At 42.2% G+C, this 57,671-nt stretch carries 37 protein-coding genes, 1 tRNA gene and 1 pseudogene (2 of these 39 only partly in view); 22 read left to right on the top strand and 17 right to left on the bottom strand.

The genetic code is table 11. The annotated features are described in order from the left end of the window. A protein-coding gene (locus HMPREF9007_RS11235) for a trehalase family glycosidase (RefSeq protein WP_032850438.1) crosses the window boundary here: on the bottom strand, positions 1-1,079 show its 5' portion. Its footprint begins 1,669 nt before the window's first position; the window shows 1,079 of its 2,748 coding nt (coding positions 1-1,079); the start codon lies at positions 1,077-1,079; its stop codon lies off the left edge, out of view. A gap of 409 nt (positions 1,080-1,488) precedes the next feature. Here HMPREF9007_RS11235 and HMPREF9007_RS11230 point away from each other — a divergent pair, with 409 nt between their 5' ends. The 14 genes and pseudogenes from HMPREF9007_RS11230 to HMPREF9007_RS11165 all read left to right on the top strand — a co-directional run bounded on the left by HMPREF9007_RS11230 (position 1,489) and on the right by HMPREF9007_RS11165 (position 26,231). Further along, positions 1,489-3,387, top strand: a complete 1,899-nt coding sequence (locus HMPREF9007_RS11230) for a family 43 glycosylhydrolase (protein WP_008761899.1) — start codon at positions 1,489-1,491, stop codon at positions 3,385-3,387. Positions 3,388-3,426: 39 nt separating this feature from the next. Continuing rightward, entirely contained in the window at positions 3,427-4,821 is a 1,395-nt protein-coding gene (locus HMPREF9007_RS11225; RefSeq protein ID WP_032850439.1) for an IPT/TIG domain-containing protein, read from the top strand. A 23-nt stretch (positions 4,822-4,844) separates the two neighbouring features. Then, positions 4,845-7,928, top strand: a complete 3,084-nt coding sequence (locus HMPREF9007_RS11220; RefSeq protein WP_008761901.1) for a TonB-dependent receptor — start codon at positions 4,845-4,847, stop codon at positions 7,926-7,928. Between the two features lie 14 nt (positions 7,929-7,942). Next, the gene (locus HMPREF9007_RS11215) at positions 7,943-10,039 is read left to right on the top strand and encodes a RagB/SusD family nutrient uptake outer membrane protein (RefSeq protein WP_032850480.1); all 2,097 of its coding nucleotides are present in this window, start codon (positions 7,943-7,945) and stop codon (positions 10,037-10,039) included. Positions 10,040-10,058: 19 nt separating this feature from the next. After that, complete coding sequence (locus HMPREF9007_RS11210) at positions 10,059-11,057, top strand: DUF4973 domain-containing protein (RefSeq protein ID WP_008761903.1); 999 nt, start codon at positions 10,059-10,061, stop codon at positions 11,055-11,057. 514 nt (positions 11,058-11,571) lie between these two features. Further along, positions 11,572-12,453, top strand: a pseudogene (locus HMPREF9007_RS11205) (glycoside hydrolase family 43 protein); the annotation flags it as partial. Positions 12,454-13,055: 602 nt separating this feature from the next. Further along, positions 13,056-14,117: a glycoside hydrolase family 88 protein gene (locus HMPREF9007_RS11200; RefSeq protein WP_032850483.1), complete on the top strand. Its 1,062-nt coding sequence runs from the start codon at positions 13,056-13,058 to the stop codon at positions 14,115-14,117. Positions 14,118-14,259: 142 nt separating this feature from the next. Further along, on the top strand, positions 14,260-16,971 hold the full coding sequence (locus HMPREF9007_RS11195; RefSeq protein ID WP_008761906.1) for a glycoside hydrolase family 2: 2,712 nt from the start codon (positions 14,260-14,262) through the stop codon (positions 16,969-16,971). A 104-nt stretch (positions 16,972-17,075) separates the two neighbouring features. Continuing rightward, complete coding sequence (locus HMPREF9007_RS11190; RefSeq protein WP_008761907.1) at positions 17,076-18,467, top strand: FAD-dependent oxidoreductase; 1,392 nt, start codon at positions 17,076-17,078, stop codon at positions 18,465-18,467. Positions 18,468-18,505: 38 nt separating this feature from the next. After that, positions 18,506-19,654: a glycoside hydrolase family 130 protein gene (locus HMPREF9007_RS11185; protein ID WP_008761908.1), complete on the top strand. Its 1,149-nt coding sequence runs from the start codon at positions 18,506-18,508 to the stop codon at positions 19,652-19,654. A 47-nt stretch (positions 19,655-19,701) separates the two neighbouring features. Then, positions 19,702-20,805 carry a glycoside hydrolase family 88 protein gene (locus HMPREF9007_RS11180; RefSeq protein WP_008761909.1) on the top strand — a complete coding sequence of 368 codons (1,104 nt, stop codon included), beginning with the start codon at positions 19,702-19,704 and terminating at the stop codon, positions 20,803-20,805. A 380-nt stretch (positions 20,806-21,185) separates the two neighbouring features. Further along, complete coding sequence (locus HMPREF9007_RS11175) at positions 21,186-23,219, top strand: hypothetical protein (RefSeq protein WP_008761910.1); 2,034 nt, start codon at positions 21,186-21,188, stop codon at positions 23,217-23,219. Positions 23,220-23,265: 46 nt separating this feature from the next. Then, positions 23,266-25,074, top strand: a complete 1,809-nt coding sequence (locus HMPREF9007_RS11170) for a sugar-binding domain-containing protein (protein ID WP_032850484.1) — start codon at positions 23,266-23,268, stop codon at positions 25,072-25,074. Positions 25,075-25,244: 170 nt separating this feature from the next. Beyond that, positions 25,245-26,231, top strand: a complete 987-nt coding sequence (locus tag HMPREF9007_RS11165; RefSeq protein ID WP_022471948.1) for a glycoside hydrolase family 43 protein — start codon at positions 25,245-25,247, stop codon at positions 26,229-26,231. A 492-nt stretch (positions 26,232-26,723) separates the two neighbouring features. Here the strand turns inward: HMPREF9007_RS11165 and HMPREF9007_RS11160 are convergent, their stop codons facing one another. The 8 genes from HMPREF9007_RS11160 to xerD form a co-directional block, all read right to left on the bottom strand. Next, entirely contained in the window at positions 26,724-28,277 is a 1,554-nt protein-coding gene (locus HMPREF9007_RS11160; protein ID WP_008761913.1) for a HAMP domain-containing sensor histidine kinase, read from the bottom strand. 126 nt (positions 28,278-28,403) lie between these two features. After that, a complete protein-coding gene (locus tag HMPREF9007_RS11155; protein ID WP_008761914.1) occupies positions 28,404-29,417 on the bottom strand; it encodes an aldose epimerase family protein in 1,014 nt (337 codons plus the stop codon). 329 nt (positions 29,418-29,746) lie between these two features. Further along, a complete protein-coding gene (locus HMPREF9007_RS11150; RefSeq protein WP_008761915.1) occupies positions 29,747-30,955 on the bottom strand; it encodes a 6-bladed beta-propeller in 1,209 nt (402 codons plus the stop codon). 198 nt (positions 30,956-31,153) lie between these two features. Then, positions 31,154-32,788 carry a hypothetical protein gene (locus tag HMPREF9007_RS11145; protein WP_032850440.1) on the bottom strand — a complete coding sequence of 545 codons (1,635 nt, stop codon included), beginning with the start codon at positions 32,786-32,788 and terminating at the stop codon, positions 31,154-31,156. Between the two features lie 89 nt (positions 32,789-32,877). Continuing rightward, entirely contained in the window at positions 32,878-34,416 is a 1,539-nt protein-coding gene (locus tag HMPREF9007_RS11140; RefSeq protein ID WP_008761917.1) for a YifB family Mg chelatase-like AAA ATPase, read from the bottom strand. Between the two features lie 6 nt (positions 34,417-34,422). Then, positions 34,423-35,550 (bottom strand): TlpA disulfide reductase family protein, encoded by a 1,128-nt coding sequence (locus HMPREF9007_RS11135; RefSeq protein ID WP_008761918.1) that lies wholly within the window; start codon positions 35,548-35,550, stop codon positions 34,423-34,425. 112 nt (positions 35,551-35,662) lie between these two features. Beyond that, positions 35,663-37,354, bottom strand: a complete 1,692-nt coding sequence (locus HMPREF9007_RS11130) for a tetratricopeptide repeat protein (RefSeq protein ID WP_008761919.1) — start codon at positions 37,352-37,354, stop codon at positions 35,663-35,665. A 138-nt stretch (positions 37,355-37,492) separates the two neighbouring features. Then, positions 37,493-38,452 carry a site-specific tyrosine recombinase XerD gene (gene xerD / locus HMPREF9007_RS11125; RefSeq protein WP_008761920.1) on the bottom strand — a complete coding sequence of 320 codons (960 nt, stop codon included), beginning with the start codon at positions 38,450-38,452 and terminating at the stop codon, positions 37,493-37,495. Positions 38,453-38,526: 74 nt separating this feature from the next. Between xerD and aroQ the strand changes: the two genes are divergently transcribed. Genes aroQ through HMPREF9007_RS11100 form a run of 5 tightly spaced genes read left to right on the top strand, consistent with a single transcriptional unit; the run spans position 38,527 to position 42,674 of the window. Beyond that, the gene (gene aroQ / locus HMPREF9007_RS11120) at positions 38,527-38,949 is read left to right on the top strand and encodes a type II 3-dehydroquinate dehydratase (protein WP_008761921.1); all 423 of its coding nucleotides are present in this window, start codon (positions 38,527-38,529) and stop codon (positions 38,947-38,949) included. Positions 38,950-38,980: 31 nt separating this feature from the next. Further along, entirely contained in the window at positions 38,981-40,438 is a 1,458-nt protein-coding gene (gene pyk, locus HMPREF9007_RS11115) for a pyruvate kinase (protein ID WP_008761922.1), read from the top strand. A 25-nt stretch (positions 40,439-40,463) separates the two neighbouring features. Next, on the top strand, positions 40,464-41,102 hold the full coding sequence (locus tag HMPREF9007_RS11110; protein ID WP_008761923.1) for a class I SAM-dependent methyltransferase: 639 nt from the start codon (positions 40,464-40,466) through the stop codon (positions 41,100-41,102). 16 nt (positions 41,103-41,118) lie between these two features. Next, positions 41,119-41,451, top strand: coding sequence for a 30S ribosome-binding factor RbfA (rbfA, locus tag HMPREF9007_RS11105; RefSeq protein ID WP_008761924.1), 333 nt, complete (start codon positions 41,119-41,121; stop codon positions 41,449-41,451). Next, the gene (locus HMPREF9007_RS11100) at positions 41,448-42,674 is read left to right on the top strand and encodes an FtsX-like permease family protein (RefSeq protein WP_032850441.1); all 1,227 of its coding nucleotides are present in this window, start codon (positions 41,448-41,450) and stop codon (positions 42,672-42,674) included. Before rbfA ends, HMPREF9007_RS11100 begins: the two co-directional genes overlap by 4 nt. A gap of 181 nt (positions 42,675-42,855) precedes the next feature. On the opposite strand, the gene HMPREF9007_RS11095 is transcribed toward HMPREF9007_RS11100, so the two are convergent. Both HMPREF9007_RS11095 and HMPREF9007_RS11090 read right to left on the bottom strand, forming a co-directional pair. Next, a complete protein-coding gene (locus HMPREF9007_RS11095; RefSeq protein WP_008761926.1) occupies positions 42,856-43,866 on the bottom strand; it encodes a 2-oxoacid:ferredoxin oxidoreductase subunit beta in 1,011 nt (336 codons plus the stop codon). A gap of 3 nt (positions 43,867-43,869) precedes the next feature. Continuing rightward, positions 43,870-45,720: a 2-oxoacid:acceptor oxidoreductase subunit alpha gene (locus tag HMPREF9007_RS11090; protein WP_008761927.1), complete on the bottom strand. Its 1,851-nt coding sequence runs from the start codon at positions 45,718-45,720 to the stop codon at positions 43,870-43,872. A gap of 203 nt (positions 45,721-45,923) precedes the next feature. Here HMPREF9007_RS11090 and HMPREF9007_RS11085 point away from each other — a divergent pair. After that, positions 45,924-45,995: transfer RNA gene (locus HMPREF9007_RS11085), tRNA-Arg, on the top strand. 174 nt (positions 45,996-46,169) lie between these two features. Here HMPREF9007_RS11085 and secDF read toward each other — a convergent pair. The 5 genes from secDF to HMPREF9007_RS11060 form a co-directional block, all read right to left on the bottom strand. After that, positions 46,170-49,202, bottom strand: a complete 3,033-nt coding sequence (secDF, locus tag HMPREF9007_RS11080) for a protein translocase subunit SecDF (protein ID WP_008761928.1) — start codon at positions 49,200-49,202, stop codon at positions 46,170-46,172. Between the two features lie 165 nt (positions 49,203-49,367). Continuing rightward, positions 49,368-51,452, bottom strand: a complete 2,085-nt coding sequence (locus tag HMPREF9007_RS11075; protein WP_128567858.1) for a M3 family metallopeptidase — start codon at positions 51,450-51,452, stop codon at positions 49,368-49,370. 28 nt (positions 51,453-51,480) lie between these two features. Next, positions 51,481-52,566: an endonuclease/exonuclease/phosphatase family protein gene (locus HMPREF9007_RS11070; protein ID WP_008761930.1), complete on the bottom strand. Its 1,086-nt coding sequence runs from the start codon at positions 52,564-52,566 to the stop codon at positions 51,481-51,483. Between the two features lie 3 nt (positions 52,567-52,569). Continuing rightward, positions 52,570-53,472, bottom strand: coding sequence for a rhomboid family intramembrane serine protease (locus tag HMPREF9007_RS11065; protein WP_008761931.1), 903 nt, complete (start codon positions 53,470-53,472; stop codon positions 52,570-52,572). Then, positions 53,453-54,127, bottom strand: coding sequence for a rhomboid family intramembrane serine protease (locus HMPREF9007_RS11060; protein ID WP_008761932.1), 675 nt, complete (start codon positions 54,125-54,127; stop codon positions 53,453-53,455). Before HMPREF9007_RS11060 ends, HMPREF9007_RS11065 begins: the two co-directional genes overlap by 20 nt. 215 nt (positions 54,128-54,342) lie before the next feature. Between HMPREF9007_RS11060 and HMPREF9007_RS11055 the strand changes: the two genes are divergently transcribed. Both HMPREF9007_RS11055 and argS read left to right on the top strand, forming a co-directional pair. After that, complete coding sequence (locus HMPREF9007_RS11055) at positions 54,343-54,615, top strand: HU family DNA-binding protein (RefSeq protein ID WP_008761933.1); 273 nt, start codon at positions 54,343-54,345, stop codon at positions 54,613-54,615. 82 nt (positions 54,616-54,697) lie between these two features. Next, a complete protein-coding gene (argS, locus tag HMPREF9007_RS11050; protein ID WP_008761934.1) occupies positions 54,698-56,491 on the top strand; it encodes an arginine--tRNA ligase in 1,794 nt (597 codons plus the stop codon). A gap of 159 nt (positions 56,492-56,650) precedes the next feature. Here argS and HMPREF9007_RS11045 read toward each other — a convergent pair whose 3' ends face one another. Continuing rightward, a protein-coding gene (locus HMPREF9007_RS11045; RefSeq protein ID WP_225651425.1) for an LruC domain-containing protein crosses the window boundary here: on the bottom strand, positions 56,651-57,671 show its 3' portion. Its footprint extends 1,022 nt past the window's final position; only the last 1,021 of its 2,043 coding nucleotides appear in the window; its start codon lies off the right edge, out of view; the stop codon is at positions 56,651-56,653.

Below are 57,671 nucleotides of genomic sequence, written 5' to 3' on the forward strand. Positions count from 1 at the left end.
ACTTCCCGAATCTGAGATTCTTGGTAATTCCATGCTATTCCATAATAGTTATCACATTCCGGATATTTTAAGATAAAATCTTGTTTCGTTTTTCCCAATTTAATTTCGGGAATAAAAGAAAGCTTCCTAGGTAGTATCTTGATTTGCTTTATATCTTCTTCGCTACCGATAAAGAAACCATCTAAATCAGTATTGTGTGTACCCTCTGATATTAATTCTAGCGTGTATTTTCCCGGTTCTTTGCAAGTATAGGGGATTGAGACTATGTTATATTCTCCGGTGCCTTGTAGCTCTAGGCGGCTTTCGGTTATTCCTTTTACTTGAAAAGTGCTTGTTTTTCCTTTAGGAGTATTGTATCTAAATCCTATCATTCCTTTTTCTTTTCCAGGTAGAATATTTATTTCATAGCTCACTTTGTCTCCCTTATCTCTTCCAAATCCTTTTCCTAGAACAAAACCACTGAGTGATTGAGAAGTTCGCATTTCGTTCCTTTTCCATCCGTCGTATACTAAATTATACTGTGGAGATTTGCGTACAGGCTCATTTGATATATAATCGGTTGCGTTATGCCACTGTATATTTGAATCTTCAGGGATTTTGAACTGAGGTTGTTCTCCTTCATAATCGATATATGCCATCAAATTGAGAACGAGATTTTGGTTAACAGCAGTATTATTGACGCAATTCATACCTACCAGTGTTCGGTGTTCATCTAGTATATAATAGGTGACATCAGTAAATACTCGGTTTTTCCACTCCATTTCATAGCGGTATGTAATGCGGCTCATGGATGAATTGATATCCCATGGGTAATAAGATGATTCGAAAAGCACATGAGGAATCAGTTGACGATTACGGTAATAGCCTGGCATTACAGAGAAATCGAAACGCATCCCGGCTTTCATATCGGGTATATGTGAGATTCCTGCGTATCGCTTAGAGTAAGGCCCCCAAGCTTGCAGTGAGGTGATGTCGTGACTATTGGTAAAACATGATGGAGGGATCGTTGATTGTCCCAATACAGATGTTATCCAAAACATGATCATTAGTAACATCATTAAAGATTGCTTAGTTTTCATATTAGAGTTTAAAATGGTTCGTTGTAACAAAGGTAAGACTTTTGATTTTTTAGAAAGATAGAAACTGTTCAATAAAAAGTATAAATTGTCCATAATGCAAATAATTGGTCATTATAATTTAGTGAAGTCTTTCTTATTAGTTGTTAAAAACGCTTTGGGACTAATTTTCCATTTATTGACCTGTTTGTATCACTCTAAATGCAACAGAATTTCTACTTTTGTGTCGTTCATAAAAACTATTATGGTCATTTTATGTGAGTACTTGATAAAATAAAATAAAGAAGATAAAGAATATAACGATTGTTTTTTGAAGTATAGTTAAAAAGAATGTTTGAAGGATAACACATTTATTTTTTAATCATATGTCGTACAAGGAGCTTGTATTGAGTTCCAACTTAAATCTTATGAAATGAATAACAAGTCAATTGAAAAAACAAGTATCACTCGTCGTACACATCGTTTTATATATATGCTGACAGGGATACTTTTGCTTCTATCGTGCGGATCGGATAACAATAATCCGACTGAGGATCCGGGAAATACTACGAATTACTACCTACAATTACAACCGAATGGTCTGAATGCAATTAGGGTTTCTTGTACAGAAGAAAACTTTGTGTTTCCTTTCCAAATCAAGGTTATAGGGAATGGAACTAATAAAGGGTTTAAAGCTCAAATAAACCCATGGAGTGAGGATGAACTGAAAGCATATAATAATAAGGAGAAAACATCTTATGTACTTTTGCCCTCATCGTTGTATTCTCTGACTTCTACAGAACAGGTTTTCAAAGAAGAAGTTTCAGTTATGGATGTAGAGGTTAGCTTTAATCCGTCTAAAGTATTTGCTGAATTTAGGGAAAAAGGTGCTGAATATGTCATTGCTTTAAAACTTAGTAGTGATAAAATTCAGGTACGAGATAGTCAGAGCGAAATATTACTTGGCATTTCTTATGATTATCCAACAGCTTCTTTTGCTACCTCTTTTGTAGAGGTTAGTGTCAATAAAGATGTGATTCCTGTATCTATTGCTGCATCACTTGATTATACAATAGATGGGATACCAACAGCTAATCCTTGGGATTTTGTCTGTGGTTTCGTTCTGCCATCTAATGCTGAAGAACTGGTTGCAGAATATAATAAAGTCTATAAAACTTCATATCAACTTCTGCCCGCAAGTAATTATGATTTAGGTGAGGGTGTGTCTTTTAAGGCTGGTGAAACTCAAGCTAATGGAGAAATTACAATTAAGCGTGAAGGAATGGCTGTTGTGGATTATTTATTACCATTGCAACTTGGAGAGTGCTCTAACAATGGAGTTATTTGCCAGGAAGAGATATGCTATCTTAAGGTAGGGCGTACATATACTAATCCAATTATATCAGATAAAAGCGTACCGGACCCTACGGTAATTCGCGCTAATGACGGGTATTTTTATTTATATGCTACTCAAACTAGCACTTATTGGATGCCGATTTATCGTTCGAAAGATCTAGTAAATTGGGAATATCAAAAGACAGCCTTTACACAAGCTACTAAGCCATCTTTATCAGGTGGAGGTGCTTTTTGGGCTCCAGAAATGACATATATTAATGGGAAATATGTTCTTTACTTTTCATGGGCTAAGATGAATGGAGCGGATGTTAGCTATACGGCTGTAGCTGTTTCTGATTCTCCTTTAGGTCCTTTTCCGAACAGTAAGGCGTTAATTACTAATGAAGAGTTTGGTTCTAATGTAATTGACCAGTTTTATTATGAGGAAAATGGAAAGAAATACATGTTTTTTGGAAGTTTCAAGGGAATTTATGTAACGGAACTTACAGATGATGGTCTTTCTGTTAAACGTGATGTGGATGGTAAGCCTGTTTTGAAGAAACAAGTTTGTGGTAATGCATTTGAGGGGACAAATATTTATAAGAAGAATGGTTATTATTACTTATTTGCTTCCATTGGTAACTGTTGTAATGGTATTAATAGCAGTTATAAAGTGGTAGTTGGTCGCTCTAAAGATTTATTAGGTCCTTATGTAGATAAGAAAGGAAAAGGCATGCTTGATAATAGTTGGGAGCTTGTGTTGGAAGGGGATGGACAGAAATGGATCGGACCGGGGCATAATTCTATTATTATACAAGATGATGAAGGTACAGACTGGATGATTTATCATAGTTATATGAAAGATGCAAATGGTGGCGTCGGTGGACGCTTGGGAATGCTAGACCGAGTATTGTGGACTAATGATGGTTGGCCATACATCAAGAATTGTGTTCCTTCTAATTCAGGATTGATACCGGTATTTAATTCTAATAATTGAAATCGATATATATTTATTAACATTTAAAATCAATGTATTATGAAAATGAAAACAAAGAATCATGTTTGGCATTTTTTGTGGGGATTGTTGGCATTGGTTAGTTTCTGTTTCGTCAGTTGTAAAGATGATGACGAAGGAGGAGAACAGCCCTTTGACCCAAGCAAGCCTGTAGTTATTTCTGATTTTACTCCAAAAGAAGGGGGCTTAGGAAGCCGTTTGGTATTATATGGAGATAATTTTGGAAATGATGTCTCAAAAGTAAAAGTGACGATTGGTGGACAAACAGCAAGCGTGATTGGAATCAAAAATCATAATTTGTATTGTTTCGTTCCAGCAAGGGCTTATGATGGAGATATTGAAGTAAGCATTTTGGATGATAGAGGTGAAGAGATTGCCTATGCTGAGGCAGAAGAAAATTTTGTCTATAAGAAAAAGATGTTGGTAACTACACTTATAGGCGAAACAGACCCGGAGATAGCGGATGAAAATAAAAATTTTGATGTAAAAGATGGTCCATGGGGCGATTGCGGAGGTTTGGAAAAAATGGAGTGGATGGTTTTTGACCCTAATAATAAGGATAAATTGTATGTTTGTGGTGGGGCAAAAACACATCGTGTTGTTGATTTTTCAAAGAAGACATTAGGAACTATTGCGTTTACAGGTGAGGCGGCTGGAGAATGTAATATTTTGAGCTTCAGTAATAATGGAGAGTTAATTGTTGTTCGGAATATAACGACAGACAATAAAAATGGTATATTCTTTTATTCTCCTGAATCAAATTTCACAACACAAACAAAGGCTCTTTATGCTCGAGGATGTAGAGCGGCAATTCCTCATCCTGTGAATGGAGAAATATACACATCTAGGTATGATAAAGGGTGGATTGGTAGATATGATCCAGAAACGGGAGAGTATAATCCAAGTTTCTTACAAATGTATCGTGCTAGCCTTGACTTATATGTTGTAATACATCCGACAGGGAACTATATGTATATCATGGTGAGAAATAGACATACCATTTATCGGGCGGATTATAACTGGGAAACAAAAACATTTGGAACTCCTTATCTAGCTTGTGGCAAAGATGGTACATCGGCTTGTGAAGATGGAGTAGGTAGTATGGTTCGATTAAACCAACCTCAACAAGGATGTTTTGTGAAAAATCCTGATTATGAGGGGCAGGCGGATGAGTACGATTTTTATTTCGTAGATAAACAGAATCATTGTGTTCGAGTTATGACACCGGCTGGAAAAGTAACTTTGTATGCCGGACGTCCGAATGGGGATGGAACTAAAGGATTTAATGATGGAGATTTGCGTACACAGGCTCGTTTTAATTATCCAGCGAGCATTGTATACGATGAAGTGAGGGGATGTCTCTTAGTGGGAGACTCTAATAATCATCGTATACGTAAGATTGCTTTAGAGGAATAATAATGATAAACACATATAATATAATGAAACATTTTTTATTAACATGTTTGTTGTTGCTAGGATTCTCTGGCTTTGTTTTTGCACAAGAGAATATTGTAGTAACAGGTATCGTGACTGATACGAACAAAGAACCTATGATTGGTGTAAATGTATCTGTTGCAGATATGCCTGGTTTGGGAGCCATTACAGATATAAATGGTAAATATTCGTTGAAGACACCTCCGTATCATAAAATCGTGTTTTCATATATCGGTTATGAGAAGTTGGAAGTATTGGTAAAAGAACAGCGTGTAGTTAATGTTGTAATGCAGGAGTCTAGTGCTACATCTATTGACGAAGTTGTTATTACTGGAACCGGTATACAAAAAAAACTTACGGTCACGGGGGCTATTACAAATGTTGATGTAGAAGAGCTGAAAACAACTCCAAGTACATCTATGGCAGATGCCTTAGCAGGAGTTGTACCGGGTATTCAGGCTATGCAGGCTAATGGACGCCCAGGTACTGTTTCAGAGTTCTGGATACGTAGTATTTCTACATTTGGTGCTAATAGTTCAGCGTTGGTTTTAGTTGATGGCTTTGAACGAGATTTGAACGAAGTTAATGTGGAGGATGTAGAATCATTTAGTGTATTGAAAGATGCTTCTGCCACCGCAATTTATGGTAGTAAAGGTGCTAATGGGGTAGTTTTGATCAATACTCGTCGTGGTAAAGAAGGCAAAATTAATATTAATGCAAAAGTGGAGGGGTTTGCATCCATGCCTACTAAACTTCCTGAATTTGTGGATGGATATACTTATGCATCAATGGCAAATGAGGCAAAATTAGCACGTAATGAAGAACCTCTCTATCAGCCGGAAGAGCTAGAAGTTTTCCGTTTAGGGCTTGATCCGGATTTATATCCAGATGTAGACTGGATGGATTTAATGTTACGTGATGTATCTTATAGTTCCCGTGTGTCATTGAATATGACTGGTGGAGGTAAAACTGCTCGGTATTATGTAGGAGGTAGTTATCAAAATCAACAGGGTATATACAAGACTGATAAATCATTGAAAGACTATAATACCAATGCAAACTTCAGGAAATGGACCTATCGTATGAATGTGGATATTGATATAACAAAAACGACTCTTTTGAAAGTTGGTGTTTCTGGATCATTACGTCAACAGAATGATCCGGGAGTAGGGACAGATGCTATATGGACAACATTGATGGGCTATAATTCTATTATGATGCCAGTGACGTATTCGAATGGCAAGATCCCTTCTTGGAGTGAGAAAGAAGATAATATAAATCCATATACTCAGGCTACACAAACAGGTTTTAATGAGAGTTGGAAAAATAATATTCAAACGAATGTGACATTAGAACAGAAATTAGACTTTATCACTAAGGGACTTAGGTTTATTGGAAGGTTTGGATATGATACGGAAAATTCGAATTGGATAAAGCGAGTGAAATGGCCGGAGTTATGGAAGGCTCATTCATACCGGAATTCTGATGGAACATTAGAGTTTGATCGTGTTTCACCAGAAAAGAAAATGACTCAAACATCCGGGTCGGACGGTATACGGAATGAATTCTTCGAATGGGAATTGCATTATGAACGTGGATTTAACAACCATCATACTGGAGCCGTAGTGAAATATACGCAATCCTCCAAAGTCTCTAATCAAAATATCGGTACTGAGCTAAAGAATGCTATTGCCCGTCGTAATCAAGGACTTGCAGGGCGTGTTAATTATAATTGGAACTATCGTTATTTTATTGATTTTAATTTTGGATATACAGGTTCTGAGAATTTTCATAAAGATCACCGTTTTGGCTTTTTCCCTGCTGTTTCTGGCGCATGGAATATTGCGGAAGAAACTTTTATGAAGGGATTAACATGGCTTAATATGTTTAAAGTCCGTTATTCTTGGGGTAAAACAGGTAATGATATCTTGAAAAAAGATCTTCGTTTTCCTTACTTGTATACAATCGAAACTATGATGACGGATGAGAATGAACCTAAACCTACAGGAGGATATCAGTTTGCGGATGTCGGTTATGACAGATATTATGGAGGTATGCGTTATTCATCATTAGCCTCGACTAATGTCTCATGGGAAATTTCTACTAAACAGGATTTGGGTATTGATTTTTCACTTTTTAATGATAAGTTGACAGGTGAGATCGATTATTATAAAGAGAAAAGAGAAGGTATTTATATGGAGCGTGCCTATTTACCTTGGATCGCTGGTTTGGAAAGTAAGCCATCTGCTAATGTTGGAGTAGTAAAAGCAGAAGGATTTGATGGTCGTTTCACTTTTAAACAAAAGGTTGATAAGGTGAACCTGACAATACGCGGAAACATGACTTATGGTAAGAATGAGATCGTGGAACGCGATGAAGAAAATAGTATCTATTGGTACAAGATGCAGGAAGGACATCGTGTGAATCAGGCAATGGGACTGGTTTCACTGGGTCTGTTCAAGGACTATGAAGAAATTCGTAATTGGCCAAAACAATTTGGTGAGGTTATGCCGGGTGATATTAAGTATAAAGATATTAATGGAGATGGTGTAATTGATGATAATGATAAAGTAGCTATTGGATCTACTACAAAGCCTAATTTTACTTATGGTTTTGGTGCATCTGCTCAATGGAAAGGGTTGGATGCGAGTGTGCATTTTCAAGGTGTAGGCAAATCTTCTTACTTTATAAACGGTTCCACTGTCTATATGTTTTCTGGTGGTGATGGTTGGGGAAATGTATTGAAGGAAATGGCCAATAGTAACCGATGGGTTTTGGGAGTAAATGAAGATCCGAATGCCGATTATCCTCGTTTAACTTACGGGAATAATTCTAATAATAATCGTGCTTCTACCTTCTGGCTTAGAAATGGGTCTTATCTTCGTCTGAAAACCTTGGATGTAGGTTATTCACTTCCAACGGCACTAGTACGTAAGGCTCATTTGAATAAGGTACGTTTCTTTTTTACCGCTACAAATCTGCTTACTTTCTCAAGTTTTAAGCTTTGGGATCCTGAAATGGGAAGTTCGGATGGAAAGAAATATCCGCTTAATAAAACTTTCTCTTTAGGAGTATCTGTTAATTTATAAAAATGAACGTGTATATGAAAAAACTGATAGTAATTTTATCCTTTACAGTAGGATTGATTTCTTTGGCAGGATGCTCTGATTATTTGGACTCAGATTACATCTTTGATGAGCGTATGTCTATAGACGATGTCTTTCATAATAAAGATTATACTAATAATTGGTTAGCAAGAGGTTATGCTTTTCTTGCTAATGGTTATTTGCAAGATGTTGGTAGTAAGAAAAATGTTCCTTTTAATTTTGCAGATGATATGTATTATTGGGAGGATTCTGATGCTAGTGGTTACAGAAAGTGGAAAAGTGGACGATATAATGAAAATGGGGTATATGGTTCGAGTTCGGGTATTTGGCAGAACGCTTATAAGGGAATTCGTCAAGTATCTATCTTTCTGAATAATATTGATAAAAATGAATTGTTTACTCCGGAAGAAATTTCAGACTTTAAAGGACAAGCTCATTTTCTCAGAGCTTATTTTTATTGGTTGACACTTCGGGCGTTTGGACCTGTGCCGATTATTCCGGATGAGGGAATAGATTATACTCAGGAATATGATGAGTTAGCCTATCCTCGTAATTCTTATGACGAATGTGTGGAATATATTACTGGTGAACTAACGAAAGCTGCAAGTGTTTTACCTCTTCAGCGAGGAGTGCAAGAGATTACTCGTCCAACCCGTGGAGCTGCATTAGCATTACGTGCTAAAGTTCTTCTGTATGCAGCTAGTCCATTATTTAATGGTAAGGCTCCAGATGTTGTTTCATTGGCTTTGATTAATAAAGATGGAAAGCGTTTGCTTCCAGAATCTTATGATGAATCTAAATGGGCTAAAGCAGTGGCTGCTGCTAAAGATGTGATGGATTTGAATATCTATGGATTACATGTGGCTAATTATAATGCTAGTGAAGGAAATATTGCTTATCCCAAAACAATAGCTCCGCCGGCTGATGGGGATTTTTCCGAACAGGATTGGCCAAATGGTTGGAGAAACATAGATCCTTTTCAATCGTATCGTGAATTGTTTGACGGCTCTATCATAGCCAGTCAGAACGAAGAACTGATTTTTACTCGTGGTATAAATCAGGGTAATGAAGGAATAGGTATTATGGTAGTTCATCAGTTACCACGAAGTGGTGGTGGGGGATATGGTTCGCATGGTATGACACAAAAACAGTGTGATGCATATTATATGAACGATGGTGAAGATTGTCCGGGTATGAATGATATGTATAGAGGCTATGCAGGATATGAAGGACGTTACAACACAGATCCTAGACCGGCAGGTTATGTGGAAGCAAGTGAACTTGCACAGTATCCGGAATTAGGACCGTTAGGTGAGGGTGTATCCAAACAATATGTGAGGCGCGAACCACGATTTTATGCTTCAGTTGCTTATAATGGAAGTACATGGCACTTTCTGAATGCGGAGGATAGTAAAAACGAGGAAAAGAATATTCCTATATTTTATTATCGGGGAGGCTATAAAGGGTATAACAATGGATATACAAGTGGTTATACTCTTCAGACAGGTATTGGAGTAAAGAAGTATGTGCATCCGGATGATATTAGTTATACGGAGAAAACCGCTTATGATCAAACTCGTCTAGAGAAGAAAACAGATCCGGCTATTCGTTATGCGGAAATTCTAATGATTTATGCGGAGGCCCTAAACGAATTAACGGGATCTTATGACATTCCTTCATGGGATGGAAATAAAGTTCATTCTGTTAGTCGCGATATTAATGAAATGAAAAAAGGTATTCGTCCGGTTCGTTGTCGTGCAGGATTGCCTGATTATAGTATGGAAGTATATAGTAGTCAAGACAAATTCCGTACTAAACTGAAACGTGAATGGCAGATTGAATTTTTTGCTGAAGGGCATCGTTACTGGGATTTGCGTCGCTGGATGGATGCTCCAGTAGAAGAGGCTACTCCTGTGTATGGTTGCAATATGTTAGCTACGGAAGCGATGAAAGATCAGTTTCATACTCCGACAATGTGTACGACATTGCCAACTATTTTTGCTACCAAGATGTGGCTATGGCCGATTAATCATGAAGAGCTAAAACACAATATAAACTTAATTCAGAATCCGGGTTGGACAAATCCTGAATAATCTTTTTAAAATCAGAAAGATGAAAAATATATATTATCTATTTTTAGGGTTGATGACCATTTTGGGGGTTGCAGCCTGCAATAATGAATGGGAAGATGAGCAGTATTTGCTACAGGCATCTTTCAAAGCGAATGTCACTGACCAAGGTGTGACGACAACTTATGTACGTTTCAATTCTGGTGGAGTAGTCAAATATAACCTTCCGATTTTGATGAGTGGTTCAACTGTAAATACACAAAATCGAACTATTCATATTGGTTTGGATCCTGATACATTGGCAGTACTGAATGAAGAACAGTATGGGCATCGTGAAGAACTTTATTTTCGGCAGTTGCCCAGTCAATATTATAATATGCCGGAAACTGTGGAAATGCTAGCTGGAGAATCATTGGCGGTACTTCCTGTTGAGTTCACATTGGATGAGTCATTAGATCAGTCGGATAAGTGGGTGTTGCCATTGCAGATATTGACAGATCCGTCTTATGATTATCAAGCCAATCCGAGAAAATATTATCGGAGAGCAATGTTGCACCTCCTTCCATTCAATGACTATTCGGGGTTGTATGATGCAAGTCAGTACAAGTGCTATCTAGAAGGAGATAAAACGGTTCCTTTGACTGTTGAGTCAACACGGGCATATGTGGTAGATGATAATACGATTTTTATTTATGCCGGTACGAGAGATATTGATTACTTGGATCGTAAACAATATAAGGTTTTTATTCGATTTACGGACGAGATTGTAGATTTGCAGACTAAAAAACTGGAAGTGTGGTCGGATAATGATGAAATAAAATTGACTACTAGTGGAATACAGAGTTATTCAATAAGTGAGGAAATGGATCCATTGAAGGTTTATTTGAAGAAAATATTCATTACTCTCAACTTGAACTACTCTTTTAAGGACATTACTCAAATTCCGGGGGCGTCTATTAATTATCAGGTGGAAGGATCGTTGTCGATGTTACGTCAGCTTAATACTTTGATCCCTGACGAAGATCAGCAAATCCAATGGTAAAAACATGGAACTTTAAACTTTGTTGAATAATGAAGGAGGACTCGTAGGATGAAAGAGTCCTCCTTATAATATTATGAACTATATGCGATACGGAATATGTTTGAAAATGTGGTTTGTTTTAGGTGCTATATGTTTAATGTCATGTAGCGGTGGTAATGATTCATTGGCTGATATAAATATAGAAAAAGAGGATGGGCAGAAAATTGTAGTTGTAGAACCTATTTCAGGTTTTGTAGCAAAAGAAACTAATAGAGCAAATGAATTATTATTAGAATGGAAAAATCCTTCCGATATTGCAGTTGTTGAAATACTTTATTCTCTGAAAGGAAAAGAGGAACTTTCTGAAACTATAAATGTACGGGTATATGGTGAGAGAAACAGTTCTTATACCCTTAAATTAGTAGAATATGGAATTTATCAGGTTAGTGCCGTGGCTATTGACAATTATGGGAAGCGTTCTGAGAAAGTAACTATATCGGCTACTCCAGCTAAAGAAGATACAATTGATCCGGATATTATAGTAGAAAATAAATTGCCTATTGCTGACCCTTTTGTACTATACTATGAAGGTAAATACTATGCATATGGCACTCGTGTTAATGGCTTTGAAGTGTATATCTCTGAAGACTTGAAACAATGGAAACGAAATGATATTAAAGCTTTGTCACCGGAAAATTCCTGGGGAACGAGATGGTATTGGGCACCGGAAGTATACTATGTGAAGTCGAAGAATCTATTTTATATGTTTTATTCAGTGGATGAACATATCTGTGTCTCTACTTCTACTAGCCCGGAAGGTCCATTCGTACAGAGAGAAAAGAAACCTATTGTAGCAGATGAAAAAGGAATTGATACCTCATTTTTTATAGATGATGATGGTACTCCTTATCTCTATTATGTGCGATTTACCGGGGGAAACGTGATTTGGGTAGCAGAAATGAATGATGACTTGACCAGCATAAAAAAAGAAACATTGACTAAATGTATAAGTGCTACTGAGCCTTGGGAGAAAAAACAAGGAACGATTGCCGAAGGTCCTTCGTTGTTGAAAAAAGGAGATACATATTATTTAATATATTCGGCAAACCATTATGAAAGTAAAGATTATGCTGTGGGGTATGCAACGGCTAGTTCTCCTAAAGGACCTTGGACCAAGTATAGTGGAAATCCGATTCTCCGAAGAGACAAAGAGGCCGCTAAGTCTGTAGGACTGGTTGGTACAGGGCATGGAGCACCTTTTGTCTGTGCAGATGGAAGTTATAAATATATCTTTCATGCTCATGCAAGTGAGACTAGTGTAGGTCCTCGCACTTCCTACATCAGTAACTTCAATATCTCCGATAAAGGAGTAATTAGTATTACAGGAGAAACAATTGAACCGGTGAGAATAAAGTAATTATTTAAACTAAGAATACCATGAAAAATAATAGCTGGATACGTGATATAGCGAGGACATTATTTTGTACATTCCTGATATCAATAGCAGGAGGTATGCTTTATAGCTGCTCCAGTGAAGATGAAGAACCTGTACCACCAGCTCAGGAAGGTACAGGAAATGACACAAAGGAAAAATATACCTATGTATATCAGTTAAAGGCGGAGAATTATAATATGCCGACAGAGGGTACTATCTCCCCTGAATATGATGACTCTCCTGAGGGAAAAGATATTAGCAATTTGGTTGATGGAGACTGGACAACTTCTTTCTATACTCCTAATAATTCTGTCTCTATCATCTGGAAGGGAAAAGAGCCGGTTGTAATACGTTATTATTCGGTTATTGCAACCGGAGATAAAGAAGGAAATGCACCCAGTGCGTGGTCTCTTTACGGATCGAATGACAATGTGAAGTGGACCGAACTAGACAATAGAATTCGGCAGGAGTTTGAAAAAAAAGAGAAAAAGTTTCTAGAGTTAAGGCATAAGGAGACGTATCAGTATTATAAACTGACCATTCATCGGAATCAAGGAGGAAAAGGAATCGAAATTCAAGAATGGATGTTGCAGACCAAGCGGACCATTGCTACTCCCTTACTGACTGATTTCCCGGAAGGGAGTACTCCTAAGGAGATAGGCAAACGGCTGGGAAGGCTTTTTGCAAAAGGAAAGCATAATGGAAAAACTCTCAGTTATCCGGAAACTTTTACTTGGAACGGAGCATTGAAATATGCGGAGGTAGCAAAAGACAATGAACTGATCCAGCCTTTGAAAGATGGGTTTGAGTCTTTCTTTACTACTGACAAGAGCTTTTTGCCTAGGATGGATCATGTTGACCGGAATATGTTCGGTAGTCTTCCTCTGACGTTGTATCTGATCACTAAAGACGAACGATATCGGGAAATGGGTATGCCTTATGCAGATACTCAATGGGAAGTACCGGAAAATGCAAGTGCAAGTGCGAAGTCATGGGCAGCGAAGGGATATAGTTGGCAAACTCGCTTGTGGATTGACGACATGTATATGATTCCTGTCATCCAAACGCATGCTTATAAAGTGACCGGTGAATTGAAATACGTTGAGCGCGCTGCTAAAGAAATGGCGATGTATCTGGATGAGTTGCAACGTACGAATGGACTTTTCTATCATGCACCGGATGTACCCTATTTTTGGGGAAGAGGAAACGGATGGGTGGCGGCAGGGATGGCGGAAGTGCTTCGCTATCTGCCGGAATCGAGCCCATATCATTTGCCTATTGTAAGAGGTTTCCAGCGTATGATGGCAAGTCTGAAAAATTATCAAACAGAAGAGGGGATGTGGAGACAGTTGATTGATAAACCGGACTGCTGGGTAGAAACATCAGGTTCGGCTATGTTTACTTACGCATTTATTATGGGAGTGAAATATGGATGGTTGCCGGTAAAAGAGTATGGTGAGGCTACTCGAAGAGCATGGTTGGCTATGCTTACTTATATAAACTCGAATGATAAAGTAAGAGAAGTGTGTGTCGGTACCAACAAAAAGAACGACATGCAGTATTATTATGATCGTCCGCGTAATACGGGAGATTATCATGGACATGCACCCTATCTTTGGTGTACGGTTGCTCTTCTGGAAAAATAACGATGAATACGGGCAATTCTGTCTTTTATTAAAGTATTTTGGGACTAAAATCTTATTTATTGACCTGTTTTTGGCATGTTGAATAAAAGGAAACCTCTACTTTTGTTCCATGCCAAAAAACATTTAAAACTATAACATAAATATGCACAACTTTGTTAAGACCCTTTTTTCTGTTTTGCTACTACTTTTCTGTTCAGTATTGACTGCACAAAATAGGATGAATGACGCTAGAGATCCAAATCGTATTTGGCTTGATTCGGAAGTCACTCATCATGGAGATTATCAGTGGAAAATGATGAAAGCAGGCGATATCACAGATCCGGGTGAGAAAATATCTTTATCAGATTATCCGACTGAACAATGGTTGCCAGCCATTGTTCCCGGTACAGTCTTAAATTCTTTAGTGTATAACCAAAAATACCCTGAACCTTATTATGGAGTTAATAATAAGATTGAATCGAAGCTGATTCCTGATATTTCTCAGGTTGGACGAGATTTTTATACTTATTGGTTCCGTACCGAGTTTGCAGTTCCTCAATCTTTTAAGGGGAAGAATGTTTGGTTACAGCTGGATGGAATCAATTATCGGGCAGAAGTATGGGTGAATGGGAATTTGCTTAGTACCATCAATGGTATGTTTATACAGGACTATATTAATGTGACCGATTTTGTAAAGATAGGGAAGAATAATGCACTGGCTGTAAAAGTGTATCCGGTTGATGTTCCCGGAAGTACTAAGCCGAAGTCTTGGGGGGCTGCGGGAGAATTCCATAATGGTGGTAACGGCAATATCGGATTGAATACTACGATGTTGATGACTGTAGGCTGGGACTTTACCTTTATGGATGGTATCCGTGATCGTAATACAGGTATCTGGAAAAATATTTCTATCTATGCTACCGGAAAGGTAGCTCTACGTCATCCGTTTATTAAGTCTGAATTGCGCAAACCGGATTATGACCAGGCACGTGAGACCGTATCTGTAGAAGTGATCAATCCGTCAACTAGCAATAGTGGAATTAATTGCAAAGTAAAGGGTGAGATTGTAGGTGAGAATATATCTTTTGAGAAATCATTCCGGGTGATTCGGGGAGAACAAAAACTGGTTACTTTTTCTCCGGACGAGTTTCCGCAACTTGTGATGAATTCTCCTCGCTTGTGGTGGCCGGTCAACAAAGGACCGCAAAACTTATATGATTTGAAGTTGACCGTATCGGTTGACGGAGTGGTCTGTGATTCTGTAAAGACGAGATTTGGTATTCGTGAAATCACTTCTGATACTAAAACGCCGGACAAATCACGTGTCTTTTATGTAAATGGCAAACGATTGTTTATCCGTGGTACGAACTGGATACCGGAAGCTATGTTGAGACACTCTGATGAACGTACGTATGCTGAATTGCGCTATACCCGCCAGTCGGGCGTCAACCTTCTGCGTATGTGGGGAGGTGGTATTGCCGAATCTGACTATTTCTTCCAGCTTTGTGATGAACTGGGTTTGCTGGTATGGCAGGAATTCTGGATGACAGGGGATACTCGTCATCCTCATGACAAGGCTCTCTATATGAGTAACGTGGAGTCTACAGTGAAGCGTATTCGTAATCATCCGTCTCTGGCTTATTATGTTGCTTCCAATGAAAGCACAGAAATGACCGGTACTCCCGAACTGCTGAATCAGTTGGATGGTACACGCGGATATCAGATGCAGTCGGAGTGTGCTGGAGTACATGATGGCAGCCCTTATAAACAGGTGAATCCGATGCAGCATTATGAAAATACAGCTTCTCCACGAGGTAGTCGTGTAGATGGCTTTAATCCTGAATATGGTGCACCGACTCTTCCTACAGTAGAAATACTCCGGGAAATGATGGATGAGAAAGACCTGTGGCCTATCAACAAAGAAGTGTGGGATTATTTGGATGGAAATGGTTTCCATCTGATGACTACTATGTATACAGACTTGGTAAATCATTATGGAAAGTCATCTTCGATTGACGAATTTGCTCAGAAAGGACAATTGCTGGGTGCAATAAACTCCAAGAGCATTTGGGAAGTATGGAACTATAATAAACTGGATTATGGTGACCGTTTTTGTTCAGGGCTTTTGTTTTGGTATCATAACTGTTCTATGAGGCAGGTAGCTTCCCGTATGTGGGACTGGTCTCTGGAGCCGACAGCTTCTCTTTATCACACGGCCAATTCTTTAGAACCTTTGCATGCTCAGTTCGATTATCTTAAAAATACGGTTTCCGTAGTGAATGATTTCTATCGTTCTTTCGATAACTACAAGGTTACAGCACAGGTGTATGATATAAATAGCCGGAAGGTGTTTGAAGAATCGGCTACTGTTAATCTACCGGCTGATGGAGTAGCGAATGATGCGTTGACTATTCGTTTTCCCGAAGACATTTCTCAAGTTCACTTTATCAAATTAATACTGAAAGATGAGAAAGGGAAAGACGTTTCTTCTAATTTTTACTGGCGTTCCAACGATAAGTACGAAGGAAAGACGACCTTGACCGGCCCGGCAGCCTCTGGCTTTGAGGATTTGAGTAAACTTCGGACTTCTAAAGTGAAACTGGCTTATAAGGTGAGGGAAGAAGGTGATAACTATTTTGTTGATATCACTATGAGGAATACATCCAATCAGATAGCTTTCTTCAATCAACTGCAATTCCTTAATGCAAAGATGAGTCCGATACGTCCGTCATTCTATACGGATAATTTCTTCTCCCTGACTCCGGGTGAAAAGAAGACGGTAACGATCGAGACGGCGAAGAAAAAACTGGGTGAAGGAGTAATATTGGTATTAAAAGGATGGAATATCGATAGCCAAAAGTATAAACTTAAGTAAGATGAAACTTAAACTTATAGCTACATTGATAGGTGGATTGTTTAATTGAGTGTTAGTGAATCGGACAAAGGAACTAATGTTCATCAAATGATAAATAGAATACTATGACTTCTAGAAGAGAATTCTTAAAAAAAGCAGGGCTGTTGACCGCAGCTTTCACTGTACCCACTCTCAATACGCAGGGAGAAACAACGCAATCCAGGCTGAGTCTGAAGAATACAAAGATTGCCGTAGATGATCGGTGGGATGTTATTGTAGTTGGCGGAGGACCTGGCGGTTGTGCTGCCGCTATCTCGGCAGCGCGCGAAGGGGCCAAGACTCTATTGATTGAAGCAATGGGGCAACTTGGCGGGATGGGCACAGCCGGTATGGTTCCGGCATGGTGTCCGTTTTCTGATGGTGAGAAGATTATTTATAGAGGTCTGGCAGAGAAAATTTTTGAAGCTTCGAGGAAAGGAGTACCGCATGAGAGAAAACAGAAAATGAATTGGGTGAGTATAAATCCCGAATATCTGATGACAGTTTATGATCAGATGGTTACTGGATCGGGAGCCCGAGTACTCTTCTTCTCAAGAGTTGCTGCTGTAGAAAAAGCAGCCGATGAAACGGTAGACGCTATCATTGTCGCAAATAAATCCGGGCTTGTTGCTTTCAAGGCAAAAGTTTTTATTGATGCGACAGGTGACGGGGATTTGGCGGCATGGGCAGGCGCATCATTCAAGAGAGGAGATGATAGTGGGGTGGTACAGAGCTCATCTTTATGCTTCTCGTTTGCTAATGTCGATAGCTATAACTACAATCTGACGGGGCCCTCATTACATACTAGTAATAAGAACAGCCCTGTTTATAAAGCGATTGAGTCTGGGAAATATCCATTGATAGATAAGCATTTTAATAGTAATTTTATTGGTCCGGATGTGGTGCAGTTCAATGCCGGGCATCTTGATAATGTCGATTCAACGGATCCCTGGGCAACTACGCAGGCAATGATGGCAGGTCGGCAAATTGCAGGACAATATTTGGAAGCAATGAAGGATGTTCAGCCCAAAACTTTTGGTAGTGCTTTTTTGGTGAAGACTGCTTCTTTGCTTGGAGTCAGAGACAGCCGTCGGATTGAAGGTGATTATACTTTTACGGTAGAGGACTGGAAAGAACGTAGAACTTTTGAGGATGAAATCGGACGTAACTGTTATTATATAGATGTTCATAAGCCCGGCCATAAAGAGACACGTTATAAAAAAGGAGAATCTCATGGAATCCCTTATCGCTGCCTGACACCTAAAGGACTGAAAAATGTATTGACTGCAGGACGCTGTATATCTACTGATGAAGAAGCATTCGGGAGTTTACGGGTAATGCCTCCTTGTCTGGTGACTGGCGAAGCTGCCGGAATGGCTGCAGTGCATGCTATAAAACAGGCAAAGAATGATGTCCACAAAATCGATACTGATTATCTGCGTAAAAGATTGAAGGAGGAGGGACAATATTTGCTGTAAAGGTAAATGATTTATTATGAATAAAGCAGGAAAATAAGATGAAACTAAAACTCGTAATTAGTCTGACCGGTATATTGATGTTATATGGATTTACCATGAAACCTTCTACGGATACGACTACAGGTAAGGAGGATAACAGAAGTTGGGTACTCGGTCCCTTCGTACGTCCTGAAGGTGCTAATCCCGTAATTTCACCTCAACCTACTTCTTTTTATTGTCCGATGCAGAAGCAACAGGTGAAGTGGGAAGAGAGTGATACATTCAATCCGGCGGCTACCGTGAAAGACGGGAAAATAGTCGTACTTTACCGGGCAGAAGATAATTCAGCACGGGGCATCGGTAAAAGGACTTCACGTATCGGATATGCTGAGAGCACGGATGGAGTCACAATGACAAGACTGGACACTCCGGTATTATTTCCAGCGGAAGATAACTTTAAAGGTATAGAATGGCCCGGTGGCTGTGAGGACCCACGTGTAGCAATGACGGAAGACGGCCTGTATGTGATGCTTTATACGGCATGGAACCGGAAGACACCGCGTATCGCTGTAGCCACCTCCCGGGATCTAAAGAACTGGACAAAGCATGGACTTGCTTTTGAAAAGGCCTACGACGGACGCTTCACTAAGATAGCCAGTAAATCTGCTTCCATACTGACCAAAGTAAAGAAAGAAAAGCTGGTTATTGATAAAGTAGACGGCAAGTATTTCATGTACTGGGGAGAGTATGCTGTTCACGCGGCTACTTCTGACAACCTTGTAGACTGGTATCCGGTACTGGACGAAAAGAATGAATTAAAGAAGTTGGCGAGACCGCGTAAAGGGCATTTTGACTGTCAGATGACAGAATGCGGACCTCCGGCTATACGAACCAAAAAGGGTATTGTGCTTCTGTATAATGGAAAAAATGCAGGAAAGGACAGGGATACCTCATATCCGGCAGGTGCTTATTGCGCCGGACAATTTTTATTTGATAATAATGATCCTTATAAAGTACTGGACCGGTTGGACAAACCTTTCTTTGTGCCTGAAGCACCTTTTGAGAAGAGCGGGCAATACAAAGATGGAACAGTATTTATCGAGGGACTGGCATATTACAAGAAGAAGTTATATCTCTATTGTGGTTGTGCGGACTCAAGAATAGCAGTGGCCGTGTGCGACAATGTAAAGAACCTGAAGGTTAAATAACTCCCGTAGATATTCTATAATTGTATAATAAATAAAAATAAGTCGTTATGTGTAAAAAACTACTTTTATTATTGCTCTTGTTGCCTTTTCAACTATTATCAGCTCAGACTAAATTGCTGACGGACTTCCCGGAAGGATACACTCCCGAAGAGGTCGGTAAGCGTTTGGCATACCGCTTTGTAGGCGAGAAGCACGCACTTCATGCCGGTAAATGGATTGGATATCCGGAAACATTCTACTGGAATGGCGCGCTGAAATATGCTGCGGTAACAAAAGATAAAGAGTTGATAAAGCTTCTGGAAGATAAGTTTGCCCCTTTGTTTACATCAGAGAAGGCGCTGCAGCCGATTATGAATCATGTGGATTTGAATATGTTCGGTAGCCTTCCACTGGATATGTACCGAGTGACAAAGGATAAGAAATACCTGTATCTTGGACTGCCTTATGCCGACTCTCAGTGGGAAGTTCCCGCAAATGCAAAGCCTAAAGAAAAGGAATGGGCTGAAAAAGGGTATTCCTGGCAGACACGTTTGTGGATTGATGACATGTACATGATTACGATTGTGCAGACTCATGCGTATAAAGTGACGAAGGACCGTAAATATATTGATCGGGCGGCGAAAGAAATGGTGATGTACCTGGATGAACTGCAACGCCCGAATGGTCTTTTCTATCATGCACCGGATGTTCCTTTCTATTGGGGACGTGGGAACGGATGGATGGCGGCAGGTATGTCGGAGCTGCTCCGTTGTTTGCCAAAGAAGCACAAAGACCGTGCCCGTATCTTGGAAGGCTATCAGAAAATGATGAAAAGCCTGAAGGAGTATCAGAATGCAGATGGCTTGTGGAATCAGTTGATTGACAAGTCTGATTGCTGGACAGAGTCATCCGGATCGGCAATGTTTACTTTCGCATTCATTATGGGCGTGAAGAATGGCTGGCTGGATGCGGAAGAGTATGCACCTGCTGCCCGGAAAGCTTGGTTGGCTTTGGTTCCATACGTTAATGAAAAGAACCAGGTAAGAGAAGTTTGTGTCGGAACCAATAAAAAGAATGATCTGCAGTACTATTATGATCGTCCTCGTCGTACTGGTGATTATCATGGACAAGGTCCCGTTCTTTGGTGTACTGTCGCTCTTCTGGAAAAATAACAGAGTATTTCCTTATTCTTGTTTTATTGCCGCATAAATCAAGGAGAATCATAGTCCGTAGTTTCCCTTTTGAGAGAGGGAAGCTGCGGATGCTTTTATCATAACGGATACGGTTGCATGAGACTGGATCTTCAGATATCGGCACTCGATGAACAGGCAAAAAGGACGTAATATGTTCTGTTTTGGTACTATTTTACTCATTCTACATTCATTTAGAACGAATTCTTTTACTAATTGCTCAATTTGTTTTACTGAGATAAGGTGATCTTCGCTAATTTTGTCCTCGTTGATAAGAGCCGGTAATGGCTTGGGAAATATATCTAAATAAAGTATTAACAGAATCAGGATTAGTGCTGATTCATATAATTATGATGAGCTGTATGAACTTAAAATTCTTGCTTTGTGGAATAGCTATCGGGCTATTGACCGGGTCTGCCTGGGCCGTTAATTATACACCGGAACAGGTCAATGCACATATTTCTTTGAAAGTGCCCGGAAATAAGGCTAAGCAGTACCCTTTAATTTTAAAGAGAACGCAGAATGATAATTCTGCCTATCAGTTAGTAGCCTCTGAAAATATTCCGCTGACGATTTCTCAAAAGGTCAAGGAAGCTAATGGGCGTCTACATATTGACATGTGTATTACAGCTCTGGAGGATGTGTACTTTAACTATGGACAGAATGTGTCTACCGGTTTCCGTCACGACGATTGCTTGTTTTACATGCCCGGATTTTGGTATCGCCGTAATCTGCGCTCGCCCAAAGAAGCTCCTTCATTCCATACATCTGATAGTTGGGTAGTCCGTGAGGATAGATTGAGTGCTCCATTGACGGGAATCTATAATGAGAAGGACAAGCGATATATGACAGTAAACCGACTGGATAAGTTTACGACCGACGCTTTGACTACACATAAGGAAGGTGAAGTGATTCTTTCCGGAAAAACATCCTTGGGTTTTACAGGTTTTGAAAATCAGAATGGAGTGGCTGCGCTTTCTTTCGGTTTCCCCTATGAAGAAGCTCCCAGAAGTTATATCCGTAAACTGACATTGGCTCCTAAAGTAAAAGCTTTCCAACTGCTGAAGAAAGGGGAAAACATCATGTTAACTTGGGAAATTTCGGAAAACAGTGCGGATGACTTCTCCGATTTTGTACGTCATGCCTGGGAATATTCTTATGATACTTATGCTCCGAAACCGGTTGACACTCCTTACTCCATTTCTGATATGAAGCAGACGCTCAGCAATTACTTTGTGAATAGCTTGGTAAGCAAGCCGGAGTTGACCTATAATTCGGGCGTCGGTCTGCGAACAGATGACTGTAAGAGTAACGGTGAAGCGGAAATTGGTTTCGTGGGACGTGTGCTCTTGAACTCGTTCAATGCTTGGGAATATGGCTGGGAAACCAATCGTGAAGAACTGAAGGAAAATAGTCTTAAGATCTTTGACAGTTATCTGAAGAATGGATTTACACCGGCGGGTTTCTTTAAGGAATTTGTTAATTTAAACCGTGGGTTTGAAGAACCGGTACATAGTATTCGACGTCAATCTGAAGGAATTTATGCGATACTTCATTTTCTGGCATACGAAAAGAAACAGGGACGCAAGTACCCGGAGTGGGAACAGCGGGTCAAACAGATGTTTGAAATGTTCCTGAAACTTCAGAACGCTGACGGCAGTTTCCCCAGAAAATTCCGTGATGACTTTACGATTGTGGATAAGAGCGGAGGTAGTACTCCTTCAGCAACATTGCCACTAGTGCTGGGATATAAATACTTCAAGGACAAACGCTATCTTGCCAGCGCCAGAAAGACAGCTGAATATCTTGAGAAAGAACTGATCTCCAAAGCAGACTATTTCTCTTCTACACTTGATGCGAACTGCGAGGACAAAGAAGCATCGCTGTATGCAGCCACTGCTACATACTATCTTTCACTGATTACGAAAGGCGAAGAACATAAGCATTATGCTGACCTGACAAAGAAGGCCGCCTACTTTGCCCTGTCATGGTATTATCTGTGGGATGTTCCGTTTGCTCCGGGACAGATGTTGGGAGACATTGGCATGAAAACCCGCGGTTGGGGAAATGTGTCAGTGGAAAATAATCATATCGATGTATTTGTTTTTGAATTTGCTGACGTGCTTCGTTGGTTGTCCAAAGAATACAAAGAGAACCGCTTGTCTGATTTTGCAGAGGTGATCTCGACTTCCATGCGTCAGTTGCTGCCTCATGAGGGCCATATGTGCGGCATTGCTAAGGTCGGTTATTATCCTGAAGTGGTTCAGCACACCAACTGGGATTATGGAAAGAATGGAAAAGGATATTACAACGATATTTTTGCTCCCGGCTGGACGGTTGCTTCCTTATGGGAACTTTATACTCCCGGACGTGCGGAGACTTTCCTGAAGAAATAAAACAGTACAGGTTGTGTCCTGCAGAAACCTTTTAAATTATATCATGATGAAACAATTTATTATCTTATTAGTCGTGTTTTTTAATTGTTCGTATCTGCCTGCTCAGTGGAAACCGGCAGGAGAACGGATTAAAACAGAATGGGCTACCAAAATAGACGTTGAGAATGTGTTGCCCGAGTATCCCCGTCCGATTATGGAACGTCCGAACTGGGTGAACCTGAATGGGTTGTGGAATTACGCCATAACTCCGGTAGGGCAGGCGGCTCCTCAAAAATATGAGGGACAGATCCTGGTTCCTTTTGCGATAGAATCCAGCTTGTCCGGTGTAGGAAAAAGACTCGGAAAGGAGAATGACTTGTGGTACCAACGCAAATTCTCTGTGCCGTCAAAATGGAAAGGCGAACGTGTATTGCTGCATTTTGGAGCTGTTGACTGGAAAACAGATATTTGGGTAAATCAAATTAAAATAGGACAGCATACTGGTGGCTTTACTCCTTTCTCATTCGATATCACTCCTGCCTTGAAGAATGGAGAGAATGAACTGGTAGTAAAGGTTTGGGACCCGACGGATAATGGTACTCAGCCTAGAGGAAAACAAGTGAATAAGCCCTCCGGTATCTGGTATACGCCGGTTAGTGGAATATGGCAGACAGTATGGCTGGAACCTGTGCCTGCACAGTCTATCACGAACATCAAAATAACTCCTGATATCGATCTGAATAAACTGACAGTAGAAGTTGCTACTGATGAGAAGAAGCTATCGGACAAAATAGAAGTGAAGGTGTTCGATGGAAAGGAACTGGTGGCTAAAGGAGTTTCCATTAATGGTATTCCTGTTGAAATAGCCATGCCGGCTGATGTGAAGTTATGGTCACCGGAGTCCCCTTCTTTGTATGATCTGGAGATCAGCCTGTTCGAAGGCAATAAGCTGGTGGATAAGGTCAAGAGTTATGCTGCCATGCGTAAATTCTCTACCAAGAGAGACAAGAACGGCATTGTGCGCTTGCAGTTGAATAATAAGGACCAGTTCCAGTTCGGTCCTTTAGATCAAGGCTGGTGGCCCGATGGGCTGTATACGGCTCCTTGTGATGAGGCATTGGTATATGATATTCAAAAGACAAAAGACTTTGGTTATAACATGATCCGTAAACATATCAAGGTGGAACCGGCTCGTTGGTATACGCATTGCGACCGTCTGGGGATTATTGTATGGCAAGATATGCCGAGCGGAGATAAGAATCCGGAATGGCAGATGCGCGAGTATTTTACAGGAACGGAGAAGAAACGTTCCACAGAATCAGAAGCAACCTATCGAAAAGAATGGAAAGAAATCATCGATTGTCTTTATTCTTATCCTTGTATTGGTACATGGGTACCGTTTAATGAAGCCTGGGGACAGTTCAAGACTCCTGAAATTGCAGAATGGACCAAACAATATGACCCTTCACGCCTGGTGAATCCTGCCAGTGGTGGTAATCATTATACTTGTGGTGATATGCTTGACTTGCACCATTATCCGGGGCCGGAAATGTTTCTGTATGACGCCCAGCGTGCTACAGTGCTCGGAGAATATGGTGGTATCGGTCTGGTATTGAAAGAGCATCTATGGGAACCGGATCGTAACTGGGGATATGTTCAGTTTAATACTTCTAAGGAGGCAACCGATAAATATATGGAATATGCCAATGTATTGAAAGAACTGATTCCCCGTGGATTCTCGGCTGCTGTCTATACTCAGACTACAGATGTGGAAGTAGAAGTAAACGGATTATTGACTTATGACCGTAAGGTTATCAAGCTGGATGAGAAAACATTGAGGAAGATGAATAAGGAGATCTGTGATGCTCTGAAATAACAGGTTCCATTTACTCATGATATTTATCTGATTGTTGGTATGGGGTGGACTAAAAAAAATCTTTTTAGCCCGCCCTGTGTCATTATTGATGGTTAAGGTGCAGAACATAACTGTTTTGCCCGAAAAAATAAGTAACTTTGTCTGCAATTATAAACTTAAAAAGTCTGTCTATGATAAAGAAAGGGATGAACGCTCTTTTGCTTCTTTGCATCCTGTTGGTTTGCAACGGAAAAAGTGGTGCAATGGAGAAAGAAGGAAACAATGCTCCGGAGAAAAAAGTGAGTGTTGAGTCAGATCGTCTGCCTATTGCTGATCCGTATGTGATGCTTTATAATAACAAGTATTATGCCTATGGTACCGGTGGCACAACGAAAGGTGAAGGTTTCGCCTGTTTTTCTTCGGACGATTTGAAGAACTGGAAACGGGAGGGACAAGCGTTGTCGGCAGCCGATTCATACGGGAAGTGGGGCTTTTGGGCACCAGAGGTTTACTATATCGAATCGAAAAAGAAATTTTATATGTTCTATTCGGTAGAAGAGCATATCTGTGTGGCTACTTCCGACTCCCCTGTAGGCCCGTTCCGGCAGGAAGTGAAACAACCTGTTTGGGAGGAGAAAAGCATTGATACTTCCCTCTTTATAGATGACGATGGTACTCCCTATCTTTATTTTGTGCGTTTTACCGATGGAAATGTTATTTGGGTAGCTCGGATGACCGATGATTTGATGAAGATTAAAACGGAGACATTATCTCAATGTGTGAAAGCGGAAGCACCGTGGGAACTTTTGCAGGCTAAAGTAGCAGAAGGACCTTCAGTCCTCAAGAAGAATGGAACATATTATCTGATCTATTCTGCCAACCATTATCAGAATAAGGGCTATGGAGTGGGCTATGCCACTTCCAAGTCACCAATGGGACCATGGATTAAGTATAGCAAGAATCCGCTTCTGCAAGGAGTTGAGGGCATGGGATTGGTCGGTACGGGGCATGGCGCGCCTTTTCAATGCAAAGATGGCAGCTGGAAATACATTTTCCATGCCCACTGGAGCAAAGAGAAAATACATCCGCGTACTTCCTATTTCAAGGATTTCGCTATCTCAGATCAGGGAGTGGTTTCTATTAGCGGAGAGGTCATTGAACCGAGAGTCATGAAATAATCGCTTGAATACTTGAAAATGCAGCAGGTACTTGACAAACGCTTTTTATTGTTGTATATTTGTAGTTCCAAACCTGAACTGAATAATATAAGAACGATATAATAAAATGAGAAAATTAGTGTGTGATCATCCTCTACGGTGGTATAATATAGTAACAAATAGTACTTATCTCTCTGACGTATAACAGAGGATAGGATACTCCGATATAGGAAAAGGCTGCAAACTTTATGAGGTTTGCAGCCTTTTTTGTATTATAAATTCAATCCAGATTCTACAAATTTCTATTTTAAAGTTTATAATAAACGAGGGGGACGTTTATAATAAACGATCACAGTATTTATTATAAACCCGGTTGCCGTTTATGCAGTACTCTGTTACTATTTTTGTATAGTTAGAATGTGCGTTCTCCGATTATAGCTAATTACGATAATTATAGTTGACAATGATTGCGGGTAATCTAACTATACAAAGCTCTTGAATACCTTATGTTATTTATGCGTGAAGTTCCAGTATAAACCGGCATCCCTTGGTGTAGCTTGTGTCCAATGTCAGACTGCCATTCATTTTGGTGGCGATGAGTGAGCAGATAGGTAATCCCAAGCCATCACCTGTAGTCAGGTCTTTGACCTGGGTGAAAGGTTTGAAGAGATTTTCCTGTTGTTCTGCCGGGATACCTGTTCCCGTATCGGTTATGATGAACTGATGGGTGTGCGCGCCACGTTTCTTGAAGTCGAGGCTGATACGTCCTTGCTCCGTATAGAAAGCGGCATTTTTCAGCAAGTAGAGCAGGATACGTTCCAGCTGTTCTTTATTCGTTTTTACTTGGAGTTTGGGGGCGTTTACAGAAGGGGTGACGTCCGGCTTCATAAATTCTTTAGCCTTCTCCATGACGCTTTCGCAGAAAGTACCCGCATTGACTTCTCCCATTTCATAAGGTTCGGTCAGTGAGTTCTCCAAAGAGGAAAGCTCTTGAATATTGTCGCTGAATTGCTTTAAGGCTGCTACTTGTGCCTGCATCTGCTCTGCATACCTTGGTGCTTGGGCGGAAAGCTCTTTGGCGGAAGTCCCTAAAGTGTTCAGAGTCGGCTCCATTTGTGAGGATATATTCCGGATGAACTTTGTTTTCAGCTCGTTGTGCTCATTGGCTATGACCACGCTCTTTTTGAGTTTGCGGTTGCCGGTGATAAATTTCAGCAGTAAGATGGCAAGTACAATGATTGTGGCTACAAGGATAGCTACAAGCGTACAAAGTCCTATGATGATGTATTGCTTGGCGGATAGTGTGCTGTCTTTGTCCTGTATGGTCTGGAGGCTTTCGTCATATTTTCGTTTCAGGACATTCAGCTCATCCTGGGCAGTCAGGGCTTTTACAGAGTCGGTCCATACAATATAGCTTTCGTACGTACGTTCCATCAACGGGGCATTGTTGGCTTTGCGGGCGATGCCGATAAGAGTCTTGTAGCAGTCGCTCACTTTATCGTAGTCCTTCTTTTCCTTGTATTGGCTGATGAGTTTGCGGAAACAGGCGTCTCCTTGTGTATTCTGATTGAAAGTATAGTAATAGTTGGCTTTCGTATAGAGCAGCACTTCCATTAAAGAATCATTTTTGGCGAGACTGGCAATCTCTTCCAATTTGTCCAGCTGGTTTTTTGCCTGTGCAGGATTCTTCAGTGAAATGTACATCTGCAACCGTTCCTTGCTGATGGGAAAGCGTAAGTCATAAAAGACTTTGTTTTGCTTCTGTTCGCCTGTCCAGATGAGTTGTTCCATATTACGGCATAATTCGAAACCTTCTTTGTAGAAGTTTTCTCTGACATATAGAGCATTGGCTTGAATACCACATTCTATAGCTTGTGGATAGTTCTCTCGCACGGCAAATGCTTCATACGCTTTCTTAAACAGGTAACGGGCTTTGATGTAATCTTTCTGCTTCAGGCTGCTTAAAGCCTGTTCTTTTAGTTCTGTGGCTTTATCCTGAGGTGCTTGTGCATAAACTGACAGATAAAAACAAAATGTGATTAAAAGAGTTACAATGGACGTTTTCATACTATTGCTTTTATTATTTACTACAAATGTAAAACAAATATATGAATAAAAAAGATATAGCCAGTAAAAAAAATATCGCTGTTTATACGAAGCTAAGCGGGAACAATATGTAGAATACTTAAAAAATCATTTGTCGAATGTATAAATAGTTCTGTGGCGATACTCTTCCCCCGGCATGAGCAGGCAGGACGGAAAATGCGGATGCGAAGGGGTATCCGGAAAGTATTGTGTCTCCAGACATACACCGATATCCGGTGTGGGAGCGAGATAGCCGGCGGTATATAATAAGACACCGGGTAAGTCAGTCCTGACAGTCAGCCTTCTGCCGGAGAAAGGGTCGGATAATACGGCGGCTGTCAATAACGTGTCGGACGACTCTTCTTTCAGGATATAGCAATGATTGTATCCCTTGTTCCAGTGCAACTGCTCGTTATCGTCGTAAAGATGTGCTCCGATGCTGCGACTGGTGCTGAAATCAAACGGACTGTCTTTGACATCCTGTGCCTGTCCGGTAGGAATAAATTGTGAGGTTGTCTCTAATATTCGTGCAGCAGGTATCATGAGCTCATGCTCCGTTATTTTTCGTTTGTCGCCGGACAGGTTGAAGTAAGCATGATTGGTGAGATTCAGATAAGTAGGGCGGTCTGTGGTTCCGTGATAGCTGATTGTCAGTTCGTTGGTTTCCGTGAATTGATATTCCACTTCCGCCTGTACATTTCCCGGATATCCTCCTTCCATGTCCGGAGAGTGGAGAAGGAAACGGATGCCGGAATCTGTCCGTTTCCATTGCCATATCTTCTTGTGAAAGCCGGATAGTCCGCCGTGATTGGTGTTCTCTCCGTCGTTTTTCTCCAGCAGATAGGTAGTGCCTTCGATAGAAAAGGATGCCTGATGAATGCGGTTGGCAAACCGGCCGACAGTGGCTCCCATATAATAGGTGTCTTTGAGATATCCTTCTGCATGGTCATATCCCAGCAGAATGTTTTCAAAGACGTCGTATCGGTTCGGCATATTGGCCGAAACCCAGGTGGCTCCCAGGTTTGTAAGCTCGATGGAGGCTCCGGTAGCATTGGTCAACCGGAACAGATAGATGGAATCTCCCGATGGAGTACATCCCCAATGTGTAATTGTAAACTGCATAATCTGCTTATTTTATATGAATCTTTTGCTTTGCAAAGGAAAGCAAAATCAAAGAATCAGAAAATAGAGAAAATCAGTTTAAAGATGGACAATTATAAGAATTGTGTCTGTGTTTTTCTATCGAAAGGAAATGGGGATGTGCTCTCTCAACGGAATGCCGGAAGGTGTGTTAAAAATCGGTAGTATCTTAAATCTCCTCCTTCGGGAAGGAGGAGTACCCGCAGGGGGAGGTGGTAGGTGAATACGCAATTCTTTCATTCATAGTAAATTATAGACAACTCCATTTTAGTTACTATTGACTTTTGAAACACCCTCTGGCTTTCTGATAGTTATTTCTTCATTTTAGCGAGTAGAATGACGTTGTTGCCTTCTTCATCCAGTGAATTTATCAATGTTTGTGCACGTTTCTTTGCCTCTGCCGGAATATCTTTCCGGGTTATTTCTTTTTCCAGTGTTTCTTTTAGCTGGGCAGGTTCCATGTTGGCAACATAATAACCATGGCCGAATGAGGGCCATATCTGCATCTTTTTCGTTCCCAGGAAATCATTGTACAGGCGGAAGTAGCTGCCATGCAGTGTTTTCTTATCTATGATATACTTGGCAGGCTTACTGCCGCTCCAAGTGTTTTCTGATACTTGTATCGGCACGGAAACGTCTCCGATAAAGTGACGTGGGTATTCGGAATAGCCGTGCCAGGGGATTTTCTCCTTGTTCGGATATTCCACGGTGAATCTGGCTTCGAGTCGATTTTGGGCTGCGTTATAGTGGTACAGACTGTCCGTTCGTGGGGCAGGCATGATCACCATTAACATAACGCCGTAATCATTAGTATTATTATCCATAAATACTTCGTTGCTAAAGTCGCGCGGAACGGTCAGATGTCCCGGTGCGATAAAGTTCTTGCGTTTACCTTTGAAATCTTGTGTCCACACGACAGCCGGCCAGCCTTCGAAAGGCAGAGTTGTCAGAGTGACTTCCGACTTTTCCGTATCTACTCTGAATTTGCCTTTGGGCACGCGCATACATAAAGGAATGGGAGGCTGAGGATTGCCTTGTAAATCGAATACGAGCAACTTGTCACTCTGCCAGGGTAGTATGTAGATACGGTTGTGGGCTTCGTCCAACTGGTCGGCGTATGTGTTTCCATATTCGTTGGGCCCTTGTCCGTAGGCACCGATAGTGGTGATGAATTTGCCGTCGCGGGTAAAAAGTTTGTAGGGAGTCTGTTTGTTATTGCTCACCAGGATGTATTTTTCTCCCACTGTGGTGCGTATCCAGCCTCCTACTAGTGCTTCGTCCCGGTTGTCTAGTTTGACAACTTGAAGTTCTTCTGTCAAATAGCTGAGTGGAATGTCTACTGTGTCTTTCAAAGCCTTTAAATTACATGAGACCAATGTGCCGGTAGGTGTCGTGACTCGTTTTGCTACAATAGGGGAGAGTGCCAGCGGGTCGGTCTTTGTTTCACTGTTGTATACAAAAGCAACAATTGCAAGTAGACAACTAGCACATAAACTTAAAATAATAATTCTGTTCTTCATACGGTTCTGTATTTGGTTAGTACTGTTTTTCTGATTATCACTGAGGCAAAAGTAGACCGAAGTGAGTAGAAAAACAAAAAAACAGGCGGACAAAAAGGTACGATGTGACTAGATGTATGTTATTGATTATTAATAATATAATGTATATATGCGTTTGTTTTCAGGCGGACAAAGACTTCAACTACCCTGGGGCGACAGCTAAAAAACTTTGAGAAAACTGTCTAAACTTATATTCTCATCAGTAATTCCCAGCTTATCAGTCTTTATCCGATATTTCCGTTTGGTAATGGCAGCTTTGCTCACACAATAGATATCAGATAAATCCTGTATGTTGACATTGATTTTGACGAGGCAGCAGAAGCCGATTTCTTTATCTCCCAACTGCGGATAAGCCTGTCGTAACCGAACGACAAAATTGTCGAACGCATCGTTCACTACTGAAGTGACTTCTGCCCATTCTGCATCTGTCACTACTATCTTGTGACTGGTGCCCGGTTCGTCCTGATTGTTGTTGGCATGGAGTGAGGGCAACTTATGGAAGAATGGCATTCTCCGGAAAAGCGCTTCACGGAGTTCAGTCTCTTTATTCCTTAGCCGGATTTCTTTCTCCCGTAGTCCACTTACTTCGGCTTCTTTGTACAGTAACTGGTTTTCCCGCAGCAGTCGCTTCTTTTTCTCTCTCTGATAAAAGAAAAATGCGATGAATCCGATACTCAGCAGAGCTGTAACGATTCCCAGCATCCATAGTTCCCTTTGCTGCTGTTGCAGATGCAGCTGGTATAATTCATTCTGTAATTTGAGTTGGTTGAATTCTCTTTCCCGTATCCCTGTACTGATATTGTTTAGTATATTGTCCCTTATCGTGCTTTCCTTCTGCTTGGTATAAAAGACTTGTTCCGGATATTCTTTTTCGTTGATCAGATTGAATAAGCGTGCATTGGCTTCCATGGCAATAAAGCTGGAAGATGAGATTGCGGCTTGCCGATAGTAATATTGGGCGGAGTCAATCTGATTCAAGGCGGCATGGGTTCTTCCGCATAGCAGCAGATAGTGTGGTACTTCATTTCTTCCGCGGCGTTGGCTCGATAATTGTTGAAGATATATGACTGCTTGCCGGAAATCCTTTCTTTGCAGACTGGTGTTCAACAGACTTTCCAGCGCATAATAATTCAAAGACTGGTATTTGGGCGAATCCATAAGTTCTTTCATTAGCTGCAGATAGCTTTGGGTGTATCTGTCATGATCTTGCATTTTGTTTATAATTTGCAGATATAGCTGGCTGGTAGAAAAATAGAAAAGTGTATCTTTCATCTTAAGAGCCAGTTGTCTGCTGCTGTCTGCCATCACCAATGCCTGCGGATAATCCTGCTTTCTGCTGTATGCTGCCCTTCGTAGCCCGTACAGCCTTGTTTTTAGCGTATCATTTAGCTGGTATCTTTTCAGGATTTGTTCGCTCATCAGTAATGTGGAATCGGGCAGATTACGATATAAATAGGAGGCGCTTTGCTCAATGCGTGCCCGTACATACTGGGTTTGCTGCTCGTTTTGTTTATATTGCCGGATGGCGATCTGCAATAATGAATCATCAGGTGTTCCTGTTTTCCACAGAGTTGCCTTGTAGAGCAACAGGTAATAATCTCCCTGATCATTGAGAGGTAATTTGTCGGGTTCTTCTATTTGTTGCAGGTAGAAAAAGATACTGTCGGTTGATACATTCTCCATCTGCATCGCTTTTTCCAGAAGATGAGATGGGGCAGGTTGACAACTACTCAGCATGATAAGCCATCCGATGAGTAGAAATAGGGGGTAATATGGGTTGTCGTGTTTATTCATATACTAGATTCTATCTTGCGAAAATAGTATTTTATATGAGACAAAGACTTTTTCTTTATGGTATTTTATTGATTTACTGTCAAGCGCTTTTATCCCGCCCAGTTTTCTCTGTCTAGATTGCGATAACTGATGGCTTCAGCCAAATGGGAGGGCTGTATCAGTTCCGCACCCTCAAGGTCGGCAATGGTACGTGCCACCTTTAATATACGGTCGTATGCGCGTGCGGAAAGATTGAGGCGTTCCATTGCATTTCGCAGCAGGGAAAGTCCTTTGTCATCCGGCCGAGCGTAAATGGATAATAACTTGCTGCTCATCTGTGCATTGCAGTAGATACCGGGATGATCGGCATAGCGCTGTTCCTGTATACGGCGTGCCTGAATGACTCTGTTCCGAATAACACTGCTTGCTTCTCCCTGTCGCTGATCGGATATCTTGTCGAACGGAACAGGAACAATCTCTATCTGAATATCAATACGGTCCAGCAACGGACCGGATATCTTGTTCAGATACTTTTGTACCTGACCAGGACTGCATACACATGCCTTGGTCGGATGATTATAGTATCCGCAAGGGCATGGATTCATGGATGCAATGAGCATCAGATTGGCGGGATAACTGATTGTGCTCTTTATGCGGGAGATGGTAATCTGCCGGTCTTCCAGTGGCTGGCGCAGGACTTCTAATACCCCTCTGTTGAATTCGGGTAATTCGTCCAAAAATAAAACTCCGTTATGCGCCAGGCTTATTTCTCCCGGTTGGGGAAAACTTCCGCCTCCCACCATTGCAACTTGCGATATCGTATGATGGGGATCACGGAATGGCCGTTGGGAAATCAGTGAAGAGCCCCGGTTTAGTTTTCCTGCAACGGAATGTATTTTGGTCGTTTCCAGGCTTTCACCCAGGGAGAGGGGAGGAAGGATGGAAGGTAACCGTTTAGCCATCATTGATTTACCACTGCCGGGAGCGCCGATCATGATGAGATTATGTCCTCCGGCGGCAGCAACTTCCAACGCCCTTTTCACATTCTCCTGTCCTTTTACGTCTGCAAAGTCCAGGTCAAAGGCTGTTTGCTGTTGATAAAACTCTTCCCGCGTGTTGACAACGGTCTGTTCCAGCTCCCGCTCACCATTGAAGAACTGGATAACTTCTTTGATATTACTGACGCCATATACCTTCAGTTGATTGACAACTGCTGCTTCCCGCGCATTCTGTTGAGGAATAATGAGTCCCTCAAAGTTTTCTTCACGGGCTTTGATAGCAATAGGCAGTGCTCCTTTGATAGGCTGAATGCTCCCGTCAAGACTAAGTTCTCCCATCATCAGATAGCGGGATAACTTTTCGGAAGATATGGTTTCGCTGGCACCCAGCAAGCCGATGGCAAGAGGCAAATCATAAGCCGAGCCTTCTTTGCGGATATCGGCCGGTGCCATATTTACAACCAGGTTACTGGTCGGCATTTTATAGCCATTGACTTGCAGTGCGGAGATAATACGTTGGTGACTTTCCTTCACTGCGGAATCCGGAAGACCGACGAGATAGAACATACAGCCACGTGAGCTGTTGACTTCGATTGTGATGAGTGTTGCATCAATCCCTTGAACAGCCGCTCCGAAAACTTTAATTAGCACGTTTGATTACCGTTTATTTCTTCTGTTTGTTTTTCTTTTCTTTTCTTTTTCTGTCGCTTCCTCAACGATGTTTTCTATTTTCTTTTTCAGCTCTTCTCCCCGAAGGTTCTTAGCTAAAATCTTTCCGTCCGACGAGAGAAGTATGTTGGCAGGTATTTTATAGATAGAATATTGCTTGGCTACTTCAGAATTGAGTCCGCCGAAATCGCATACCTGTTCCCAGTCCAGCGTATCGCGTTTGATGGCGTCTTTCCATTGCTGCTTGTCTACATCCAGTGAGATGCCGAGCATTCCTATATATTTGTTCTTCTTATACTTTTTGTAGATTTCTCTTAGCTCGCTGTTGCTCTGCTTCTGAGAGATGCTGTCGTTCCAGGAAGCCCAAAAGTTGATCAGCAGGCTTTTCTGCTTGAAGGCGTCTGATGAACGGGTAATCTTTTCTCCTTTCGCATTGGGCAGGCTGAAGAAAGGTGCATATTTGCCAATCTCCGATTTTTCTGCCTGAGTGATTGTTTCATTCAAACGTTCGATATACGGTTTGTCCTGTAATACACCTGTCATTACTTCAACTAGCTTTTTAATTTTACTGAAGTCAGGCGTTTCTTTCTGAACGAAGTATTTGTCTAATAAGTAAAGGCTTACATAGGAGGAGTGATGTTGCAGTATGAACTCTTCCGCCATTTCTTCGGCAGTGTTTGCTTTCTCTACAGTTATTCTTTTATCCACTGTTTCTTCGCCGGCTTTTTCTGAAGGATCAGCCGGATCTTCCAGTGCTTTTTGGAAGTCTGTAAACTCCTCATTGTATATATTTCCACTGATAGTCAGGAAATTCAGGTTGATCGTATCTCCTTTTATTTTGATCTTGTTACCTTTATCAAGAAAGACAGGATATTCAATCCGGTTCTTGAGTAACAGATAGGCAGAAGTGATCGTATCTACGCTGGTAGTGTAGGAGAACTTATCGTTTTCTACATAAATGGTGTCTATCCGGTCGTACAGTTCGTCCATGCCGTACAAATAAAGTGTATCTGTTCCGAGTCCTTTGATCTCTCCGGTGATGGTTGTCTCATTGGAGCCCTTCTTGCATCCGACCAGACAGATAATGATGAGGATTAAAATACTACTCTTTTTCATTGCTTTGATTTCTTTTCTGCGAAAGTACGGTTTTTTACAGATAAAAAAAAGAATTGCCCGTCATTTGTAATGACGAGCAATTCTCAATATCTAAAATAGAGTGGTAATTCTCTTATTTGATGATGCTCATGAAGTCTGCATTTGTGAAGAACTTAGAGAATTCCAAGTCTGTTGCAGCTTTCTTAGCCAACGCAGGTTCTTTAGCAACAGCGCTCTTCAAGCTGCTGGTTACCATAGAAGAATTGTTAGTTCTAGCACCTAGAACTGCCATCAGGTAGTCTGTGTAAGCATCTGGTTTTTCTACGCCTGCCAGTGTGTTTTTAGCTTTGTTGTAGTCCTTAGCAAGGATCTGAGCCAAAGCAGCACTGTTAGTCTTAGCGTCACCGAATGAGTTAACTGCTCTTTCGTACTGGCCTTGAGCGATGTACAGGTTACCCATAGATTCGCCAAGTTCTTTTGTACCTGCAGCTTTACCGAAGTAAGCTTCAGCAGCAGCTTTGTCACCCTTGATCAAAGAGATCAAACCTAAGTTCATGTTTACTTCAGGAGCAGCGTTTACGCTGGCAGCTTTCTTCAGGTAAGATTCAGCTTTGTCAACGTTACCAGCTTGATAAGCAAGCTTACCAAGGTTGTTGTATGCGCGGTAATCGTTAGGGAACTGTTTTGTTGCCTGAGTATAGATAGCTTCCTGTTTTGCAGGATCGTTAGTCAGTGTAGCAGCATACAGCAATTCTTCGATGTTCAGTTCAGAAGGATTAGAAGAAGCAAGCTTAGTGATTTCTTCGTCAGACTTACCGATGATCTCGTAGTTCAAAGTCAAACGAGAACGACGCAGTTGAGGAAGGATATCGTCAGCCAGGTTCTTGTATACAGAAGAGATGTTCTTGATTTCTTGTTCTCTCTGTGCAGGATCCTGATACATAGATAATACGCGAAGGATCAGTTCTTTATCCTGGATGTTAGATTTAGAAACCAGTTCCTGGAAACCTTCCCAGTCCTGTGCAGTATATTTAGCGTCAACCGGAGCGTCGATCTTAGCTTTCTTCAAGTCTTTGTTCAACATCTTGGTGGTGTTGCTTTCGCGGTTTTCTGCCAGAGTTGTATTCAGGCTTACACCACCATCAGGAGAAGCATAAGCAGAAACTTCGATGTTGCTGATCTTCTTGTTGGCAGCTTCGTTTATGTTAGCAACTTCCTTGTTGAATTCTTTAGCAGTTTTCAACTCGCTTGAACGGATGTTAGCCTGTTGGATCAAGAACATGATGTTAGCATCGTGTTTTTCCTTGATGATACGTTGGAAAGCATCTTCGCCCAGAGCCGGGTTAGCGCTGCCCAATGTGTTATTTACCAATTCAGAAGTAGAGATTACACCATCAGCTACTTTCACAGCGGGGATAACGACTTCCTTTTTACCAACTTTAGCTTTGAATTCAAGCCACAGTTCAGATTTTGCCATTTCAGGAACATAGTCGAAAGATGTTTTCATCGTATAGCTACCACCTACTTTGTAAGAGATAGTCTGATCGTTTCCTTCTACTTTTTCTCCTTGGAACACAGCACTTTGTCCTTTAGCTTCACCGCCATTCCATTTCAAAACCGGAGTAACTTCTACTACAGCTTTTTTCTTGAAATACTTTTCAGGGAATTTACCATTAATGGTAGCAGGAACTTTACCACCTACTGCTTCCAACACTTGTGGAGTAACAGTGAAGTAGTCCGCTGACAGGGGACCCATTTTCTTGCACGAAGAGAAAAGTGCAACAACAATTGCCATGAGTAAAGGCAAGTACAACTTCTTTGTCATTTTAGGTATAAATTAAATGTTTGTAATTGAAATATCGTCATATTTATAACCCCTTTTCAATCCTAATAAAGGAAAAACATCGCAAAGATATTAATTCTTAATATAATTATGTAGTTAGCAGGAGGTTTTTATCATAATTTAATGAAAACCCGACTCTTTTTCTCGCCGATACTTGATATTTCGGGGATGATGCTCGATAATCTCGCTGCGAAGCATGTTTCGGTCGATATGGGTATAAATTTCGGTCGTCGCAATCGATTCGTGGCCGAGCATGCACTGGATGGCCCGTAAATTGGCGCCACCTTCCAGTAAATGAGTGGCAAAGGAGTGTCGGAAAGTGTGCGGACTGATGTTTTTGGTGATACCCGCATTTTGTGCTAATTCTTTTATCATATGAAAGATCATAATCCGGGAAAGTGATTTGCCTCTCCGCTGGCTGACAAACACAAAATCTTCATAGTCTTTTTTAACTTCTATCCGGTTGCGGTCCAAGAAATAAAGTTTGATCTCGTTAATGGCACGGGGGGAAATGGGAACAAGACGTTGCTTGCTTCCTTTGCCTTCTACTTTGATGAAGCCTTCATCAAAATAGAGATCGGATAATTTGAGGCTGACAAGTTCGGATACACGGAGTCCGCAGCTGTATAATGTTTCCAGAATAGCTCTGTTGCGCTGTCCTTCGGCTTTGCTGCGGTCTACGGAGGAGATGATGTTGTCGATCTCTTCTACGGTCAGCACTTCGGGGAGTTTTAATCCTATCTTGGGACCTTCCAGCAGTTCGCTGGGATCAGCCTCCAGATAATCCGCCATAATAAGGAAACGGAAGAAGGACTTGATGCCGGATAAAATGCGTGCCTGAGAACGAGGATGAATGCCGATGTCATGCAATCCCGCAGCGAAACGCTGGAGATCGGACAGGCATACTTCAAGAACATCTATCCCTTCCAGAGTCAGAAAACTCATCAGTTTATCCAGATCGGTCAGATAAGCGTCCAATGTATTGGGGGATAAAGACTTTTCCAGCTTGAGGTACTGCTGGTACTTTCTGATTATCAGTGCTTGTTGCTCCTTCTTCTTGTTTTTTTCGTTGATTTCCATTTCTTTTTTCTACCTTTGTAGCCTGAAATATTGTTCTTTGGATACAAAGGTATTAAAAAAGCAGGACTACGGCGATGAGAATACAAATTATTAATGGCCCGAACATCAATCTGTTGGGCAAACGTGAACCTTCCATATACGGAAGTGTTACATTTGAAGACTATCTGGCTGAGCTTCGTAAAAGATATGCTGATTTGGAGATCGACTATTTTCAATCGAACATTGAGGGAGAAATGATTGACTGCATTCAGCAGGTAGGTTTTGAGGTAGACGGCATCATTCTGAATGCCGGCGCTTATACACATACCTCCATCGCTCTGCAGGATGCCATTCGTTCTGTGACTTCTCCGGTGATCGAGGTACATATTTCTAATGTACATAGCCGTGAGTCTTTCCGGCATGTATCTATGATCGCCTGCGCATGCAAAGGAGTGATCTGTGGCTTCGGGCTGAACTCGTATCGTTTGGCTCTGGAGGCTTTGTTAGGTAATAAATAAGGTATTAATATATTAAATAGGTAAAAAGGCTATGTTACTGAAACAGACAAAAATCGTCGCATCCATTTCGGACAGACGTTGCGATGTGGACTTTATAAAACAGCTGTTTGAAGCTGGGATGAATGTGGTACGTATGAATACGGCTCACGCTAGCCGTGAAGGTTTTGAAGCGTTGATTGCCAATGTACGTTCCGTATCCAACCGGATTGCAATCCTCATGGATACCAAAGGACCGGAAGTACGTACAACTGCCAATGCGGAACCGATTCCATATCAGATAGGTGATAAAGTAAAGATTGTCGGCAATCCTGATCAGGAGACGACTCGTGAATGTATCGCTGTTTCGTATCCTAACTTTGTGAACGATTTGAATATCGGAGGTCTGGTTCTGATTGACGATGGTGATCTTGAACTGGAAGTAATCGATAAGACAGCCGATTATCTGCTTTGCGAAGTGAAAAACGATGCAACGTTGGGAAGCCGCAAGAGCGTGAACGTCCCGGGTGTTCGTATCAATCTTCCTTCATTGACAGAGAAAGACCGTAACAATATACTTTACGCGATTGAAAAGGATATCGATTTCATCGCTCACTCTTTCGTGCGCAACCGTCAGGACGTACTTGATATCCGTGAAATTCTGGATGCTCACAATAGTGATATCCGGATTATTGCCAAGATTGAGAATCAGGAAGGGGTGGACAACATCGACGAGATTCTTGAAGTGGCGGACGGCGTGATGGTAGCCCGTGGTGACCTGGGTATCGAAGTGCCGCAGGAACGTATTCCGGGTATCCAGCGTGTGCTGATCCGCAAATGTATCCTGGCAAAGAAACCGGTGATCGTTGCGACTCAGATGCTTCATACCATGATCAACAATCCTCGTCCGACCCGCGCGGAAGTGACCGATATCGCGAATGCAATCTACTATCGTACGGATGCTCTGATGTTGAGCGGTGAGACTGCTTATGGCAAATATCCGGTAGATGCAGTCAAGACAATGACCAAGATCGCGGCCCAGGCTGAAAAAGATAAACTGGAAGAGAATGATATCCGTATCCCGTTGAACGAAAACAGTAACGATGTAACGGCCTTCCTTGCTAAACAGGCAGTGAAAGCTACATCGAAACTGAAGATACGTGCTATCATCACAGACAGCTATAGCGGACGGACCGCCCGTAATCTGGCAGCTTTTCGTGGTAAATTCCCGGTATTGGCTATCTGCTATAAAGAAAAGACCATGCGTCATCTGGCACTTTCTTATGGAGTGGAAGCAATCTATATGCCGGAGCTGGCCAACGGACAGGAATATTATTTTGCCGCTTTGCGCCGCCTGTTGAAGGAAGGACGTTTGCAGCCGACTGATATGGTAGGATATTTGAGTAGCGGTAAGGCAGGTACACAAACTTCATTCCTCGAAATCAATGTCGTGGAAGATGCGTTGAAACATGCGGGAGAAACTGTATTGCCTAACAACAATCGTTATCTCTAACTGTTACATCTAAAATAAGGTTTTTATGCAGGAGACTGAATCTATTGATGAATATATTTTGCAGCATATCGATGCGGAAAGTGACTATCTGAAAGCACTCTACCGGGATACGCATGTGAAACTGCTTCGTCCCCGTATGGCTTCCGGGCATTTACAGGGGCGGATGCTGAAAATGTTTGTGGAGATGATTCGCCCCCGGCATATACTGGAGATCGGAACGTATAGCGGTTATTCTGCCCTTTGTCTGGCGGAAGGCTTGTCGGAGGGCGGAATGTTGCATACGTTTGAAATTAATGATGAACAAGAGGACTTTACCCGTCCCTGGCTGGAGAATTCTCCTTTTGCGGACAAGATTCGCTTTTATATAGGAGATGCCTTGGAGTTTGTTCCTCATTTGGGCGTTACGTTCGATCTGGCCTTCATTGACGGTGATAAACGTAAATATATCGATTATTACGAGATGGTTTTAAAGCATCTTTCCACAGGTGGGTATATCATTGCCGACAATACATTGTGGGATGGTCATGTGTTGGAACAACCTCGTAGTGCGGATACGCAGACCATTGGCATCAAAGCATTCAATGACGCCCTTGCGGCGGACGACCGGGTGGAGAAAGTAATCCTGCCTTTGCGTGATGGGTTAACTATAATAAGAAAAAAGTAAGATAAGGAGTAAATTTATGGAAACAACCAGACAGAATAAGATATCCCGCCTGTTACAGAAGGAGCTGAGCGAGATATTCCTGCTTCAGACAAAGGCAATGCCGGGTATATTAATATCGGTCAGCGCCGTTCGTATCAGTCCTGATATGAGTATTGCGCGCGTGTACCTGAGCGTTTTCCCGTCAGAGAAAGCAGAAGAAATGGTGAAGAATATCAATGAGAACATGAAGTCCATTCGCTTTGAGCTCGGAACCCGTGTGCGTCATCAATTACGGATTATTCCCGAATTGAAGTTCTTCGTGGACGACTCACTGGATTATATTGAGAAGATTGATTCTTTGCTGAAGTGAATTTTCCCTTCTACATAGCCCGGCGTTATCTTTTCTCGAAAAAGAAGCATAATGCTATCAATATTATTTCCGGCATATCAGTATGCGGGGTGGCACTTGCTACGTTGGCACTGGTCTGCACGCTTTCCGTATTCAACGGATTTCAGGATATGGTAGCCAGCTTTTTCACAGCTTTTGATCCTCAGTTGAAGATTACCATCCGCGAGGGAAAAGTCTTCGACGGACAGGATGAAAAGATTCGTGCGGTCTGTGCGCTTCCGGATGTCTCGGTATCTACAGAGACGTTGGAAGAGAATGCGATGGTGCAATATAAAGACCGTCAGGCTATGGTTGTGTTGAAAGGCGTGGAAGATAACTTTGAGGATTTAACCGAAATAGATAGCATTCTTTACGGAGCCGGCGAGTTTATTCTTCATGATTCGATAGTGAATTATGGGGTGATGGGCGTGGAACTGGTTTCGACTTTGGGTACCGGACTGGCGTTCGTAGATCCTTTGCAGGTGTATCTTCCCAAGCGTAATGCCAAAGTGAATATGGCGAATCCCGGGGCTTCTTTCAATCGCGACTATCTTTATTCACCGGGTGTTGTGTTCGTGGTCAACCAACAGAAGTATGATGAAAGCTATATTCTCACTTCCCTTGATTTCCTTCGTAACTTATTGGACTATACGACAGAGGTTTCCGGCATTGAGTTGAAACTGAAACCGAATGCCAATATATCATCCGTACAGTCTAAAATAGAAAAAATGCTGGGTGATGACTTTGTGGTACAGAACCGTTATCAGCAGCAAGCAGATGTTTTCCGTATCATGGAAATAGAGAAGCTGATCTCTTATCTGTTTCTTACTTTTATTCTGATGATTGCCTGTTTTAATGTGATCGGTTCTCTTTCTATGTTGATTCTGGATAAGAAAGACGATGTCATAACCTTGCGCAGTCTGGGAGCCAGTGATAAACTGATATCCCGTATCTTTTTATTTGAGGGACGGCTCATCTCTCTCTTTGGTGCTATCTCCGGTATTATACTGGGGTTGATATTATGTTTTATTCAGCAGAAGTTTGGCATCATTACCCTTGGCGGAGGTGGTGGAACTTTTGTGGTGGACGCTTATCCGGTAAGCGTCCATGCATGGGATGTAGTGCTTATTTTTATTACTGTTTTAGCAGTGGGATTCCTGTCAGTATGGTATCCAGTGCGTTACTTAAGCAAGCGGCTTCTGTAATTGGCTGAAGAAGAAAAAGGCTATAACCTTTGAATACAGAGGTGTAGGTGCTTTGTAGAGGAGTTTGCTAAAATGGAACAGAGTGTTTCATGTATTTATGTAGAAACTATATAAACCAAAAGCGCAGGCAGGAGACGAACTCCTTTACCTGCGCTTTTCTATTTTTTCTCAGTAAAATGAATTACTTCACTTCCCAAGTATCGTTTGTCATCAGCAACTCCTGGAAATTATGATATTTCTTCTTGCCTTTGACTTCTTCAATCTGTTCTGCTACAGCGTCATTGTAGGTAGGTGCCTCTACCTCACGAATCACACCGAGTGCAATCGGGAAATCGGGGCCTTCCATCAAAGCCAGCTTCAACTGAAGAGTATTGTCCTGGCAATGAGCATCGTGAATCAGAATATCTTTTTCTGTGATGCCATTCTCGCCAAGTTTTACCACTTTCAGTCCGAAACCTTCCTGCATCAGTCCGAACTCTTTGTTTTCACCGAACAACATCGGTTTGCCGTGTTCCAGATAGATCGCATTCTTTGCGCGTCCTTCCTTCGTTGCAACAGAAGCGTGAGTTCCGTCATTGAAGATTACACAGTTTTGCAGAACTTCCACAACAGATGCACCCTTATGGTTGGCTGCTGCTTTCAGAACCTCTACAGAAGCGGCGCCGTCTACAGCGATACAACGTGCAAAGAAACGTCCGCGTGCACCGAATGCCAGTTCTGCCGGATGGAAAGGGTCTTCTACCGTTCCGTAAGGAGATGATTTGCTGATGAATCCACGTTCGGAAGTCGGTGAATACTGTCCTTTGGTCAGTCCGTAGATACGGTTGTTCAACAGAATCATGTTCAGGTCGATGTTACGACGAACAGCGTGGATGAAGTGGTTACCACCGATAGCCAGACCGTCACCGTCACCGGAAATCTGCCAGATAGTCAAATCCGGATTAACCACTTTAGCACCCGTTGCAACGGCAGCGGCACGTCCGTGGATGGTATGGAAACCATACGTATTTACATAATAAGGCAGACGGGAAGAGCAACCGATACCGGAAATTACGGCGATATTGTGTGGAGCTACTCCCAGTTCGGTCATTGCCTTGTGCAGTGAGTTCAGGAAAGCGTGGTCACCGCATCCCGGACACCAGCGAGGCTGACCTGATTTATAATCTTGTACGGTATATACTTTATCGCTCATCTCTTATTCCTCCAATAATTTAGTAAATGCATCTATCAATTCTCTCGTAACGAAAGGCTGTCCTTTCACTTGGTTGAACTGGCTGATATTCAGTCCAGGTACTTTCATACGCAGGTAACCGGCAAATTGTCCCAGATTCTGTTCGGCTACTACGATCTTCTTATATTTACGTAATACGTCGGCTGTATTCTTCGGCAGCGGGTTGATGTACTGGAAGTGTGCGAATGCAACCTTCTTTCCATGTTCGCGCATGAAGTCCATAGCCAGACGGAGATGTCCGTAGGTACCGCCCCAGCCTACAATCAGCAAGTCTGCGTCTTCATCGCCCAGCACTTCAAGTTCGGGGATGTAGTCTGCAATCTTGTCCACTTTTGCCTGACGCAGGTGAACCATCTTGTTGTGGTTTTCGGGTTCGGTAGAGATGGCTCCGGTTTCATTACTCTTTTCAAGCCCACCGATACGGTGCATGAAACCTTCTGTTCCCGGAGTCGCCCAGTAGCGTACGCCTGTTTCTTCGTTACGTTGGTACGGAGTCCAGTTGCCTGCCATGTCCGGAGTTACATACGGAGGATTGATGGCAGGGTAGTCATTCAGATCAGGAAGTTTCCATGCGGCAGAGCCGTTGGCTACGAAAGCATCTGTTAGTAATACGACCGGAGTCATGTGTTCCAAAGCAATTTTGGCTGCCATGTAGGCGGCATCGAAACAGTTGGTCGGTGAAGTGGCGGCGATAACCGGCATCGGGCTTTCACCGTTACGACCGTAGAGTGCTTGCAGCAAGTCGGTCTGCTCCGATTTGGTAGGTAGACCCGTAGACGGGCCACCACGCTGTACGTTGACAATCACCAACGGAAGTTCGCCGATAACGGCCAAGTTCATCGCCTCACTTTTCAGGCAGATGCCCGGACCGGAAGTTGTCGTTACTGCCAGCGCACCTGCAAAAGCTGCACCAACGGCAGAAGCACAACCGGCGATTTCGTCTTCGCACTGTACGGTTTTTACTCCCAGTGATTTATGTTTGGCCAGTTCATGCAGAATGTCGGTAGCCGGAGTGATCGGGTACGAACCCAGATATAGTTCCAGACCGGCTTTTTCGGCTGCGGCAATCAGTCCGTAAGACGTTGCCTTGTTACCATTAATATCTGTATAAAGCCCTTTTGATTTCGGGGCTTTGCTTTCAATCTTATAAGTAGAGGTAGAAGCGTGTGTGTTGGCGCCGTAGTTGTAGCCATCGTTCAATACCTTGATATTTGCTTCTGCGATTTCCGGTTTCTTGGCGAACTTCTCGCGCAGCATCTTTTCTGCTGCTGCCAGATTGCGGTTGAACAGCCAGCAAACCAGTCCGAGCGCGAACATATTCTTACAACGGAGAATCGTTTTATTGTCCAGTCCGGAATCTTTCAGACTTTCTTTGCACATAGAAGAGATGGGCACTTCCAGCACTTCTTGTTTAACGCCTAATTCTTCAAAAGGATTGTTGGTCTTAAATTGTGCTTTTTCCAGGTCTCTGGCTTCGAACGAGTCGGAGTCGGTAATGATAAGTCCTTGCGGTTTACAGAATTTGATTTGTGTTTTCAGTGCGGAGGGGTTCATCGCTACTAATACGTGGCAACGGTCTCCTGGAGTGTACACCTGTCCTGCGCCTACGTGGATCTGAAAACCGGAAACACCGGTTAGCGAACCTTGCGGGGCACGGATGTCTGCCGGATAGTCGGGGAATGTACAGATGTCATTTCCTACCGTAGCCGACACGTTCGAGAAGATGTTGCCTGCCAGCTGCATACCATCGCCGGAGTCGCCGGAGAAACGTACTACGACTTCCTCCAATTCTTTAACCATCATTTCGTCTGCCATAACTTTAATTACTATATTTAATTTAAAAACTGATTTTACTTTCAATTTGTGAGCGCAAAGGTCGGAAAGTTAATCGAATTATCAAAATAAATCGAACTTTATTGTCCTATTGACGCCAAATAATTGGAATTACTGAAAGGAACCTGCATTTTTATTCTTGTTAAATCAACAGAAACCGTTATCTTTGCAACCAAAATAAAAGCGGCCTTGTAGTTCAACGGATAGAATAGAAGTTTCCTAAACTTTAGATAGGGGTTCGATTCCCCTCGGGGCTACTAAGAGAAATCTGCGGGAGGCGGTGTTGTTTTGCTTCATACTGTATTGAGTTTTAAGTATTACAATGGCTTCTTTAAAGATTAACGTCTTATAGCTTCTATTTGTTTTAATAATCAATAGAAAAAAGCCTCTTCCGAATGTTCGGAAGAGGCTTTTTCTATTTCTGGAATTTATTATTCTTCCGTAGCTGCTACCACTACTTTTTTGTTCTTCATCATGTTGTATGCAATCGGAGATGCAATGAACAAGGAAGATAAAGTACCGATAACAACACCGAGAATCATAGCGAATGCGAAGCTGCGGATTGAATCACCACCTAGGATGAAGATACACAGCAATACGATCAACGTACTCAATGAAGTATTGATGGTACGAGCCAGTGTAGTGTTCAGAGAGTCGTTAAACAACTGACGCTTGTCACGTTTCGGATACAAGCCGAAGAACTCACGTACACGGTCGAAGATTACCACCTTATCATTAATAGAGTAGCCGATAGCCGTCAGGATAGCACCGATAAATGTCTGGTCGATTTCCAGTGAGAACGGAACGATACCCCACAGCAATGAGTAAGCACCGATAATCATGATCGTATCACAAGTCAGAGCTACGATAGAACCGATACTGTAAGCGATGTTGCGGAAACGGATCAAGATATACAGACCGATAGCGATCAGAGCCAGAACAACTGACCATACGGCACCTGTCTTGATATCGTCTGCGATACTCGGACCTACTTTCTGTGAACTTACGATACTACCGCCTGTGTGATTGTCACGGTCGATGAAAGTAGCCAATGTGATGTTCTGTGTCAGCAATGGCTTCAGTGTTTCGTATAAGTATGATTCAATCTCAGAGTCTACATTGTTACCTTCGTCTGCGATACGGTAGTTGGTGCTGATACGTACTGTTTTCTTATCTGTACCGATAGCGATCACATTTACATTTACATCTTCACCAAACTTGTCAGCGATCAGTTCACGAACTTGTTCCGGTTCTACCGGATTCTCGAATTGTACCTTGAAGTTACGCCCACCGGTGAAGTCAATACTTTGACTTAAACCACGCAATCCAAACGAACCGATACAAACAAGGATAATAGCGCTTACGATGATCAGTGATTTCTTATTGGTTCCCATGAAGTCGAAACGGGTATTTACCAGCAAGTTTCTGGAAATCTTGGAAGTAAATGTCAGGTTCAGCCATTTGTCTTTATTCATGAAGTGTTCGTAAACCAGACGAGTCATGAACACAGCAGTGAAGAAGGATACAAGGATACCGATAATCAATGTAGTGGCAAAACCACGGATAGGACCTGTACCGAAGTTGAACAGGATGATACCGGTGATGATAGATGTCAGGTTGGAGTCGAAGATAGCAGAGAAGGCATTTGAATAACCGTCAGCCAATGCTTTCTTCACACCCTTGCCGGCACGAAGCTCTTCTTTTGTACGTTCATAGATAAGTACGTTCGCATCTACTGCCATACCGAGTGACAACACCATACCGGCAATACCGGACATGGTCAGTGCCGCCTGGAAGGATGAAAGGATACCCAGCGTGAAGAAGAAGTTCAGGAACAATGCGCAGTTGGCAACCATACCCGGGATGAAGCCATACATGGAACACATATAGATCATCAACAGGATCAAAGCTACAACGAATGAGAAAATACCTGCGTTAATAGATTCCTGACCTAGAGACGGACCTACGATATCTTCCTGTACGATGTGCGCCGGAGCCGGCATCTTACCTGATTTCAATACGTTAGCTAAGTCCTTTGCCTGTTCAGGAGTGAAGTGACCTGTAATCTGTGAACGTCCACCTGTGATTTCAGAGTTCACGTTTGGAGCAGAATATACATAGTTATCAAGAACGATAGCGATAGAACGACCGATGTTCTGTTTGGTCAGCTGTGCCCAACGGCGTGCACCGTCAGAATTCATGGTCATGCTTACAGCCGGTTTGCTGTATTGGTCGAATTCGTCTTTTGCATCTGTTACTACGTCACCTTCCAACGGAGCTTTGCCGTTACGTTCGGTAGACTTGATAGCATACAATTCGAATGTCTGTCCTTTCTTATCAAATTCAGAAGGAGAAACACCCCATTTCAGACGAAGGTCTTTCGGAAGTTCTGACTGGATTTCGGGCATGCTCAGATATCTGTTGATATCGGCAGTATCCTTATAGTTAGCATAGCCGATCACCGGACCCTGACCGCTTGAATTCAACTGAAGAACAGCTAGCAACGGATATTGCTTTTTGATTTCTTCCATATTTGCTCCCGCCTTTTCGTCTTTGGCATCTCCTTTCAGAGTAGCTGCGAGACTGTCGGCAACGCTTACGGCTTTCTTTGCCGGAGTAGCTTCTGCCAGCTTGGCTGCGGGGATTGTGTCTGCAGTTGCGTTAGTGGCTGTAGAATCAGCGGCAGTTTCCTGTGACAGGATAGCACGCAATTTTGAGTCAGCCGACTGCATAGCCGGAAGAATCTCTTTTGCAGTATATGTTTCCCAGAATTCGAGGTTAGCCGAACCTTGAAGAAGTTTTCTCACACGTTCCGGTTCCTTGATACCCGGAAGTTCCACCATGATACGGCCCATCTTATCTTCGAGGCTCTGGATGTTCGGCTGAACAACACCGAAGCGGTCGATACGGGTACGAAGCACGTTGTATGAGTTTTCAACGGCAGCCTTTACTTCTGCTCTCAATACTTTTTCTACTTCGGCATCTGATGATTTCTGGTTAACTTTATCTTTCAACTGTTGTGTTGCGAAGAGTTCGGAAAGTTTTGCGCCCGGAGCAGTTTTCTGGTATTCTCTGACGAACAAGGTAATGATATCGTCCTGGCTGTTGACAGCTTGTTTTGCAGCTTCATTCAGCGCTTTATTGAAGTTTTCATCCGGCTTGTTGTCAGCCAATGCTCTGATAACATCAGGCACAGAAACTTCAAGGATAACATTCATACCACCTTTTAGGTCCAAACCTAAACTGATCTCCATTTCACGACAATCTTTCAGCGTCCAGTTCCACAGCATTACTTTCTCATTGGAGAGAGAGTCAAGGTAGTCTTGTTCTACTTTCGGGTCGCCGTTCGCAATCTCTTTCGCCTTATTAGTGTAATGGCGGGTTACGAAGGAGAAGGAGAGGTAGAACACGCATACCAGCGTGAGTAGTACCGCAAAAACCTTTACAAATCCTTTGTTTTGCATTTTACTTTTAATTTATGATGATTACTTTTTTAATTTAATTTTCAGTTAAATTCTGTCGTATACAAGTCCATTTTGCCGCATACAAGGCTGCAAATATAGTTTTTTTTTCACATTCATATGTAATAAGCCCTCAAATATTTGATGTTTAAGGGCTTTTTTGCCGTTTTATTTCATTCCTCTGTTTTTCAGTAACGGCTCCAGGCTTGGTTCCGCACCGCGGAAATTCTTATAAAGTATCATCGGATCTTCGCTGTCTCCCTTCTCCAATACGTTGTAGCGGAAGAGGTCGGCGGTGTTTTTATCAAAGATCCCATGTTCTTTGAAGGCTTCAAAGGCATCATTGTCAAGTACATTCGCCCAAAGGTAACTGTAGTATCCGGCAGCGTATCCGCCAATGATATGATTGAAGTAAGTGACGCGGTAACGGGGGGCAATTTCGGGGATCAGACCGAGCTCGTCCATGGCTTCTTTTTCGAAAGCAAGCATATCCAGATTCTTTACATCTGTTGTCATGTGAAGGTTCATGTCGAGGATGGCGGCAGCCAGTAACTCGGTGGTCATGAATCCTTGGTTGAACGTTTTCTGTTTCAGAATCTTTTCGATGATTTCATCGGGGATTACTTCTCCCGTCTGATAGTGTTTGGCATACATTTTCAGCACTTCCGGTTCGGTAGCCCAATGTTCGTTGATCTGAGAAGGAAGTTCAACGAAATCGCGTACGACATTGGTGCCGGAGGTCCCTTTGTATTCGCATTTTGTCAATAAGCCGTGCAGAGCGTGCCCGAATTCGTGGAACAGGGTTTCTACTTCGTCCATAGTCAGCAGGGAAGGGGTGTTTCCGACCGGTTTGGTGAAACTGCATACGTTGCATATCAAGGGGCGGATTGCTCCCTGCTGTTCGCGGTAATTGCTCATCCATGCGCCACCGCTTTTTCCGGAACGCGGGAAATAGTCTACATAGAATATACCCAGTTGGGAGCCGTCAGCGTCTTTTACTTCGAAGACTTCTACATCCGGATGATAGGTCGGGATACCTTCCAGTTTGCTTAGCGTGATACCATATAGTTTGTTGGCGACTGCGAAAGCTCCTTCGCGTACATTCTCCAATTTGAAGTAAGGTTTGGTGTCTTCTTCGGAGAGGTTGTATTTCTCTTTGCGGAGTTTTTCTGTGTAGTACCACCAGTCCCATGCTTCCAGTTTCTCGCCTTTACCTTCTTTGTCCATTAACTGTTGAAGTTCTGCGGCTTCGGCTTTCGCTTTCGGGAGGGCATAGCTCCAAAGGTTGTTCAGCAGACTCATTACGTTGCCGTCATTCTTTGCCATTGTCTCATCCAGTACGAAGTTGGCGTAGTTGTTGAAGCCCAATAGGTTTGCTTTTTCCAGACGGAGGGAGACGATCTTGCGGATCGTTTCTTTGTTGTCATTCTTGTCATTGTTATTGCCGCGGTTGATGTATGCTTTGTACATTTTCTCACGGAGAGGGCGGTTCTCAGAGTATTGCAGGAATGGAAGGCGGCTGGCGTTGTGCAGGGTGAACAGCCATTTCCCCGGTTGTCCGGCAGCTTTGGCTTCTTCGGCTGCGCTTTGGCAGAACCATTCGGGCAATCCTGCTAAATCTTCTTTCTTGTCTACGAAAAGCTGGAAAGCATTGTTTTCATTCAGTACATTATTGCTGAATGTGATGCCTAGAGTAGAAAGTTCTTTGTTGATTTCACGCAGACGTGCCTGTTTCTCTGCGTCCAGATTGGCACCCGAACGGACAAATCCTTTGTAAGTTTTGTCCAGCAGGCGTTGCTGTTCCGTGGTCAGATTCATGGAATCTTTTTGTTGATATACAGCGTTTACACGTTTGAAAAGCTCCTGATTCAGGGAGATGTTATCTTCGTGCTCGGAAAGGACCGGTGCCATTTTGATAGAGAGCTCGGTCAGTTTATCGGTTGTTTCCGCATCCGTCATATTGAAGAAAATGGCACTTACACGGTCCAGAATGGGTGCGCTGTTGTCCAAAGCTACAATCGTGTTGTCGAAGGTAGGTACTTCCGGGCTTGCGATAATGGCCTGGATATTCTGATTCTGCTCTTCAATACCTTTCAGAAAGGCGGGTTCGTAATGTTCCAGTTTGATTTTATCGAAGGAAGGAACACCATACTCTGTTTGAAATTCAGTGAAGAAAGGGTTGCTTTCTGTTTTTGTTCCACAGGAGTACATCATACAACTTGCTGCTAAAATGGTTAAAGTTTTTCTAATCATCATGGTATTTATTAAAGTTTTTTCTGTTTTATTGCTTGCCTATATAGCACCAGATCGGGTAATGGTCCGAATCTTTGATCGAACGGTCTACGGTACAGTTATAGGCTTTCTGATTGGGGCTGATCAGAATATTGTCTATCCGGAAATAGAATTTATTCAGATTATAGGAGATGCCCAGTCCCCTGCCGGATTGTGTAAAGGCGTCATCCAGTTGTTGAGTCAGGATACGATGGGTATACGAAATGGAAGCGTCGTTGAAATCGCCACAGGTAATAATAGTCGGGTATTTGCTGTTTGCGATGGCGACGGCTACCGAATCCGCTTGCGAAGAACGGATGGCCGACGCTTCTGCCAGTTTCTTTATTAATTGCCGGAGTCCCGTTTTTACCTTCTTCGCGTTCGGGTCTTTAATCATATCTTCATAAATCACCTTGTCCTCTTTCGTCAGTTTATTGGATTCCAGATGGTTGTTTATGAGGGTGATAGTGTCCTCATTTACTTTCAGGGTGTACTGCATCGAACCATTGTAAGTGCTTTCATACTTGATGGGACGTGCTGAAAGTATGGGGAATTTGGAGAAACAGGCCAACTGGCTGCCTCCTCTTTCCGGATTGTGAATGGAACGGTAGGGATATGCTTTCAATGCTTTTCTGATGTCTTCGTCTGTCAGATATTTCTTGTTTTTGGTTGAATTGTACTCCTGGAGACAGATTATGTCAGCCTCACTGTCAGCCAGATAGGATAATATCGGATTCTTTCCTTCCTTTTTCTCCAGATTGTTAAATCCCATCACATTGTAAGAGAGGAATTTGATGCTGCCATCCGGTATCGTTTCTACTGTAGAATTGATGGGAATATAGGTTCGTATCTGTGGAATACATACCAGAAAACCGATGACCGGTAATAAGGCATAGCGGTAGCTGATGATTACCCAAAAGAGGGTGAAACAGATGTTGACAGCAAGGAAGATGGGGAAGGCAAGCCCCAGGCAAGAAGCTATCGGGTGTATTTTCGGTTGAAGATACGGGCTATAGGCACTCAGAATCAACATCCCTACAAAGAGTGCGTTGACTGCCAATATCAAATACAGGACAAATTTGCCAATGTGTTCCATTCTTTATCTTTTGCTTGCGTCGAACAAGCTCTTTTTCTCTTCCGTCGTCAGGCTTTCATAACCGGATTTTTTCAGCTTTTCCAGAATGCGGTCTACTTCATCCGATTGTGCTTTCTTACGGGCGTTATAATCGTAATCTTTCTCGCGACTTGTATCGCTTCCATAATGTACTTTCATTTTTGGTTTGCGTTTCCATGTCTTTTTCTGAAACAGGGAAGCGAAGCCGTCAAGGAACCAGTTGATCCAGTAAGTCACGTCTTTGCCTTTGCTCAGACTGGCTGCAAACCAGAGCCCGGCAAGTGCGCCGCCTAAGTGGGCGATGTGTCCTCCGGCATTGTTGGATGTAATAAAGAGCAGGTCCGTTCCGATAACGATCAGTGCGAGATATTTCAAACGGACGGCGCCGAAAAGGAAAAGCTGTACCCGATAGTTCGGTTCTCTGTAGGCGGTGGCAGCTACGATGGCCAGCACGGAAGCGGAAGCCCCGACGAGTGTGGAGAACGGCAATGTCTGGCTGAAATAAGGGAAGATGTTATAGGCTATCATGTAGAACAATCCTCCGCAGATACCTCCCAATACATACAATCCCCGTAAATGCTTTCCCGAAAAGAAATAGAGAAACAAACTTCCGAACCAGTACAGCCAGAGCATGTTGAACAGGATATGCAGGAAGCCTGCATGCATGAACATATAGCTGAGCAATGACCATGGCTGAAGAATAAACCGGTGAAGGGAAGCTGGAAGGGCGAATAAATCGAATATTCCCGTTGCACTCAGGTTGAACAGCTGCAATATGACACTGATTAACGTACCGATAACAAAGATGCCTACGTTAATGTAAATCAGTCGGATGAAAGTGTTTCCTCTTCTGAACGTTTCTTTTAAATCAGTTATAATATGTCCCATTGTTTCTACTTTTTTTTCTCCAATACATAATCAGGATAAATCCGAATATCATACCTCCCAAGTGGGCGAAATGCGCGACATTATCTCCGGGATTATTGGCAAAACCGGCATACAGTTCAATCAAAGCATAACCGAAAACAAAGAATTTAGCTTTGATAGGGAAGGGCAGCGGAAAGATAAATAGCTGGTTGTTGGGGAACAACATACCGAATGCGAGCAAAATGGCATATACAGCTCCCGAAGCGCCCACGGTGGTCAGCATGTTCAAAAACTCTCCCATAGGAATAATCCCCGTTCCTATATCCACTTGTGAATAGTGGCTGTAGTCTACTATATATTTGATGTATTGCACTCCTTCCTGGATGAGTCCTGCACCGATACCACAGGCGATATAATAAAAAAGGAAACGTTTCGGTCCCCAGGTCCGTTCAAGAACAGTTCCAAACATGAAAACGGCAAACATATTGAAAAAAATGTGGCTGAATCCGCCATGCATGAACATATAAGTGATAAGCTGTGCCGGATTGAAGTCACTGGCGAGGAAAAAATGCAATCCTAGATAATTAGTCAGATCGATACCGTATCGTTGGGCGACAAGTGTCCCGAAAAAGACTAGTACATTGATAATTATCAGGTTTTTAGTTACAGTTGGCATAATTTTATATTCTGAATATTTAAGTAATGAACGCAAAAGTACGAATAAATTCTGTTTTAAAGCATGGAAAAGCTTCCCTATTAGCTCTTTTTCAATAATTTGCTGCGTTTTTTTTATGTTTTTATTTGATATGTTGTTTTGTTCATCTATATTTGTAAAGTCGTAATGGGAAATCTTTTGTGTAACATATATATTAATTAATCATTTTACGTATCATGAATAAGTCTGAACTTATTAGTGCAATGGCTGCTGAAGCTCAAATGAGTAAAGCCGATGCGAAGAAAGCTCTTGATGCTTTCATTTCTTCAGTTACTAACGCTATGAAAGCTGGTGACAAGGTAGCTTTGGTTGGTTTTGGAACGTTCTCTGTAAGTGAAAGAGCAGCAAGAACCGGTATTAATCCTTCTACAAAGGCAGCTATTACTATTCCTGCTAAGAAAGTAGCTAAATTTAAAGCTGGTGCTGAATTGTCTGCAGCTGTTGAATAAACATATAGTTGAAAGAAATTAGAAGAGGGAGGCGCGTGCGTCTCCTTTTTTTGTATCTTTGCGCGCAAGAAACAACTTGATTATGAAGATAGAAGATAAACTTGTAGCGTCCGTCATCAACGGACTAAAAGCACTTTACGGTCAGGAAGTCCCTGAGAAGATGGTGCAGTTGCAAAAAACGAAGAAAGAATTTGAAGGACATTTGACGCTGGTGGTGTTCCCTTTTCTGAAAATGTCAAGAAAAGGACCGGAACAGACAGCGCAGGAAATTGGCGAATATCTGAAGGCGAACGAACCAGCTGTAGCTGCTTTCAATGTAATAAAGGGCTTTTTGAATCTGACTATTGCATCGGCTACCTGGATTGAGTTGCTGAATGAGATTCAGTCGGATGAAGAGTACGGTCTGGTGAAAGCTACCGAAACTTCTCCGTTGGTGATGATTGAGTATTCTTCACCGAATACCAACAAGCCGCTTCACTTGGGGCATGTGCGCAACAATCTTTTGGGAAATGCGCTGGCTAACATTGTGGCTGCAAACGGAAATAAAGTAGTAAAGACGAATATAGTAAACGACCGTGGTATCCATATCTGCAAATCCATGCTGGCATGGAAGAAATACGGAAACGGCGAAACTCCTGAAAGCACCGGCAAGAAAGGTGATCATCTGGTAGGCGACTACTATGTGTCTTTCGACAAGCATTATAAAGCGGAACTTGCCGAACTGATGGAAAAAGGCATGACGAAAGAGGAAGCGGAAGCTGCTTCTCCGTTGATGCAGGAAGCCCGCGAAATGCTGGTGAAATGGGAAGCCGGCGATCCGGAAGTACGTGCCCTGTGGGAGATGATGAACAACTGGGTGTATGCCGGATTTGATGAGACTTACCGGAAGATGGGTGTCGGCTTCGATAAGATATATTATGAATCCAATACTTATCTCGAAGGAAAAGAGAAAGTAATGGAGGGACTGGAAAAAGGCTTTTTCTTCAAAAAAGAAGACGGCTCTGTCTGGGCTGACCTGACTGCCGAGGGGCTGGATCATAAGCTGCTTCTTCGTGGCGATGGAACCTCTGTTTATATGACGCAGGATATTGGTACGGCCAAACTTCGTTTCGCTGATTATCCGATTGATAAAATGATTTATGTCGTTGGTAACGAACAGAATTATCACTTCCAGGTACTTTCTATTCTGTTGGATAAACTCGGTTTTGAATGGGGTAAAGGCCTTGTACATTTCTCTTATGGTATGGTAGAATTGCCGGAAGGTAAGATGAAATCTCGTGAAGGAACAGTCGTTGATGCCGATGACCTGATGGAAGAGATGGTATCGACTGCAAAAGAAACTTCGCAGGAACTCGGAAAACTGGATGGTCTGACGCAGGAAGAAGCGGATGATATTGCCCGTATTGTCGGTCTGGGTGCTTTGAAGTACTTTATTCTCAAAGTAGATGCCCGTAAGAATATGACTTTCAATCCGAAAGAGTCTATTGACTTCAATGGTAATACAGGACCGTTCATTCAATATACGTATGCCCGTATTCAGTCTGTGCTTCGTAAAGCGGCTGAGTCTGGAATTGTGATACCTGAACAGATTCCTGCTGGTATCGAGCTGAGCGAGAAGGAAGAAGGACTGATTCAGATGGTTGCTGACTTTGCGGCAGTTGTAAAACAGGCCGGAGAAGACTACAGTCCGTCTATTATCGCGAATTATACCTATGATCTGGTGAAAGAATATAATCAGTTCTACCATGATTTCAGCATTCTGCGTGAAGAGAATGAGGCGGTAAAAGTATTCCGTATTGCTCTGTCTGCCAATGTAGCAAAAGTGGTTCGTTTAGGAATGGGCTTGTTGGGCATTGAGGTACCTTCCAGAATGTAATACTTGCCCTGAACAAAATATATTTATGTGTTCCGGAACGGGACTGGGATGTTGTTGAATAGAAAAAGACTGTCCGAAAAGGAATTGTACACTATCTTTAAGAAAGGCTTTGGGTAAAGTTAATGATAGGGATTACATACTTTTCAGACAGTCTTTGTATTATTGGGTAATTACTTTCGAATTATCAGGATCTTTCCACCAATATGGATTGGAAGCGCCGAAGCTGGATGCCCAGTCACCAAATTTAGGATACGCTTCCAAAATGCTTGTCGTTTCTACTGGTACGAGAAAATCGGCACTTCGTTTGATTCCTACACTGATACCGCTAATCTGTAGTCCCGTCGGCATATTCTCATTATTTACGTAATATAATCCCTCATCAGGCCTGGATACATCACTGCCTGTACCGAAATAAGAGAAATTCATTTTGTTTGTCGGAGGGAATTTCACAATATGTGCTTCTTTATCACGTCCTGTGCTGGTAGAAATGATGATAAAGGGGTTCATATTAAATTTGCTGTATGTTTTTTCCCAATATTCGTTATTAAAGAAAGGGGTGAATGCCGTTTCTGTAAATCTTTCTTGAGCGACATCTATCGTTACTGTAAATGTTTTGTTTATAGCTGCTTTTTGATTGTCAAAAAGGATAATAGTGGGATAATTTTGACCAGGCTCCCGGTCTTGCCCCTCCATGAATTGTGAGACGATTCCGTCGGATTCTACGGTTATTTTCTTTATATCACTATTTGCTATACCTGTGAGCTGGTAACCAAAACCATTCTGCCAGTTTGCACCATCATGTTTAGGCACAAATGTATCTATAACTTTTACGACTTTACTTGTGAGAACGCTCTTATAAATCTCACGCTTATATTCGACAACCATATCATTCATGTCATAATCTCCTTTGGATGGCCAAAAATCTTCAAATGATAATACACCTTTAAAGGAGTTATAAATCTCTTTGTCGTTAATGGATTTGTCAGGGAGTTCTTCTACACCACCAGTCTCAATGGCTGATCCATCTGAGAAATCAAGATAGAATACGGCATCGCCAAAGTTTCCTTTTCTGGTATTATCTCCTGTCGGTTCGAAGTTGGTTGCATCCTCCATACCAAATGCAACGACTTCTCCTGATTTGTTCTTTAGGGCAATGGTACGGTGTTCTTTGCTCTTATTC

This window comes from Bacteroides sp. 1_1_14 (assembly GCF_000162515.1).
GTDB classification, from domain to species: Bacteria; Bacteroidota; Bacteroidia; order Bacteroidales; family Bacteroidaceae; genus Bacteroides; species Bacteroides thetaiotaomicron.

Excerpts from the sequence above, each read along its gene's own strand:
- pyk (WP_008761922.1), top strand. The coding sequence starts at position 38,981 with ATGTTACTGAAACAGACAAAAATCGTCGCATCCATTTCGGACAGACGT.
- HMPREF9007_RS11155 (WP_008761914.1), bottom strand. The coding sequence starts at position 29,417 with ATGCAGTTTACAATTACACATTGGGGATGTACTCCATCGGGAGATTCC.
- HMPREF9007_RS11160 (WP_008761913.1), bottom strand. The coding sequence starts at position 28,277 with ATGAAAACGTCCATTGTAACTCTTTTAATCACATTTTGTTTTTATCTG.
- rbfA (WP_008761924.1), top strand. The coding sequence starts at position 41,119 with ATGGAAACAACCAGACAGAATAAGATATCCCGCCTGTTACAGAAGGAG.
- HMPREF9007_RS11185 (WP_008761908.1), top strand. The coding sequence starts at position 18,506 with ATGAAACTAAAACTCGTAATTAGTCTGACCGGTATATTGATGTTATAT.
- HMPREF9007_RS11190 (WP_008761907.1), top strand. The coding sequence starts at position 17,076 with ATGACTTCTAGAAGAGAATTCTTAAAAAAAGCAGGGCTGTTGACCGCA.
- HMPREF9007_RS11150 (WP_008761915.1), bottom strand. The coding sequence starts at position 30,955 with ATGAAGAACAGAATTATTATTTTAAGTTTATGTGCTAGTTGTCTACTT.
- HMPREF9007_RS11180 (WP_008761909.1), top strand. The coding sequence starts at position 19,702 with ATGTGTAAAAAACTACTTTTATTATTGCTCTTGTTGCCTTTTCAACTA.
- HMPREF9007_RS11095 (WP_008761926.1), bottom strand. The coding sequence starts at position 43,866 with ATGAGCGATAAAGTATATACCGTACAAGATTATAAATCAGGTCAGCCT.
- HMPREF9007_RS11200 (WP_032850483.1), top strand. The coding sequence starts at position 13,056 with ATGTTGCAGACCAAGCGGACCATTGCTACTCCCTTACTGACTGATTTC.
- HMPREF9007_RS11225 (WP_032850439.1), top strand. The coding sequence starts at position 3,427 with ATGAAAATGAAAACAAAGAATCATGTTTGGCATTTTTTGTGGGGATTG.
- HMPREF9007_RS11175 (WP_008761910.1), top strand. The coding sequence starts at position 21,186 with ATGAACTTAAAATTCTTGCTTTGTGGAATAGCTATCGGGCTATTGACC.
- HMPREF9007_RS11195 (WP_008761906.1), top strand. The coding sequence starts at position 14,260 with ATGCACAACTTTGTTAAGACCCTTTTTTCTGTTTTGCTACTACTTTTC.
- secDF (WP_008761928.1), bottom strand. The coding sequence starts at position 49,202 with ATGCAAAACAAAGGATTTGTAAAGGTTTTTGCGGTACTACTCACGCTG.
- HMPREF9007_RS11055 (WP_008761933.1), top strand. The coding sequence starts at position 54,343 with ATGAATAAGTCTGAACTTATTAGTGCAATGGCTGCTGAAGCTCAAATG.
- HMPREF9007_RS11220 (WP_008761901.1), top strand. The coding sequence starts at position 4,845 with ATGAAACATTTTTTATTAACATGTTTGTTGTTGCTAGGATTCTCTGGC.
- argS (WP_008761934.1), top strand. The coding sequence starts at position 54,698 with ATGAAGATAGAAGATAAACTTGTAGCGTCCGTCATCAACGGACTAAAA.
- HMPREF9007_RS11165 (WP_022471948.1), top strand. The coding sequence starts at position 25,245 with ATGATAAAGAAAGGGATGAACGCTCTTTTGCTTCTTTGCATCCTGTTG.
- aroQ (WP_008761921.1), top strand. The coding sequence starts at position 38,527 with ATGAGAATACAAATTATTAATGGCCCGAACATCAATCTGTTGGGCAAA.
- HMPREF9007_RS11170 (WP_032850484.1), top strand. The coding sequence starts at position 23,266 with ATGAAACAATTTATTATCTTATTAGTCGTGTTTTTTAATTGTTCGTAT.
- HMPREF9007_RS11210 (WP_008761903.1), top strand. The coding sequence starts at position 10,059 with ATGAAAAATATATATTATCTATTTTTAGGGTTGATGACCATTTTGGGG.
- HMPREF9007_RS11060 (WP_008761932.1), bottom strand. The coding sequence starts at position 54,127 with ATGCCAACTGTAACTAAAAACCTGATAATTATCAATGTACTAGTCTTT.
- HMPREF9007_RS11230 (WP_008761899.1), top strand. The coding sequence starts at position 1,489 with ATGAATAACAAGTCAATTGAAAAAACAAGTATCACTCGTCGTACACAT.
- HMPREF9007_RS11065 (WP_008761931.1), bottom strand. The coding sequence starts at position 53,472 with ATGGGACATATTATAACTGATTTAAAAGAAACGTTCAGAAGAGGAAAC.
- xerD (WP_008761920.1), bottom strand. The coding sequence starts at position 38,452 with ATGGAAATCAACGAAAAAAACAAGAAGAAGGAGCAACAAGCACTGATA.
- HMPREF9007_RS11110 (WP_008761923.1), top strand. The coding sequence starts at position 40,464 with ATGCAGGAGACTGAATCTATTGATGAATATATTTTGCAGCATATCGAT.
- HMPREF9007_RS11215 (WP_032850480.1), top strand. The coding sequence starts at position 7,943 with ATGAAAAAACTGATAGTAATTTTATCCTTTACAGTAGGATTGATTTCT.
- HMPREF9007_RS11090 (WP_008761927.1), bottom strand. The coding sequence starts at position 45,720 with ATGGCAGACGAAATGATGGTTAAAGAATTGGAGGAAGTCGTAGTACGT.
- HMPREF9007_RS11075 (WP_128567858.1), bottom strand. The coding sequence starts at position 51,452 with ATGATTAGAAAAACTTTAACCATTTTAGCAGCAAGTTGTATGATGTAC.
- HMPREF9007_RS11135 (WP_008761918.1), bottom strand. The coding sequence starts at position 35,550 with ATGAAAAAGAGTAGTATTTTAATCCTCATCATTATCTGTCTGGTCGGA.
- HMPREF9007_RS11130 (WP_008761919.1), bottom strand. The coding sequence starts at position 37,354 with ATGACAAAGAAGTTGTACTTGCCTTTACTCATGGCAATTGTTGTTGCA.
- HMPREF9007_RS11070 (WP_008761930.1), bottom strand. The coding sequence starts at position 52,566 with ATGGAACACATTGGCAAATTTGTCCTGTATTTGATATTGGCAGTCAAC.
- HMPREF9007_RS11145 (WP_032850440.1), bottom strand. The coding sequence starts at position 32,788 with ATGAATAAACACGACAACCCATATTACCCCCTATTTCTACTCATCGGA.